This is a genomic window from Streptosporangium sp. NPDC048886 (assembly GCF_055586905.1).
Map to the genome: position 1 here is coordinate 345011 of NZ_JBVJHH010000002.1, position 47798 is coordinate 392808.

The 47798-nt window shown below is 72.4% G+C and carries 46 protein-coding genes; 13 read left to right on the top strand and 33 right to left on the bottom strand.

The window, feature by feature from the left end:
* The first annotated feature begins 80 nt into the window (after nucleotides 1–80).
* Complete coding sequence (locus ACZ6R6_RS03750) at nucleotides 81–428, top strand: STAS domain-containing protein (protein WP_306859136.1); 348 nt, start codon at nucleotides 81–83, stop codon at nucleotides 426–428.
* Between the two features lie 63 nt (nucleotides 429–491).
* On the opposite strand, the gene ACZ6R6_RS03755 is transcribed toward ACZ6R6_RS03750, so the two are convergent.
* The 3 genes from ACZ6R6_RS03755 to ACZ6R6_RS03765 all read right to left on the bottom strand — a co-directional run bounded on the left by ACZ6R6_RS03755 (nucleotide 492) and on the right by ACZ6R6_RS03765 (nucleotide 5043).
* Nucleotides 492–1082: a dihydrofolate reductase family protein gene (locus ACZ6R6_RS03755; protein WP_470089920.1), complete on the bottom strand. Its 591-nt coding sequence runs from the start codon at nucleotides 1080–1082 to the stop codon at nucleotides 492–494.
* Between the two features lie 772 nt (nucleotides 1083–1854).
* Entirely contained in the window at nucleotides 1855–3312 is a 1458-nt protein-coding gene (locus tag ACZ6R6_RS03760) for an MDR family MFS transporter (protein ID WP_470089922.1), read from the bottom strand.
* Between the two features lie 567 nt (nucleotides 3313–3879).
* Nucleotides 3880–5043: an acyl-CoA dehydrogenase family protein gene (locus ACZ6R6_RS03765; protein WP_306859163.1), complete on the bottom strand. Its 1164-nt coding sequence runs from the start codon at nucleotides 5041–5043 to the stop codon at nucleotides 3880–3882.
* 145 nt (nucleotides 5044–5188) lie between these two features.
* Here ACZ6R6_RS03765 and ACZ6R6_RS03770 point away from each other — a divergent pair, with 145 nt between their 5' ends.
* Complete coding sequence (locus ACZ6R6_RS03770) at nucleotides 5189–6508, top strand: UDP-glucose dehydrogenase family protein (RefSeq protein WP_470089924.1); 1320 nt, start codon at nucleotides 5189–5191, stop codon at nucleotides 6506–6508.
* A gap of 476 nt (nucleotides 6509–6984) precedes the next feature.
* Here ACZ6R6_RS03770 and ACZ6R6_RS03775 read toward each other — a convergent pair whose 3' ends face one another.
* The 4 genes from ACZ6R6_RS03775 to ACZ6R6_RS03790 form a co-directional block, all read right to left on the bottom strand.
* Nucleotides 6985–7110, bottom strand: coding sequence for a hypothetical protein (locus ACZ6R6_RS03775; protein ID WP_470089926.1), 126 nt, complete (start codon nucleotides 7108–7110; stop codon nucleotides 6985–6987).
* A gap of 219 nt (nucleotides 7111–7329) precedes the next feature.
* The gene (gene purE, locus ACZ6R6_RS03780) at nucleotides 7330–7833 is read right to left on the bottom strand and encodes a 5-(carboxyamino)imidazole ribonucleotide mutase (protein ID WP_470089928.1); all 504 of its coding nucleotides are present in this window, start codon (nucleotides 7831–7833) and stop codon (nucleotides 7330–7332) included.
* Between the two features lie 67 nt (nucleotides 7834–7900).
* Nucleotides 7901–9058 (bottom strand): 5-(carboxyamino)imidazole ribonucleotide synthase, encoded by a 1158-nt coding sequence (locus tag ACZ6R6_RS03785; RefSeq protein WP_470089929.1) that lies wholly within the window; start codon nucleotides 9056–9058, stop codon nucleotides 7901–7903.
* A 36-nt stretch (nucleotides 9059–9094) separates the two neighbouring features.
* Nucleotides 9095–10039, bottom strand: a complete 945-nt coding sequence (locus ACZ6R6_RS03790; RefSeq protein WP_470089931.1) for a hypothetical protein — start codon at nucleotides 10037–10039, stop codon at nucleotides 9095–9097.
* A gap of 295 nt (nucleotides 10040–10334) precedes the next feature.
* Here ACZ6R6_RS03790 and ACZ6R6_RS03795 point away from each other — a divergent pair, with 295 nt between their 5' ends.
* Nucleotides 10335–10814, top strand: a complete 480-nt coding sequence (locus tag ACZ6R6_RS03795; RefSeq protein WP_470089933.1) for a GtrA family protein — start codon at nucleotides 10335–10337, stop codon at nucleotides 10812–10814.
* Nucleotides 10815–10941: 127 nt separating this feature from the next.
* Here the strand turns inward: ACZ6R6_RS03795 and ACZ6R6_RS03800 are convergent, their stop codons facing one another.
* From ACZ6R6_RS03800 to ACZ6R6_RS03840, 9 genes are all read right to left on the bottom strand, one after another.
* Nucleotides 10942–12219 carry an ATP-binding protein gene (locus tag ACZ6R6_RS03800; protein ID WP_470089935.1) on the bottom strand — a complete coding sequence of 426 codons (1278 nt, stop codon included), beginning with the start codon at nucleotides 12217–12219 and terminating at the stop codon, nucleotides 10942–10944.
* Nucleotides 12220–12222: 3 nt separating this feature from the next.
* Entirely contained in the window at nucleotides 12223–12891 is a 669-nt protein-coding gene (locus ACZ6R6_RS03805; RefSeq protein WP_012888073.1) for a response regulator transcription factor, read from the bottom strand.
* 249 nt (nucleotides 12892–13140) lie between these two features.
* Complete coding sequence (gene bfr / locus ACZ6R6_RS03810; protein WP_470089937.1) at nucleotides 13141–13623, bottom strand: bacterioferritin; 483 nt, start codon at nucleotides 13621–13623, stop codon at nucleotides 13141–13143.
* A 15-nt stretch (nucleotides 13624–13638) separates the two neighbouring features.
* Complete coding sequence (locus ACZ6R6_RS03815; RefSeq protein ID WP_470089938.1) at nucleotides 13639–13818, bottom strand: (2Fe-2S)-binding protein; 180 nt, start codon at nucleotides 13816–13818, stop codon at nucleotides 13639–13641.
* A gap of 215 nt (nucleotides 13819–14033) precedes the next feature.
* On the bottom strand, nucleotides 14034–14651 hold the full coding sequence (locus ACZ6R6_RS03820) for an MBL fold metallo-hydrolase (RefSeq protein ID WP_470089940.1): 618 nt from the start codon (nucleotides 14649–14651) through the stop codon (nucleotides 14034–14036).
* On the bottom strand, nucleotides 14648–15733 hold the full coding sequence (locus ACZ6R6_RS03825; RefSeq protein ID WP_306859204.1) for an S-(hydroxymethyl)mycothiol dehydrogenase: 1086 nt from the start codon (nucleotides 15731–15733) through the stop codon (nucleotides 14648–14650). Before ACZ6R6_RS03825 ends, ACZ6R6_RS03820 begins: the two co-directional genes overlap by 4 nt.
* 75 nt (nucleotides 15734–15808) lie before the next feature.
* A complete protein-coding gene (locus ACZ6R6_RS03830; protein ID WP_470089942.1) occupies nucleotides 15809–16801 on the bottom strand; it encodes an adenylate/guanylate cyclase domain-containing protein in 993 nt (330 codons plus the stop codon).
* Nucleotides 16802–16847: 46 nt separating this feature from the next.
* Entirely contained in the window at nucleotides 16848–17348 is a 501-nt protein-coding gene (locus tag ACZ6R6_RS03835; protein WP_470089943.1) for a PH domain-containing protein, read from the bottom strand.
* A gap of 33 nt (nucleotides 17349–17381) precedes the next feature.
* Nucleotides 17382–18206 carry a biotin--[acetyl-CoA-carboxylase] ligase gene (locus tag ACZ6R6_RS03840; RefSeq protein ID WP_470089945.1) on the bottom strand — a complete coding sequence of 275 codons (825 nt, stop codon included), beginning with the start codon at nucleotides 18204–18206 and terminating at the stop codon, nucleotides 17382–17384.
* Nucleotides 18207–18362: 156 nt separating this feature from the next.
* Between ACZ6R6_RS03840 and fdhD the strand changes: the two genes are divergently transcribed.
* The gene (gene fdhD / locus ACZ6R6_RS03845; RefSeq protein WP_470089946.1) at nucleotides 18363–19211 is read left to right on the top strand and encodes a formate dehydrogenase accessory sulfurtransferase FdhD; all 849 of its coding nucleotides are present in this window, start codon (nucleotides 18363–18365) and stop codon (nucleotides 19209–19211) included.
* A gap of 99 nt (nucleotides 19212–19310) precedes the next feature.
* Here fdhD and ACZ6R6_RS03850 read toward each other — a convergent pair whose 3' ends face one another.
* From ACZ6R6_RS03850 to ACZ6R6_RS03865, 4 genes are all read right to left on the bottom strand, one after another.
* Nucleotides 19311–19766 carry a GNAT family N-acetyltransferase gene (locus tag ACZ6R6_RS03850; protein WP_470089948.1) on the bottom strand — a complete coding sequence of 152 codons (456 nt, stop codon included), beginning with the start codon at nucleotides 19764–19766 and terminating at the stop codon, nucleotides 19311–19313.
* A 49-nt stretch (nucleotides 19767–19815) separates the two neighbouring features.
* Entirely contained in the window at nucleotides 19816–22455 is a 2640-nt protein-coding gene (locus ACZ6R6_RS03855; RefSeq protein WP_470089949.1) for a phosphoenolpyruvate carboxylase, read from the bottom strand.
* 65 nt (nucleotides 22456–22520) lie between these two features.
* Nucleotides 22521–24239, bottom strand: coding sequence for a hypothetical protein (locus ACZ6R6_RS03860; protein ID WP_470089951.1), 1719 nt, complete (start codon nucleotides 24237–24239; stop codon nucleotides 22521–22523).
* Entirely contained in the window at nucleotides 24215–25000 is a 786-nt protein-coding gene (locus tag ACZ6R6_RS03865; RefSeq protein WP_470089953.1) for an ABC transporter ATP-binding protein, read from the bottom strand. Before ACZ6R6_RS03865 ends, ACZ6R6_RS03860 begins: the two co-directional genes overlap by 25 nt.
* Before the next feature lie 243 nt (nucleotides 25001–25243).
* On the opposite strand from ACZ6R6_RS03865, the gene ACZ6R6_RS03870 reads away from it, so the two are divergent.
* The 5 genes from ACZ6R6_RS03870 (at nucleotide 25244) to ACZ6R6_RS03890 (ending at nucleotide 30063) form a co-directional block, all read left to right on the top strand.
* The gene (locus ACZ6R6_RS03870; protein ID WP_306859222.1) at nucleotides 25244–26836 is read left to right on the top strand and encodes an acyl-CoA carboxylase subunit beta; all 1593 of its coding nucleotides are present in this window, start codon (nucleotides 25244–25246) and stop codon (nucleotides 26834–26836) included.
* Nucleotides 26833–27030, top strand: a complete 198-nt coding sequence (locus ACZ6R6_RS03875; protein ID WP_470089955.1) for an acyl-CoA carboxylase subunit epsilon — start codon at nucleotides 26833–26835, stop codon at nucleotides 27028–27030. Before ACZ6R6_RS03870 ends, ACZ6R6_RS03875 begins: the two co-directional genes overlap by 4 nt.
* A 101-nt stretch (nucleotides 27031–27131) precedes the next feature.
* Nucleotides 27132–28079 carry an NYN domain-containing protein gene (locus tag ACZ6R6_RS03880; protein WP_470089956.1) on the top strand — a complete coding sequence of 316 codons (948 nt, stop codon included), beginning with the start codon at nucleotides 27132–27134 and terminating at the stop codon, nucleotides 28077–28079.
* Between the two features lie 68 nt (nucleotides 28080–28147).
* Nucleotides 28148–29548 (top strand): AlkA N-terminal domain-containing protein, encoded by a 1401-nt coding sequence (locus ACZ6R6_RS03885; protein ID WP_470089958.1) that lies wholly within the window; start codon nucleotides 28148–28150, stop codon nucleotides 29546–29548.
* Nucleotides 29548–30063 (top strand): methylated-DNA--[protein]-cysteine S-methyltransferase, encoded by a 516-nt coding sequence (locus ACZ6R6_RS03890; RefSeq protein ID WP_470089959.1) that lies wholly within the window; start codon nucleotides 29548–29550, stop codon nucleotides 30061–30063. Before ACZ6R6_RS03885 ends, ACZ6R6_RS03890 begins: the two co-directional genes overlap by 1 nt.
* Before the next feature lie 45 nt (nucleotides 30064–30108).
* On the opposite strand, the gene ACZ6R6_RS03895 is transcribed toward ACZ6R6_RS03890, so the two are convergent.
* The 12 genes from ACZ6R6_RS03895 to ACZ6R6_RS03950 all read right to left on the bottom strand — a co-directional run bounded on the left by ACZ6R6_RS03895 (nucleotide 30109) and on the right by ACZ6R6_RS03950 (nucleotide 40900).
* On the bottom strand, nucleotides 30109–31038 hold the full coding sequence (locus ACZ6R6_RS03895; protein ID WP_470089960.1) for a hypothetical protein: 930 nt from the start codon (nucleotides 31036–31038) through the stop codon (nucleotides 30109–30111).
* Nucleotides 31035–31667 carry a hypothetical protein gene (locus ACZ6R6_RS03900; RefSeq protein WP_470089962.1) on the bottom strand — a complete coding sequence of 211 codons (633 nt, stop codon included), beginning with the start codon at nucleotides 31665–31667 and terminating at the stop codon, nucleotides 31035–31037. Before ACZ6R6_RS03900 ends, ACZ6R6_RS03895 begins: the two co-directional genes overlap by 4 nt.
* A 68-nt stretch (nucleotides 31668–31735) precedes the next feature.
* On the bottom strand, nucleotides 31736–34642 hold the full coding sequence (locus ACZ6R6_RS03905; protein ID WP_470089963.1) for a BTAD domain-containing putative transcriptional regulator: 2907 nt from the start codon (nucleotides 34640–34642) through the stop codon (nucleotides 31736–31738).
* Nucleotides 34643–34767: 125 nt separating this feature from the next.
* On the bottom strand, nucleotides 34768–35196 hold the full coding sequence (locus ACZ6R6_RS03910) for a pilus assembly protein TadG-related protein (RefSeq protein ID WP_470089964.1): 429 nt from the start codon (nucleotides 35194–35196) through the stop codon (nucleotides 34768–34770).
* Nucleotides 35193–35690, bottom strand: coding sequence for a TadE/TadG family type IV pilus assembly protein (locus ACZ6R6_RS03915; protein WP_470089965.1), 498 nt, complete (start codon nucleotides 35688–35690; stop codon nucleotides 35193–35195). Before ACZ6R6_RS03915 ends, ACZ6R6_RS03910 begins: the two co-directional genes overlap by 4 nt.
* Nucleotides 35681–36100 (bottom strand): TadE/TadG family type IV pilus assembly protein, encoded by a 420-nt coding sequence (locus tag ACZ6R6_RS03920; protein WP_470089967.1) that lies wholly within the window; start codon nucleotides 36098–36100, stop codon nucleotides 35681–35683. The genes ACZ6R6_RS03915 and ACZ6R6_RS03920 overlap by 10 nt, the downstream gene beginning before the upstream one ends.
* A complete protein-coding gene (locus ACZ6R6_RS03925; RefSeq protein ID WP_306859245.1) occupies nucleotides 36081–36329 on the bottom strand; it encodes a Flp family type IVb pilin in 249 nt (82 codons plus the stop codon). Before ACZ6R6_RS03925 ends, ACZ6R6_RS03920 begins: the two co-directional genes overlap by 20 nt.
* A gap of 2 nt (nucleotides 36330–36331) precedes the next feature.
* The gene (locus tag ACZ6R6_RS03930; protein ID WP_470089968.1) at nucleotides 36332–37267 is read right to left on the bottom strand and encodes a type II secretion system F family protein; all 936 of its coding nucleotides are present in this window, start codon (nucleotides 37265–37267) and stop codon (nucleotides 36332–36334) included.
* Entirely contained in the window at nucleotides 37260–38147 is an 888-nt protein-coding gene (locus tag ACZ6R6_RS03935; protein WP_470089970.1) for a type II secretion system F family protein, read from the bottom strand. Before ACZ6R6_RS03935 ends, ACZ6R6_RS03930 begins: the two co-directional genes overlap by 8 nt.
* Nucleotides 38144–39445: a CpaF family protein gene (locus ACZ6R6_RS03940; RefSeq protein WP_470089971.1), complete on the bottom strand. Its 1302-nt coding sequence runs from the start codon at nucleotides 39443–39445 to the stop codon at nucleotides 38144–38146. The genes ACZ6R6_RS03935 and ACZ6R6_RS03940 overlap by 4 nt, the downstream gene beginning before the upstream one ends.
* The gene (locus ACZ6R6_RS03945; RefSeq protein WP_306859253.1) at nucleotides 39442–40197 is read right to left on the bottom strand and encodes a hypothetical protein; all 756 of its coding nucleotides are present in this window, start codon (nucleotides 40195–40197) and stop codon (nucleotides 39442–39444) included. Before ACZ6R6_RS03945 ends, ACZ6R6_RS03940 begins: the two co-directional genes overlap by 4 nt.
* Nucleotide 40198: 1 nt before the next feature.
* Nucleotides 40199–40900, bottom strand: coding sequence for a hypothetical protein (locus tag ACZ6R6_RS03950; RefSeq protein ID WP_470089973.1), 702 nt, complete (start codon nucleotides 40898–40900; stop codon nucleotides 40199–40201).
* A 336-nt stretch (nucleotides 40901–41236) separates the two neighbouring features.
* Here ACZ6R6_RS03950 and ACZ6R6_RS03955 point away from each other — a divergent pair, with 336 nt between their 5' ends.
* Nucleotides 41237–41503: a hypothetical protein gene (locus ACZ6R6_RS03955; protein ID WP_470089975.1), complete on the top strand. Its 267-nt coding sequence runs from the start codon at nucleotides 41237–41239 to the stop codon at nucleotides 41501–41503.
* A gap of 225 nt (nucleotides 41504–41728) precedes the next feature.
* Nucleotides 41729–46312, top strand: coding sequence for an FtsK/SpoIIIE domain-containing protein (locus ACZ6R6_RS03960; RefSeq protein ID WP_470089977.1), 4584 nt, complete (start codon nucleotides 41729–41731; stop codon nucleotides 46310–46312).
* A gap of 60 nt (nucleotides 46313–46372) precedes the next feature.
* Here ACZ6R6_RS03960 and ACZ6R6_RS03965 read toward each other — a convergent pair whose 3' ends face one another.
* Nucleotides 46373–46645, bottom strand: coding sequence for a WXG100 family type VII secretion target (locus ACZ6R6_RS03965; RefSeq protein ID WP_012888044.1), 273 nt, complete (start codon nucleotides 46643–46645; stop codon nucleotides 46373–46375).
* A 173-nt stretch (nucleotides 46646–46818) separates the two neighbouring features.
* Here ACZ6R6_RS03965 and ACZ6R6_RS03970 point away from each other — a divergent pair, with 173 nt between their 5' ends.
* Both ACZ6R6_RS03970 and ACZ6R6_RS03975 read left to right on the top strand, forming a co-directional pair.
* On the top strand, nucleotides 46819–47538 hold the full coding sequence (locus tag ACZ6R6_RS03970; RefSeq protein ID WP_306859263.1) for an SDR family NAD(P)-dependent oxidoreductase: 720 nt from the start codon (nucleotides 46819–46821) through the stop codon (nucleotides 47536–47538).
* A 159-nt stretch (nucleotides 47539–47697) separates the two neighbouring features.
* Nucleotides 47698–47798: biotin carboxylase N-terminal domain-containing protein (locus tag ACZ6R6_RS03975; protein WP_362963288.1), on the top strand; the 101-nt coding region annotated here is incomplete at its 3' end.

Below are 47798 nucleotides of genomic sequence, written 5' to 3' on the forward strand. Positions count from 1 at the left end.
CCGGAACGACCGCAAAAATGAGCTGTGCGCATAAAAGCCTCCCACCAGGGCAGTAAGCCCCCACGGAGGTGATGATCGTGATGCCGGCATTCGATGTTCAGAGTTGGAACAACGGTCCCTGCGTGGTGGTGCGGGCGGCGGGCGAGCTCGACATGGCGGTCGCCCCCAGGCTCCGCGCGGAGGTGGACCGAGCCCTGGAGACCCCCGGTCACCCGTGCCTGGTGATGGACCTGACCGAAGTGCCGTTCTGCGACTCGGTGGGACTGGGCATCCTGGTGGGCGCGCTCACCAGGATCAAGGACACCCACGGCCGTCTCATCCTGGTGGTGAGCCCCGGAATGATCACCCATCTGTTGACGATCACCAATCTCAACCGGCACTTCGAGACGTGCGGGAGCCTGCGCGAGGCCCTCGACGCCGCCGCCTGACCTCTCGGGCCGGCCCGTCCCGCGCACGAGGGGGGCGACTGTGAGAGTGGGTGGCGCGGCCCGCTACCTGCGGACGCGGTAGCAGAGGTGGGTGACCCGGCTGCCCTCGACGACGGTCGGCCCCTCCAGCTCGATGGGCGCGCTCGCCAGGTTGTCGAAGAACCGGATGCCCCTGCCGAGCAGGACGGGCACCAGGTTCACCCAGATCTCATCCAGCAGCCCCGCGTTGAGATACTGCTGGGTGAGGGTGGCGGTGGCGACACCGACCATCTTCTCGCCCGCGACGGCCCGCGCCTGCGCCAGCGCGCTCTCGATCCCGTCGCCGACGAACGTGAAGGGCGCGCCCTCGCGTGGCCAGCCGTCCGGGACGCTGTGGCTGACCACGAACACGGGCACGCCCATGGGGTGGTTGCCGCCCCAGCCCCGGGAGTAGTCGAACAGGCGCCGGCCGCAGATCAGCGCACCGATGTTGGCGAGCCCCTCGCGCAGGCGGCCCGCGCTCGCCTCGGAGGTGCGGAAGGTCCAGCGGGGGTCGGCGGTCGGTACGGTGACCTCGCCGTTGCCGTACCACCCGAACAGGTGCTCCACCCCGTCGGAGGGGTCGGCGACGAAGCCGTCCAGCGACATCGACATGTCGGCGACTACCTTGGCCACAGGGTGACTCCGTTCTCGTGCTGCGCTCCGCGCGTGCCCGTTCCACGTGAGATCCGGCCGCCGGGACACGCCGGTCCGGTGGATCTCGCCGGCCCCGTGGCGCCGCCTCGCCGTGGCGGCGGCCCACCGTGGTTCCGGCCCCGTCTCCGCCTCCCGGTGTGCCGTCACTCCAGAGCCCCGGGGGACGGCACGCCAGGCCCGGTGTCACGCATTAACCCATGCCTGCGCCACCCGCCGCCACGGGATCACCTGATCCCCGGAGAATCATGACCCTTACCGGTGATCTCGCTGGTGCGCCGGCCGTCGAAACGGTGGTCCCGCCCTCCATCACGCCGGGAAGCCGTCGGGCACCCCGCCACCCGCCCGAACACCTCGCGTCCCATGCCCATGAGCCAGTGCCCTGCTGACAGGTCCTACGAGATCTGCTCCTGTCGCTCACGTCCCGTGTCGAAGAAGGCGTTGAGATACTCCTCCGGTTCGAGATCACTGTCTCGGAGAAGGGAGAAGATCTCCGTGCCCGACTCGATCACGTCGGACGGCAGCCCTTGTCCCGTCTCTGACGGAACAGCGACGGGACAGGGTGGTTCCTGAGATCACCGCCCGGCTTCCACAGCCGGGCGGTTCTCCGTCGCCGAACAGCGCTTCGCCGGCTCAAGCCCTGTTTCAGGAGCCGGCGGGCCAGACCATGCGCTGGATCTGGTTGGTGCCCTCGGAGATCTGGGTGATCTCCGATATGTGAACGGCGTCCTCCTTGACCGCCGTCACGCCGGTTTCATCGGCCGGGTCCCTCGAACTCGCCGGCGTTGCCCGCTCGGCCCGGTAGGAGCAGGGCGGTGACAACCACAGCCACGGACAGCACCGCGCCGATGATGAAGGCCAGCCGCATGCCGTCGAGGTTGGCGAGCGCCTCCGTGACCCCTGCGGATCTCAGGGAATCGGCTCGCGCGCTCATCACGGTGACCACGAGTGCGGTGCCGATCGCCGCGGAGACCTGCTGCAGCGTGCTCAGGATCGAGCTGCCATGGGAGTAGAGCGCGGGCGGAACCGCTCCGAGCCCGAGGGTGAACACCGGGGTGAAGGTCGCGGCCAGGCTCACCATCAACAGCGCGTGCAGACCGAGGAGCTGCCAGAACGGCATGGTCATCGTGACCTGGGTGAAGCCGGCGAGCGCGAGCATGATTCCGATCGCGCCGGGGATGACCAGGACCCGGCCGCCGAACCGGTCGAACAGGCGGCCGACGGTCGGACCGAGCAGCCCCATCGCGAGGCCGCCCGGCATCACGAGGAGGCCGGTCTGCAAGGGGCTGAGCGCGCGGACGTTCTGCAGGTACAGCGGCAGCAAGATCATCGAGCCGAGCATCGCCATGAAGGACACCGACATCAGGATCAGCGCGACCGTGTAGGTGCGGTGGCGCAGGGTACGCAGGTCCATCAGCGGCACGCCGCGCTTCTGCAACCGCAGCTGGCGGGCGACGAAGACGGCGATGGCGATCAGGCCGGCCGCCACGAACGCGGTGGCCACGCGGACGTCACCGCCCTCGAACCGGCTGAGCCCGTAGACCAGGCCGCCGAAGCCTGCGGCGGCGGTCACCACGCTCAACCAGTCGATGGTGCTGAACCGGGGCTCTCCGACGTTCTTGAGTTGCTTCAGGCCACGCCATGTGATCACGGCGGCGATGGGGAGCACCACGGCGAACAGCAGCCGCCAGGATCCGAATTGCAGGATCAGTCCCGATACCGTCGGGCCCATCGCGGGCGCGACCGAGATGGCCAGGGTGACGTTGCCCATCACCCGGCCCCGGTCCGACTCGGGCACCACCTGCATCAGCGTGGTCATCAGCAGTGGCATCATCACGGCCGTCCCGGACGCCTGGATGATGCGGGCGCCCAGCAGCACCTCGAACGACGGCGCGACGGCGGCCAACGCCGTGCCGAGCAGGAATAGACCCATCGCGGTGGTGTACGCGCGACGGGTGGACACCCGCTGCAGGAACCACCCGGTGATCGGGATGACAGCGGCCATGGTCAGCATGAAGGCGGTCGAGAGCCACTGCGCGGTCTGCTCTGTGATGTGCAGCGCGCCCATGAGGCTCGGGATCGCATTGATCATGATCGTCTCGTTGAGGATGACCACGAACGTGGCGAGCACCAGCAGCCGGATCACGGCCGGGGTGCGACCCGGAACGACGGTCGCGGTTTTGGCGGGTGAGTCGAGCTGTGGGCTGGGCACGGCACCTCAATCAGGGCAGTCGGGCATGACGTGTTCATGGCTGGCGTCCCAGCCTTGGGTCTCACAAGAAGTTGTGGGCATGCAAAGACTGACCTGCACCACCGACAAAACTCATCGACCGCGCCCAACCTTCTGGCAGATGATGCGAGATGTCACCTGGTTTTCACCCGCGGCGGACGATCTCCAGATCGCGCGAAGGGGCACTCGTATCGCTCCATGGCCTGGGTGGACACCTCGCACACCACACGCCCCGAGGGCCGGGCCACCACGGTAGCGGGCAATACAGGCCGGAAACGGTCCTCGATGCCGGGTGACAGCTTGCACCCGCGGTCGAACGACCTGATGATCCTCCGCGGTGAGAAACGGCTGTCGATCAGCCAGGTCGGCGGCCGCCTCAGGAGGGGACCGGCGCGTGTCCGAGGAGGGAGGGGATCTCCGTGCCCGGCTCGATCACGCCGTACACCAGCAGGTACGCCCGCGCCGGTTCCGGATACTCGAAAGATCACCGCCCGGCTTCCACAGCCGGGCGGTTCTCCGTCGCCGAACAGGGCTTCCCCGGCCCAAGCCCTACTTCAGGAGCTGGCGGGCCATGACCATGCGCTGGATCTGGTTGGTGCCCTCGTAGATCTGGGTGATCTTGGCGTCGCGCATCATGCGCTCCACCGGGTAGTCGCTGGTGTAGCCGTAGCCGCCGAGGAGCTGGACGGCGTCGGTGGTGATCTCCATGGCGGCGTCGGAGGCGGCGCACTTGGCGGCGCTGGAGAAGAACGTGAGGTCCTTCTGCGGCTCGCCGTGCATGGCCAGCTCGGACTTGGCGGCCGCGGCGTAGGTGAGCTGCCGGGCGGCCTCCAGCTTCATCGCCATGTCGGCGACCATGAACTGGACTCCCTGGAAGTCGGCGATGGCCTTGCCGAACTGCTTGCGCTCCTTGACGTAGCCGACCGCGTAGTCCAGCGCGCCCTGGGCGATGCCGAGCGCCTGGGCGGCGATCGTGATGCGCGTGTGGTCCAGGGTGGCCAGGGCGGTCTTGAAACCGGTGCCCGGCTCGCCGATCATCCGCGAGGCGGGGATGCGCACGTCCTCCAGGATGACCTGGCGGGTCGGCGAGCCCTTGATGCCGAGCTTGCGCTCCTTGGGGCCGAAGCTGACGCCCTCGTCGCCCTTCTCCACGACGAACGCGGAGATGCCCCTGGCCCCGGCTCCGGGCTCGGTCACGGCCATCACCGTGTAGTACTCCGACACCCCGGCATTGGTGATCCACATCTTGGCGCCGTTGAGCACGTAGTGATCGCCGTCGGCCACGGCGCGGGTCTTCATCGCGGCGGCGTCGCTGCCCGCCTCGGCCTCGGACAGGGCGTAGGAGAACATCGCCTCACCCCGGGCGACCGGCGCGAGGTAGCGCTGCTTGACCTCCTCGGACGCCGACAGCAGCAGCGGGACGGTCCCCAGCTTGTTGACCGCCGGGATCAGCGAGGACGACGCGCAGGCCCGCGCCACCTCCTCGATGACGATGACGGTGGCGAGGGCGTCGGCCCCCGCCCCGCCGTACTCCTCCGGGACGTGCACGGCGTGCAGGTCGGCGGCGACGAGCGCCTTGTAGACATCCCAGGGGAACTCCCCCGTCTCGTCGGCCTCGGCGGCGCGAGGGGCGATCTTCTCGTCGGCAAGGGCGCGGACGGTCTCCCGGAGCATCTCGTGCTCTTCGGGCAGCGCGTAGAGAGGGAAGCTCATGGGCAAATAGTAGGACGTCCAACAAAGTCTGGACCGATCCATCGCATGTGATATGTGTCCCTACCCGTTTGTGCAGGTGGCGAGCGGCGGGAGGGATACCGATACTCTGACGGCACATAATCGGGCAGAACCGAAAGGAACACCTGTGGCCTACCGCCTGACGATGGTGGGAACCGGATACCTGGGTGCGACGACGTCCGCGTGCATGGCGGAGCTGGGCTTCGAAGTCCTCGGCGTCGACGTCGACGCGGAGAAGATCGCCCGGTTGCAGGCCGGGGATCTGCCCATCTACGAGCCCGGCCTGCAAGAGGTCCTCAGGCGCAACCTCGCCAACGGGCGACTGCGCTTCACCACCTCCTACGAGGAGGCCGCCGCCTTCGGCGACGTGCACTTCCTCTGCCTCGGCACCCCGCAGAAACCCGGCGAGTACGGAGCCGACGTCTCCTACCTGGACACCGCGATCGAGTCGCTGGCCCCCCACCTGAAACGCGAGTGCCTGGTCCTGGGCAAGTCCACCGTCCCCGTGGGCACCGCCCAGCGCCTGGCCGACAAGCTGGCCCGGCTGGCCCCCATCGGCCCGGGCGCCGAGCTGGCCTGGAACCCCGAGTTCCTCCGCGAGGGCTTCGCCGTGAAGGACACCCTGCACCCCGACCGGATCGTGCTGGGTGTGGCCTCCGACAGGGCCGAGAAGATCATGCGCGAGGTGTACGCCCCCATGCTGGAGCAGGGCACCCCGATCGTGATCACCGACTACCCGACCGCCGAGCTGGTCAAGGTCGCCGCCAACGCCTTCCTGGCCACCAAGATCTCATTCATCAACGCGATGGCCGAGGTCTGCGAGGCCTCGCACGCCGATGTCAAGCAGTTGTCGCTGGCGCTCTCCTTCGACGACCGCATCGGCGGCAAGTTCCTCAACCCGGGCCTGGGCTTCGGCGGCGGCTGCCTGCCCAAGGACATCCGCGCCTTCATGGCCCGCGCCGGGGAGCTGGGCGCCGACCAGGCGCTCACCTTCCTGCGCGAGGTGGACGCGATCAACATGCGCCGCCGGGCCCGCATGGTCGACCTGGCCCGCGAGCTGGCCGGCGGCTCCTTCCGCGGGTGCACGGTCGCCGTGCTCGGCGCCGCCTTCAAGCCCAACTCCGACGACATCCGCGACTCGCCCGCCCTCGACGTCGCCGTCAAGATCAGCGAGCAGGGCGGCCGGGTCACCGTCTACGACCCCGTCGCCCAGGAGAACGCCCGTCGGGCCCATCCCGAGCTCTCCTACGGCGACTCCGCCCTGGAGGCCGCCCGGGACGCCCACGTGGTACTGCTGCTGACCGAGTGGCAGGAGTTCGTCGAGCTCGACCCGGAGGCGCTCGGCGCCGTCGTCGCCGCCCGCAAGATCGTCGATGGCCGCAACGCCCTCGACGCCGAGACCTGGCGCGCCTCGGGCTGGCACTACCGCGCCCTCGGCCGCCCCTGACCGGGACGGGCCGGCGGTCCACCCGTCCTTTCACCGGGCCTCTCCACCGTGGGCTCGGCGCCTCAGCCGCGCGCTCCGCGCGTCATGGGAGCGCATGTTGACCGGGGTTCCGTACGGCGTGCACGCGCGTGCCGTGCGGACCCCGGTGCCATACGGGCCTCATCCGCCACACAGGCCCGCGCCGCGCGGGCTCCGGCGCCGTGCGCGCATGCCGTACGGGCCATGCCGTGCGCCCCTGCTGTACGGCCCGGCCACCCGGCGCCGTCCCCATCGGGGCCGGAAGATCCGGTAGGGCGGCTGAAGGGCCTCGCCGGGATTACCGACGCACGGCGGGGGCGTTCACCCGCGCCGCGATCCCCGGCAACGGACCCCACGGACATGGTGTGTGGACGGCCCCGGGTGTCCGCGGCGACGAAGACCGCCGCTCTGCGGGTCTCATGCCGCCCGCACCGGGCGGCGTGCCGGCGGCAGTGGACCTAGCGGGACCCCCCTGAGCTCACGCCCGGCTTGGCGGGCGGGTGCTCGTCGCCCGCTCCCACGCTCGCGAAGACGGCCAGCACGGCCACGGTGAGCCCGAGGACGGCGCGTATCGCATTCCTCATGATTCTCGACCTCCAAGACTTCGGAGGTTCATCCCTTCCCCGGGAAGGGGCGTCTATCCCCGGTGTGCCGCGCCGCGCCCCCGCCCGGAGCAGGACGGCCGGACGGGATCACGAGGGAGCGAGGTGGACGGCAGCGCCGTTTCCCGCTCCGGGGCCATGCCGCCGAGGCGCCCGACCGGTGACCGCGGCGCCGCGCAACCGGGCCCGCGGCCGGGCGGTTCAGGCGCCGAGACCGGCGGCCTCGGCGCGGAGCCTGGCGCCCTTGGCGTGGGCCTGCTCCTTGAGGGACACCTGGAACTCCTCCATCCGGGTCCGCAGGTTCTCGTCGGCGGCGGCGAGGATGCGTACGGCCAGCAGGCCCGCGTTGCGGGCGCCGCCGACGGCGACGGTCGCGACCGGGACCCCGGCGGGCATCTGGACGATCGACAGCAGGGAGTCCATGCCGTCGAGATACTTCAGCGGCACGGGGACGCCGATCACCGGCAGCGGGGTCACCGAGGCGAGCATGCCGGGCAGGTGAGCGGCTCCCCCGGCCCCCGCGATGATCACCTTCAGACCGCGCCCGGCCGCCTGCGCGCCGTAGGCGATCATCTCCTCGGGCATGCGGTGCGCCGAGACCACGTCCGCCTCGAACGCGACCCCGAACTCGGCCAGCGCCTCGGCGGCGAGCCTCATCACCGGCCAGTCGGAGTCGCTGCCCATGACGATGCCGACGGTGGTCATGCCTTCTCCTCGCCTCGCGGCGCACGGGCCGCATCCGCAGTGGTGTCGTGCCGGTGGATCCGCCCGCTCACGTGTATACGCCCTCGGTGAGGTAGACGGCGGCGTGCCGGGCCCGGGCCCGGACCTCCTCCAGGTCGGTGCCCAGGGCGGTGACGTGGCCGATCTTACGGCCGGGCCGTACTTCCTTGCCGTAGAAGTGGACCTTGATCCCCGGGTCGTGCGCCATCACGTGCTCGTAGCGGGAGAAGATGTCGGGGTCGTCGCCGCCCAGGAGGTTGGCCATCACCACGACCGGCGCGGTCTGCGCGGGCGAGCCGAGCGGCAGGTCGAGCACGGCGCGCAGGTGCTGCTCGAACTGGGAGGTGCGGGAGCCGTCGATGGTCCAGTGCCCGCTGTTGTGGGGGCGCATGGCCAGCTCGTTGACCACCAGCCCGGAGGCGGTGGCGAACATCTCCACGGCCAGCAGCCCGCTGACGCCCAGCTCGTTGGCTATCGTCAGGGCGATCCGCTGGGCTGCCGCGGCCTGCTCGGGGTCGAGCCCCGGCGCGGGGGCGAGCACCTCGACGCAGATGCCGTCGCGCTGGACGGTCTCCACGACCGGGTAGCTGACCCCCTGCCCGTGCGGCGACCGGGCGACCAGGACGGCCAGCTCCCGCTCGAAGGGCACGAACGCCTCGGCCATCAGCGGCACCCCGCTCGCCAGGACCTCCGCCGCGTCCGCCGCGGACCGGCAGACCCAGACGCCGCGCCCGTCGTAGCCGCCGCGCACGGCCTTGAGCACGACCGGCCAGCCGTTCTCCGCGGCGAACTCCTCGACGTCGCCGGCCGTGGCGATCCGCCGCCAGGGCGGGCAGGGGGCGCCGATCGCGGTCAGCCGCTCGCGCATCACGGCCTTGTCCTGGGCGTGCACGAGCGCGTCGGCACCGGGATGTACGGCGGGGCCGTCCGCGGCCAGCGCGCGGATGTGCTCGGTGGGCACGTGCTCGTGGTCGAAGGTGACCGCGTCGCACCCCTTGGCGAAGTCGCGCAGGTCCGCCAGGTTGCGGTAGTCGCCCAGGCGCACGTCGGCGATCACCCGGGCGGCGCTCTCGTCCGGCGAGTTGGCCAGCACCCGCAGCTCCACCCCGAGGGCGATGGCCGCCTGCTGGGTCATGCGGGCCAGCTGGCCCGCTCCGATCATGCCGACGACGGGTCCGATGGGACCGGCCAAAGAAGGGCTGCTCACGGCGGTTGAGTTTACCGGCCCCCCGGAAGGCGGAGGTCAGCCGGTGGTGAGGTCGGCGAGGGAGCTGCGCGCGGCGACGGTGGACAGCTTGGCTCCGCCGCTCACCTCCGTGGCCAGGAGCACGATCTCGGTGCCGGTCAGCCCGGCGGCCCGGCCCTTCCCGGTGAACCCGCGCAACACCTCCTCGCCGTAGATCGGGTGCCTCAGCGAGGAACGGCCCGGCCCGGCCCGCTGCCGGTGTTCGATCTCCAGGGCGTGGATGACGAGCGCGCCCCCGCCGGGCAGCAGCAGCGCCCGCTCCGGGCCGACGAGCAGCCGGACGTCGGAGGCGAGCCGGTCGGGCCGTACCTTCCGGGGCCGCTGGACCAGCTCGTCGAACAGCTCCCTGGCGGCGTCCTTCCTGGGGAAGGTCACCCCGCTCACCCCGGCGGGGTCGGTCAGGTAGGTCAGATAGCGCTGCGGCGCCAGGCGCGCCTCGACCCCGATGCCGGGATCGTCGGCGGGCACCGCGCCCCCGGCCGGCTCGCGCGGCTCGCCCCGCACCGGGATGGGGCCGGCGGCGAGCCTCCAGTCGTCGCCCCCGTGGACGAACAGGAAGTAGGCCGGGACGGGCCTGCGGGCCAGCGCGACGAACCAGCGGTCGGCGCCGGCCGTGGCCGGCAGGAAGAACTCCGCGTCGGTGTATCTCTTCCTGGCGGGAGCTGGGCGGCCGTTCCGGGTCGCCTCGCAGGCACGGCCGCCCAGCGTATTCTCCGCCCAGGTGGTGAGCTCCTCGATCGCCGGGCAGTCCCGCTCTCGCCAGGCCCGGTCGAGCCGGTCCAGCAGCTCGAAGGCCCGGGCGGCCTCGGCGGGCTCGACCGCGCGGGCGGATGCCTCGGGCGGCGGCCCCGCCTCACGGGGTGTGCTCCCCCCGCCGGCCGTCGCGCCGCAGCCGGCCGTCATGCACAGGCCGAGGAGCAGGAGGAGCAGGCGGCGGGGCAAGGAGTGGTCCCGTGGTCGTGGCCGTCGCGGGCGGCGATCCGTCTGACCGATCGCAGGGGATCGACTCCCCCCGAAGTCTCCCTGCGATCTACCGGATCAGAGTAACGTCAGATGCCCGGATTTATCCGGCTAACGCGTGGTATTTGTTGAAATATTCTTAGCTGACTGCTATGCACAACAGCCGGTCAACGGCGGGCGGAAGGCGGGGCTACACCGGTAGCCTGGCAGGAGAATGTCCAAGGTCCTCCCGAGTGGCGGATCCACAGCCAACCCTGGAAAGGACCGTGCAGGAAACGTGCAGTTTCTGCGACGTGCCTACGAGCGGTTCGCCGGCCTGGTCCGCGAGCTGTCGAAGTTCGGGACCATCGGAGCGATCGCCTTCGTCGTCGACACCGGCGGCTTCAACCTGCTCCAGTACGGCCTGCACTGGGGGACCCTGACCTCGAAGGTGATCGCCACGGTGGTCGCGACCACCTTCGCCTACTTCGGCAACCGCCACTGGACCTACCGGCACCGGGAGCAGAGCGGGCTCGCCCGGGAATACTTCCTGTTCTTCCTGCTCAACGGGGTCGCCCTGCTGATCGGGCTGCTGTGCATCGGCTTCACCCGCTACACCCTGGAGCTGACCGACCCGCTGAGCATCAACGTCGCCAACCTGATCGGCATCGGCCTGGGGACGCTGTTCCGGTTCTGGTCCTACAAGAAGTGGGTCTTCCTCTCGGCCACCGAAGACGTGCCGAAGGAGCTCCCCAACGAGCCCACGCGGACCCGCTGACCGCCCGCCCGCACCGGCCGCCAGGTCCCGTCGGCCTCCAGACCGCGCCGGTCCGCCAGGTCCTCCGGTCCGCCAGATCGCCGGCCCTCGGACCACGCCGGTCCACCGAGTCCCCCGGTCCGCCAGGTCACGCCGGTCCGCTGACCACCCGGGTCCTGCCGGTGTCGCCGACCTGCCGCAGGAACAGCGCGAAGGCCGCCGGGCGCGGCCGTACCAGCTCAAGGCGGCCGCCGTCGGCGGCGGCCAGCGCCCGCGCGAGGGTCAGCCCCAGCCCGGTGCCGCCCGCCCCGCTCACGTTGCGCTCGAAGACCCGGGGGGCGAGGTCATCGGGGATGCCCTGCCCCTCGTCGGCGATCTCGATCACGATGGACCTGTCCTTGTCGCTGGTGGTCAGCGTCACCGTGCCGTCGCCGTGCTCCAGCGAGTTCTCGAGGAGGGTGGAGATCACCTGGCTGATGCCGCCGCTGGTGCCCACCGCCTGAAGCCCGCGCGTGCCGGACAGCTTGAGCTGCCGCCCGACCCTGCGGAAGGCCGGGCCCCACTCGATGAACTGCTGGTCCAGCAGGTCGTCGAGCTCGACGACCTCGGCCTGGGCGTGCCGCTGCCGCCGGGCCGCGGCCAGCAGTTCGTCGATCACCGCGGTGAGCCGCTCGGCCTGCACGATGGCGGCCTCGCCCTCCTCCTTGACGACGCCGGGCTCGTGCGCGGCGGCCACGATCTCCTCCAGCCGCATGGTCAACCCGGTGAGCGGGGTGCGGAGCTGGTGCGAGGCGTCGGTCGCGAACTCCCGCTCCCTGGCCAGCAGGTCGGAGATCCGGGTCGCGCTGCGGTCCAGCACCTCGGCCACCCGGTCGAGCTCCTGGATGCCGTAGCGGTGCTTGCTCGGCCTCGCGTCCCCGGAACCGAGCCGCTCAGCGATCATCGCCAGGTCGCTGAGCGGGAGCGTCAGACGGCGTGACTGCACGATGGCGAGCCCCACCGCCACCGCGAGAGCCGCCGCGGCGAGCGCCAGGATGAGCAGCAGCCACGCCCGGACCTCGCGCTCCACCTCCGTCTTGTCCCGGCTGACCGCGACGTACACCCCGTTCTCCGACTGGGCGTCCTGGGTCATCTTGTGGCTCTCGGGGGGCTCGTCGCCCACCGTGATCACCTGGGGAGGTGTCCCTTTTGCATAGATTTGTATGTAACGGTCAGGGTATTTGCTCTTGAGCTGCTCGGGGTCGATGGGCTGATCCTGGATGCGGGCATACTCCACCTCCCCCAGCAGGCTTTTGGCCTGGGAGGAGAGTTCCTGGGTCGCTTCTTCCTCGATCAGCCGGTTGACCGCCACGCCCAGAGGGATGCCGAGCAGGAGCACCCCGATGACCGCGACGAGCAAGGTGGAGGAGAGTAGTCGACGACGCATCACCTACTCGCGTTCGAACCGGAAGCCGACCCCTCGGACCGTCGTGATGTAACGGGGCTTGGCGGCGTCGTCGCCCAGCTTGCGACGCAGCCACGAGATGTGCATGTCGAGGGTCTTGGTGGAACCCCACCAGTTGGTGTCCCACACCTCGCGCATGATCTGCTCGCGGGTCACCACCTTGCCGGCGTCGCGGACGAGGACGCGCAGCAGGTCGAATTCCTTGGTCGTCAGGTGCAGTTCCTTGTCGCCCATCCAGGCGCGACGTGAGTCGGCGTCGATGCGCACGCCCTGCACCACGGGTGTCTCGGAGGTGCCGCGCCGCAGGAGGGCGCGGACCCTGGCCAGGAGCTCCGCCAGGCGGAACGGTTTGGTGACGTAGTCGTCGGCCCCGGCGTCGAGGCCCACCACGGTGTCCACCTCGTCGACCCGGGCCGTGAGGATGAGCACGGGCGTGCCGTGGCCCTCCGCGCGGATGCGCCTGGCCACTTCGAGCCCGTCCATCTCAGGCAGGCCCAGGTCAAGAACTATCAAGTCGATGCCACCCGACAGAGCCCGTTCCAGGGCCTGCGGGCCGTCGGGGCTCACCTCAACTTGGTAGCCCTCGCGGCGTAGCGCACGCGCCAATGGCTCGGAGATCGAGGTGTCATCCTCGGCGAGAAGTACACAGGTCATGTTGCGATCGTAGGACCTTAGGGGATCGTTTCCCGGGCACAGCGCGCGGTTTGACTCGTCATTGACCTATCCATTGACCTGGGCAAACACTGATAAATCCCGGATAGTCGTCCCGCAACGGTTCAGGGCCGCGCGGTACTGCTCCCGCCTCGTAAGGGCCTGGAAAGGACAGGACCGCCAATGACCTCCCCGACAAAACAGAACACGCCCAGCCGTAAAGGACGCGGCGGGCGTGTTCGGGCGATCGGCTCAGGAAGCCGACGGCGGCTCGGCGTAGCGGGCCAGATAGAGCTGCTCGCCGAGGCTCTCGATGAGCCCCAGCTCGGTCTCCAGGTAGTCGATGTGGTGCTCCTCGTCCTGGAGGATCTCCTCGAAGAGGCGGGCCGAGGTGTGGTCGCCCTTCTCGCGCATCAGGATGATGGCGGGCCGCAGCCGGGTCACGACCTCGAGCTCGATGTTCAGGTCTGCGCGGAGCTGCTCCTGGACGGTCTGGCCGATGTGCAGGATGCCCAGCTTCTGGTAGTTGGGCAGACCCTCGAGGAAAAGGATGCGGTCCGTCAGCTTCTCGGCGTGGCGCATCTCGTCGATGGACTCTTCGCGGGTGTATTTCGCGAGTCTGGTGTATCCCCAGTTCTCCTGCATCTTGGCGTGCAGGAAGTACTGGTTGATGGCCGTCAGCTCGGCCGTGAGCTGTTCGTTGAGCAGTTCGATGATTTTCTTGTCGCCCTGCATGGCGGGCTCCTCGTGCTATGCGGTCGGCATCAGATCTTCAGACCGCTTCAGGATCGCACAGATCTTCCGCACGCATGAAGCGCAGTCGCCACCGGCACCGGTGATGTCGCGGACCTGGCGCGCGCTCCTCGCACCGCCCGCGATGCAGTCATGCACCTCGTTCTCGGTAACCGCGCGACAGACACATACATACATGGCGGGGGACAGGCCTCTCGTGGAGCGAAGTAGGTAAGGCACACCTAATGTAGCTCATTCGGTAAGGCTTGCCTATGTGCTGTGAGACACATAAGGCGCACTCCCCCGCCACGTAAGACACATGGGGCGTACTCCCCCGCCACGTCACCGACCACGCCGCGCCGCGCCGCCCGGCCCCGCCGGGTCATCCGGGGCCGGGCGACGTGACAGCGGCGTCAGTGACCTCTGGCCAGCCACTCCTGCAGATGCGGGGCCTCCGCGCCGATCGTGGTGGAGTCGCCGTGGCCGGTGTGCACGACGGTGTCCTCCGGCAGGGTCAGCAGCCGCCTCCGGATCGAGTCGATGATCGTCTCGAAGGAGGAGAAGGACCTGCCCGTCGCGCCGGGGCCGCCCTGGAACAGGGTGTCGCCGGTGAAGACCGCGCCGGCCCCGGGGGCGTGCAGGCAGACCGCGCCCGGCGCGTGGCCGGGCGTGTGCAGCACGGTGAGCTCCACGCCGCCCGCCGAGAGCACCTGGCCGTCCTTCAGCGGTGTGTACGGCATGTCGCCGTAGACCATCTCCCACAGCACCTGGTCGGCCGGGTGGAGCAGGATCGGCGCGCCCACCCGCGCGGCGAGATCGGCCGCGGCGTTGATGTGGTCGTTGTGCCCGTGGGTGCAGACGATCGCCGTGACCTCACGGCCGCCGATCCTCCCGACGATGGCGTCGGCGTCGTGCGCCGCGTCGATGACGACGACCTCGCTGTCGGAGCCGACCAGCCAGACGTTGTTGTCGACCTCCCACGTCCCGCCGTCCAGCGAGAACGTGCCCGAAGTGACGATCTTGTCGATCACAGGACCACCACCGAACGGAGCACCTCGCCGCGCTGCATCTTGGCGAAGGCCTCCTCCACGTCGCCGAGGCCGACCGTCTCGGAGACGAAGCCCTCCAGGTTCAGCCGCCCCTGGAGGTAGAGGTCGATGAGCATAGGGAAGTCACGGCTGGGCAGGCAGTCGCCGTACCAGGACGACTTCAGCGCCCCGCCGCGGCCGAAGACGTCCAGCAGCGGCAGCTCCACCGTCATCTCGGGGGTGGGCACGCCCACCAGGACCACGGTCCCGGCCAGGTCACGGGCGTAGAAGGCCTGCTTGTAGGTCTCCGGACGGCCGACCGCCTCGATCACCACGTCCGCGCCGTTGCCGTCGGTGATCTCCCTGATCGCCTCCACCGCGTCGGTGGTGCGGGAGTTGACCGTGTGCGTGGCGCCGAAGTCCTTGGCCCAGGCGAGCTTGCGGTCGTCCACGTCGACCGCGATGATCTTCGTGGCACCCGCCAGCCAGGAGCCGTGGACCGCCGCGCCGCCGACGCCGCCACAGCCGATGACGGCCACGCTGTCGCCGCGGGTCACACCGCCGGTGTTGATGGCCGCGCCGATGCCCGCCATCACGCCGCAGCCGAGCAGGCCCGCCACCGTCGCCGGCGCCGCCGGATTCACCTTGGTGCACTGCCCGGCGGCCACCAGGGTCTTCTCGATGAAGGCGCCGATGCCCAGGGCCGGGCTGAGCGGCGTGCCGTCCGCCAGGGTCATCCGCTGGGTGGCGTTGTGGGTGTTGAAGCAGTACCACGGACGGCCACGCCGGCAGGCGCGGCAGTCGCCGCAGACCGCCCGCCAGTTCAGGATCACGTAGTCGCCGGGGGCCACGTCGGTGACCCCCTCGCCGACGGCCTCGACCACTCCGGCGGCCTCGTGGCCGAGCAGGAACGGGAAGTCGTCGTTGATCCCGCCCTCGCGGTAGTGCAGGTCCGTGTGGCAGACGCCACAGGCCTGAACGGTCACCACCGCCTCGCCGGGACCGGGGTCGGGCACGTGGACCGTCTCCAGGGAGACGGGCTCACCCTTGCCACGCGCGACCACGCCTTGCACGGTGTACGGCATGTCCTGCACCTCATCTTCGAGCTCGGTTACCGGTGGAAAAGCGTCTTCACGGACGCGCCCCCACGTCCATGCCTATCAGGCCCTGCGGAGCACGTACGGCTGGACCACCCCGAGGCCGCGGGCGGGCCGGCGCCGGATGCGGTGCGCCTCGACGCCGGGCACCTCCGCGACGGCCTCGGCCAGCCCGCCGTCGACGACGATCGTGCCCGGCCGGGCGATGGCCGTCAGCCGGGCCGCCAGATTGACGGTGGTCCCGAAGACGTCGCCCATCACCGGCAGGACCGGGCCGTAGGCCAGGCCGATCCGCACCTCGGGCCCGTAGCGCCGGATGACCTCGACCAGCTCCAGCGCGATCACCGCGGCCTTGCCCGGGTCGGCCGCGGTGAACAGCACCTCGTCGCCGAGCGTCTTGACCAGCCGCCCCCCGTGCGCGGCGACCACGTCGGAGGCCCGCGACTCGAACCCCTCGACCAGCTCGGCCAGGGCCCGTTCGTCCAGCTCGCGGGAGACCTGGGTGAAGGAGACCAGGTCGGCGAAGCCCACCGCGAGGGTCAACCGGGTGGGCACGACCTCCTCGGTGAGGTCGGTGATGGCCAGCAGCCGGGTCCCCGCGGCGGCCAGCTGGGCGCGCCAGACATGGGCCAGCACCCGCTCGAAGTCCGGCAGCAGCCGGTGCGCGGTCTCCAGGACCGCGGCCAGGTCGGCGTCGGAGGGCGGCTGGTCCGGGTCGAGCATGGCGCCGACCATGATCTCGGCCTGCCACTGCGCCAGCCGGGCGGTCGTCTGGCCCAGCGCCCTGGCCATCCGGACGACCGTCTGGTCGTCCAGCAGCCCGCCCTCGATCATCGCCCCGACCCGCCGGAGCGCGGCCACGTCGGCGTCGGTGAAGGCCACCGCGTCGTCGGCGAGCGTGGCGAACCCCAGGGCCCGCCAGATCCGCTCGGCGAGATCCTGCGGCACGTCGGCGAGCTCGGCCACCTGGACCCGGGTGTAGCGGGGCGACGAGCCGACGAAGAGGCGTTCGATCTCCTCGGCCGTCGGACGTCTCGTCACTTCCCCTCCGCCCATCTTCCTGCTCCAATCCAGGAGGTTACGCCACCTGGTCCGCCGTCCCTCACGGGTCTCCGTCGGCCGCGTCGTCGAGCGCGCGGAACAGCTCGGCCCGCACCTCCTGGATGCGGGGGATGTCGCGCAGGGTGATGTGGCCCTGCTCGCCGGCCGACTCGACGTTGAGCGTCCCGGAGCCGAACATCCGTTCCACCAGCGTCTGGTCGGCGCTGACGGTGTTGACCTTGCTCATCGGGATGTCGTCGTTGGACTTGTTCAGCACGCCCGTGCTGATCGTCAGCCGGTGCGAGGTGAGCACGTAGGAGGTGTTCTTCCACTGCAGGTACGGCGCGAACGACCACACGGTCAGCAGCCCGACGGCGAGCACGGCCACCGCGATGCGCGCGTAGGAGTCGTACTCGAAGGCGGGCATGAGGAAAATCGCCACACTGGACCCGGCGATGATGAGGACCAGCGCGAGGAACGGGATGACGAGGCGCTTCCAGTGAGGGTGGAACGTGCGGATGCGCTGTTCCCCCTCCGTCAGGTGGTGATCAGGGAGACCCATGGGGCAAATCGTGGCACGCCTGGCCGCCCCGCGTCATGATGTGTGCGGTCTGACGTGCACGACGTCGCCGGCGCTCAGCGTGTGCTCCTCCCCCTTGGAGCGGACGAGCAGGTGGCCGGAGTGGTCGATGCCGGTGGCCAGCCCGGTGAGCACCCGCTCTCCGGGCAGCTCCACCCTGACCTCGCTGCCGACCGTCGCGCTGATCCCGAGGTAGGCGGCCCGCAGCCCGCACGCGTCGGCGTCGCCGTCGGCCTGCGACCACTCGCGGTAGTGGGCCTCGATCTCCCGCAGTACCGCCCGGATGATCGGGTCGCGGTCGACGCAGGCGGCCTCCTCGATGGCCAGCGAGGTGGCGGTCTCCACGGGCAGCTCGTCGGCGCGGACGCTCACGTTGAGCCCGACGCCCACGATCACCGCGCTGTCCACCCGCTCGGCGAGGACGCCGGCGAGCTTGCGCTCCCCGATCAGCAGGTCGTTGGGCCATTTCAGGCGGACGTCCACCTCGGCGACCCTGCGCACGGCCGAGGCGACGGCCAGGCCGACGAGCAGCGGCAGCCAGCCCTGTGCGGTGGGAGGCGGGTCGGGCCGCAGCAGCACCGAGAACGTCAGGCCGGAGCGCGGCGGCGCGCTCCAGACGCGGCCCAGCCTGCCGCGGCCGGCGAACTGCGCCTCGGCGATGACCACGGCTCCCTGCCGGGCACCGTCCCGGACGGCCTGCGCGAGGTCGGCGTTCGTCGAACCGGTCCTGCCGACGACGGTGATGTCGGACCACAGGCCGCCGGGGCGGACCAGGGCACGGGTGAGCGCCGCCTGGGACAGCGGCGGGCGGTCTAGATCGGTGAAGGGCGAGTCGAGCACTTAGCCATCTTCCCTCCCTTAGCGACCGCCTGTTACCGAATTACGGCAATGACCTGGGAATACTGTGACCGTAGGTGAGGAGTGGCCCGGAGGGCGGCTATCCGCACAGGTGGGGCGGGGGAAGATGGGACACGTGCGGAACGGGACGGAGCGTTCATGAATGGCGTCACGAGGCCGGGGCCGACCACGCGGACCCGGATCCGGCAGGTGTCGGCCGGGGCCGTCAGCGACCACCGTGACGACCTGGCCACCGAGGAGCCGCTGGAGATCCGGATCCAGGCCGGCACGGCCCGCCGTACGGTCGCCATCACCATGCGGACCCCGGGGCACGACTTCGAGCTGGCCGCGGGGTTCCTGCACGGCGAGGGGCTCGTCGCGGCGGAGGAGGTCTCCTCCATCGCCTACTGCACCGACGACGACGTGGCGCCCGAGGCGCGCTACAACACGGTGACGGTACGGCTGCGCGGCGGGCGGCTGCCCGACCTGCCCGCCCTCGACCGGCATTTCATGACGTCGAGCGCCTGCGGCGTCTGCGGCACCGCCAGCCTCGACGCCCTGCGCGGCCGCTGCTCCCCGCTGCCCGCCCAGGAGGACCTGCGGATCTCACCCGAGACCCTGTACGGCCTGCCGTACCGGCTGCGGGAGGGCCAGGGCGTGTTCGGCAAGACCGGGGGGCTGCACGCGGCCGGGCTGTTCACCGCCGGAGGGGAGCTCCTGGCGATCCGCGAGGACGTGGGGCGGCACAACGCGGTCGACAAGCTGGTGGGCTGGGCCCTGATGGGCGGGAGGCTGCCGCTGGGCGGGCACATCCTGATGGTCAGCGGGCGCAGCAGCTACGAGATCATGCAGAAGGCCCTGGCCGCGGGCGTGCCGGTCGTCTGCGCGGTCTCCGCCCCCTCCTCCCTGGCCGTCGACCTGGCCAGGGAGTTCGGGATGACGCTGGTCGGCTTCCTCCGCGAGGAGCGCTTCAACCTCTATTCGGCCCCGGAGCGGATCCTCCCCTGAGCCCCCGCCGCCGGCGGACGTCCGTGACACGGCGGCGCTGGCCCCGCCGGCCCGGAGCGCGGCGGCGAGGCCGGCGGGCCGTCCCGTCGCGGGGACCGCTCAGCCGTCGAGCCGTTTCGCCATGAAGACCACATCACGCGGTCCCGACCTGCGGCGTTCGGTGATCTCGTAGCCCAGGCGCAGGTAGAGCGCGATGTTCGGCTCCATCCGGGCGTTGGTGTACAGCCGCAGCGCCCCCAGGCCCGCCGTACGGGCCCGGTCCTCGGCGAAGGCCAGCAGGCGCCTGCCGAGCCCCCGGCCGTGCCGGCCGGGGGCGACCGCCACGTTGTCCACCAGCAGCACGCCGTCCTCGGGGACCAGCACGACCAGCCCGGCGATCCCCTCCTCCGGCCCTTCCTCCTCCAGCAGATGGACGTGGCCGGCCGCGACGTGCGCGGCGTAGTCGTCGTCCATCGGCTTGGGGCGGACGCCGATCAGGTCCGCCCACGGCTGGTAGGCCGCCGTCACGAGCTCCTCGACCGCCGGCACGTCATCGGGCCGGGCGAGACGGATCACCGGATCTCCTCGGGCGCGGGGCCCGCGTGGCCCGGCGGCGGGCCGGCCGTCATCCGGTGTTCTGCAGACCGGCGGCGACGCCGTTGACCGACAGCAGCAACAGCGTGGACAGCCGCTCGCGCTCCTCCTCCGACAGCCCGTCCTCGGCGCGGAGCGTCGACAGGGCACGGAGCTGGAGATGGGAGAGCGCGTCCACGTAGGGGTCGCGGAGCTGGACCGCGCGCGACAGCACCCGGCGGTTCTCCAGCAGGCGGCTGTGACCGGTGATCTCCAGGACCAGGCGGCGGGTGAGGTCGTACTCGTGCAGGACCTGCTGGACGAAGTCGTCCCGGCCGCCCAGCGCGAGGTAGCGGGCCGCGATGTCACGGTCGGTCTTGGCCAGCGACATCTCCACGTTGTCCAGCAGCGAGGCGAACAGCGGCCACTCGCGGTAGGCGGCGCGCAGCTCCTCCAGGCCGGACTCGGAGATCACCGCCTCCAGGCCGCTGCCCAGGCCGTACCAGCCGGGCAGGTTGACCCGGGTCTGGGCCCAGGCGAACACCCACGGGATGGCCCGCAGGTCGTCGAGGGAGCGGGGCGCCCCGAGGCCGCGCCTGGCGGGGCGGGAGCCCAGCCGGAGCGAACCGATCTCCTCCAACGGACTGACCAGGGAGAACCACTCGGGGAAGCCGGGCGCCTCGGTCAGCGACCGGTAGGCCTTCTCCGAGGCGGAGGCGACCTGCTCGGCGACCCCGCGGAAACGCCCGGCGGCCTCGGCCGTACGGGCCTCGATGGACGGGGTGGAGGCCAGCAGCACCGCCGAGGTGACCTGCTCCATGTGGCGGCGGGCGATGGCGGCGTGACCGTAGCGGGCGAAGATGACCTCGCCCTGCTCGGTCACCTTGAAACGGCCGCCGACCGAGCCCGGGGCCTGGGCGAGCACGGCCCGGTTGGCCGGTCCGCCGCCCCGGCCCAGCGCGCCGCCCCGGCCGTGGAACAGCGTCAGCCGCACGTCGTGCTCGGCGGCCCACGCGGCCAGCGCCTCCTGCGCCTCGTACAGCTTCAGGGTCGCGGCGGCCGGTCCGAGCTCCTTGGCCGAGTCGGAGTAGCCGAGCATGACCTCCAGGCGCCGGCCGGCGGCGGCCAGACGGGCCTGGATGCCGGGGATCTCCAGCATCCCCGACAGCACCGAGGGGGCGTTGGCCAGGTCGGCGCCCGACTCGAACAGCGGGACCACGTCGAGCTGCGGCGCCTTGTCGCCGAGCGCGTGCTCGGCCAGCGCGTAGACCGCGGCGATGTCGTCGGCCGAGCGGGTGAAGGAGACGACGTAACGGGAGCAGGCGGTCACGCCGTAGCGCTCCTGGATCCAGCCGATCGTGCGGATGGTGGCCAGCACCTCGTCGGTTCGCTCGGAGGTCCGCCCCTCGGCGAGCTCGGCCAGCGCGGCGGCGTGGACCTGCGAGTGCTGGCGCACCTCCAGCTCGGCCAGGTGGAAGCCGAATGTCTCCACCTGCCAGATCAGGTGCTGCAGCTCGCCGTACGCCTGCCGCCTCGCCCCGGCCGCGACCAGCGACGCCTGGGCGGTCCGCAGGTCGGCCAGGAGCTCCTCGGGCGAACGGTAGGCCAGGTCGAGGCCGCGCTGCCGGGTGGCCACGATCCGGGCGGCGACGAACAGCAGCCACTGCCGGTGCGGCTCCTGCGGGGAGCGGGTGGCCATCTCCGAGACCAGGTCGGGGTGGTCGTTCTCGGCGGCGGCGAGCGCGGCGCGCAGCTCCGCCGAGGCAGGGGTGTAGCCGGCGGTCAGCGTGAGGGTCCGGGCGATCCGGTGGGTGGCGTTCTCCAGGGCGATCAGCACGTGCTCGGCCTGGATGAGCACCGCGTCTCTGGTCACCTTGGCGGTGACGTTGGGATTGCCGTCGCGGTCGCCGCCGATCCAGCTCCCGTAGCGGATGAAGGGGCGGGCCAGCGGCTCGCGGGTGCCGGTGCCCTCGCCGAGCGCGGCGTCCAGCGAGCGGTAGACCATCGGCACCACCCGGAACAGGGTCTCGTCGAAGGCCGCCATGGCGGTGCGGACCTCGTCCAGCGGGTCGAGCTTGGTCGACCTGAGCTGGGAGGTCCGCCAGAGCAGGTCGATCTCCTCCAGCAGCCGCCGCCGGGTCTCGGCCCGCTCGGCGGCGCCCCGCTCGGGGCTGTTGTAGGCGGCGAGCCGGCCGCTGATGCGCTGGATCGCGGTGACCACCGCGCGCCTGCGGGCCTCGGTCGGGTGCGCGGTCAGCACCGGGTGCAGCCGCAGCCCCTCCACCAGCTCGCCGACGCGCTCGCCGCCGAGCTCCTGGACGGCCTGCGCCAGGGACTCGGGCAGCGGCTCCTCGCCGGTGTCGCGGATCCGGAGCGTGCGGATGCGGAAGTGCTCCTCGGCCAGGTTCGCCAGGTGGAAGTAACAGGTGAACGCCCGGGCGATCTGCACCGCACGGTCGACGGGCCACTCGGCGACCATCGCGGTGATCTCGTCGACCGAGACCTTCCCGCGACGGGCCGCGATGACGGCCTTGCGTAGACGTTCGACATCGGCGAGCAGATCATCGCCGCCGTACTCGGCGATCACCTGCCCCAGGAGCTCGCCGAGCAGCCGCACGTCCGCGCGCAGCGCGTCGGGCATCTCGGTGACGGCGGAAGAACGTTCTGCCTGCTGGTGCGCGATTGCGGACATGTTTGCCAGCGTAGCCAGTCCGTTTTCTCCGGCGGAGACTGGTCTCACCTATTGGACTAGACCACTCAGCTCGGCTGCGAGGTCGCCGCCAGGATCTCGGGATACCGCCGGAACCCGAGGTCACCGGCGATCCGGCGGCCGCCCCAGGAGATCAGCAGGCCGTACGGCAGGGCCAGCGCGCTGACCCAGGTGAGGCCGAGCAGGACCGGCAGCACGACCGGCAGCGCCAGCAGGCTGCTGCCGATCATCGCGCCGAAGGAGGCGGCGAAGGCGACGCCGCCCTGTCCGGGCGCGGCGCCGGTGAAGGCGTTGAGCCGCTCGGGCACCGTGTACGGCAGGAGCACGCTCGTCATGGCCCCCACCCCGAGCCCGACGCCGAGGACGCCCCACGCGGTGAGCGCGGCCGGGACGGCCCACCGGGGGTCTCCGGCGAGGACGGCGGCGACCACGGCCAGCACGGCCAGCGTCGGGGCCGCGATCGTCACGACGGCCAGGTGCCGCCCGGCGAGGTCGGCCCGCCAGTCCCGGCCGGTGCCGTAGATCATGGAGTTCATCCACAGCGAGCGGCCGTCGATGCCGAAGGAGTTGGCCGACTGCAGGCCGATCATCACCGCGCCGAGGCAGGCGGGGGCGATCGCCATGGCCATGCCGGTCGGCCCGGACCCGTCACCGCGGGTCAGGGAGAAGGACATGATGCCGGTGACCGCGATGGCGGCGAACCAGCCGACCCGGCCCCGGGGGTCACGGCGGGCGTACTTGAGCTCCTTGGTGGCGACCGCGGCGAGCGGCCCGTCGGGCAGGACGCGCGCCAGCAGGCCCCTGGAGTTGCGGACCGAGGCGGCCTCGGTGGAGGCGTCGGTCGTCACCAGCGCCCGGCGGAGCGCCGCGATCCAGAGCCGGCCGATCACGACGACCAGGACCGCGAGGAGGACCAGCTCACCGGCCGCCACGGCGCCGCCGTCGGTGATGGCGTGCGCCGCCATGCCGGGCGGGGTCCAGCGGAGCACCGAGGCGACCTCGCGCAGCGTCCCGGCCGGGTCGCCCGTCAGGCCGCCGTTGAGCATCAGATTGGGGAGCTGCGCGGCCAGGATGAAGAAGATCACCGAGACGGCGAGCACGTCCCGGCCCCGGCGGGTGCGCAGGACGCCGGACAGGGAGGTGGTGACCAGCCGCGAGGTGACGATGCAGAGCGCGAACTGCAGCAGCACCGCGACGGCGCCCAGGAGCACCCCGCCGGCCCCGGTGGCCAGGCCCGCGACCGCCCCGGCCGTGACGACCAGCGTGGCGATCGGCCAGACCCCGGTGACCGAGGCGGCGAACATGCCGGCGGCGAGCTGGCCGGTCCGCAGCGGGAACAGCGACAGCCTGGACGGGTCGAGCGTGTCGTCCAGGCCGAACGCCAGCAGCGGGACGATCACCCAGCCCGTCAGGAAGACGGTGAACAGCACGATCGCGACGTCCGCCGCGATGTCGGCGGGCGCGGAGCGGAGCATGGTCATCCCGAGGAACCCGAGAGTCGCCACGGTGAGCGCGGCGATCACGGTGAAGACGAATCCGAGCAGCCGCTCGGTGCTGCCACGCAGGTTCCCGGCGACCAGCCGGAGCTTGAGCCGGACGAAGACCGAGGGCCCCACCCGGACGGGGGCGTCCGCGCCGCGTTCCGGGCCCGCCGCGCCCGCGCGGGGGCCGCCGGCGTGCGGACCGCCGCCCGCCGCGCTCATGCCGGGGCCGTCCATCCGCCCGTCACCGCCCGCCGCGCTCATGCCGAGGTCGCGCCCAGCCATGACAGGCCCTCCCCTCCGCCACCGCCGTCGTCGCCGCGGACGCCGACCAGCCCGAGGAACGCCTCGTTGAGGCTGCGCCCCGCGCGGACCCGGTCCAGCGGGCCCTGGGCGACGATCTGGCCGCGGTTCATCACCGAGACCCAGTCGCACAGACGCTCGACGAGCTCCATCACGTGGCTGGAGAAGACGACCGTCGAGCCGGAGGCGGTGTAGCGCCGGAGCACCTCGACCAGCGTGTTGGCGCTGACCGGGTCGACCCCCTCGAACGGCTCGTCCAGGAAGAGCACCCTGGGGTTGTGCAGCAGCGCGGCGGCCAGACCGATCTTCTTGCGCATGCCGGTCGAGTAGTCGACGACGAGCTTGTCGGCCGACTCCGCCAGGTCCATGACCCGCAGCAGCTCCTCGGCCCGCTGCTCCACCTCGGCCCTGGGGATGCCCCGGAGCTGGCCGTTGTAGGAGAGCAGCTCCCGGCCGGACAGCCGCTCGAACAGGCGCAGGCCCTCGGGGAGCACGCCGATGCGGCCCTTGACGGGGACCGGGTCGCGCCAGACGTCGAGGCCGTCGATGTGGACGGCGCCGCCGTCCGGGCGGAGCAGGCCGGTGACCATGCTGAGCGTGGTGGTCTTGCCCGCGCCGTTGGGACCGACCAGACCGGCGAAACTGCCACGCGGCACGATGAGGTCGACACCGCCCACGGCCACCTGCTGCCCGAATCTCTTGAAGAGCTGCTGCGTGCGTACCGCGTCGGCTATGTCGGTCATGGCACCTACTTTGGCAGAATTTCCGATTTTGAGAATCAGGTCTCCGGCCGGGCAACGAACGGCCGCCCCCGATAGTTCGCCGTGTCAGGAAACGGTTACCCTGCTGAGGATGGGCGGGTGCCGGGGCGCGACCGGCGCGCCGGACGGAGTGCGGTGCCGGAGACGGCGTGCCGCACCCGCCGGGATCACCCGGAGCGGGATCACCCGGAGACCGTGTGGAGCGGATAGGAGTGGAAGAACCCGATGAGCGCTGAGCCGGTGGCCGCCGGGATCGACATTCACACCACGGCCGGCAAACTCGCCGACCTGGAACGGCGCCTGGACGAGGCGGCCCACGCCGGCTCCGCGCGCGCGGTGGACAAGCAGCACGCCAAGGGCAAGATGACCGCCCGGGAGCGGGTGCTGGAGCTGCTGGACGACGACAGTTTCGTGGAGTTCGACGAGCTGGCCAGACACCGGTCCACGAGTTTCGGCCTGGAGCGCGAGCGCCCGTACGGCGACGGCGTGGTGACCGGCTACGGCACGGTCGACGGCCGTCCGGTGGCGGTGTTCGCCCAGGACTTCACGGTGTTCGGCGGATCGCTGGGCGAGGTCTTCGGCGAGAAGATCGTCAAGGTGATGGACCACGCGCTGAAGACCGGCTGCCCGGTGATCGGCATCAACGACTCCGGCGGGGCGCGCATCCAGGAGGGCGTCGTCTCCCTGGGCCTGTACGCCGAGATCTTCAAGCGGAACGTGCACGCCTCCGGGGTGATCCCGCAGATCTCACTGATCATGGGCCCGTGCGCGGGCGGCGCCGTCTACTCGCCCGCGCTCACCGACTTCGTGCTGATGGTGTCGGAGAAGTCGCACATGTTCATCACGGGCCCCGACGTCATCAAGACGGTCACCGGCGAGGAGGTGACGTTCGAGGAGCTCGGCGGCGCGCACACGCACAACTCCAGGTCGGGCGTGGCCCACTACGAGGCCGCCGACGAGGCCGACTGCCTGGAGTTCGCCAGGGCGCTGCTGTCCTACCTGCCCTCCAACAACCTGGACGAGGCTCCGGCCTTCGACGTGGACCCGGTCCTTTCCACCACCGACGAGGACCGCGAGCTCGACACGCTGATCCCGGATTCGGCGAACCAGCCCTACGACATGCACACCGTCATCGGGCACGTCCTGGACGACGCCGAATTCCTTGAGGTGCACGCGCAATTCGCGCCCAACATCGTCGTGGGTTTCGGCCGGGTCGAAGGGCGTTCCGTGGGGGTCGTGGCCAACCAGCCGCTGAGTTTCGCGGGCACGCTGGACATCGCCGCTTCGGAGAAAGCCGCGAGATTCGTCCGGACGTGCGACGCCTTTAACATTCCGGTGCTGACATTCGTGGACGTTCCCGGCTTCCTTCCGGGCACCGACCAGGAATGGAACGGAATCATCCGCCGCGGCGCCAAGCTGCTGTACGCCTACGCCGAGGCGACCGTGCCACTGGTCACGGTGATCACCCGCAAGGCGTACGGCGGGGCCTACGACGTCATGGGCTCCAAGCACCTGGGCGCGGACGTCAATCTGGCCTGGCCGACCGCGCAGATCGCGGTGATGGGCGCGCAGGGCGCGGTCAACATCCTCTACCGGCGGGAGCTGGCCGCGGCCGACGATCCCGACGCCCAGCGGGCCCGGCTCGTCACCGAGTACGAAGACACGCTCGCCAACCCGTATCTCGCGGCCGAACGTGGGTATGTGGACGCCGTGATCCGCCCGTCCGAGACCCGAGTCCAGATCGTCAGGGCACTGCGCGCCCTGCGCAACAAGCGCACGAGCCTGCCCCCGAAGAAGCATGGGAACATCCCGCTATGACGCACCTGAGGATCGTCCGCGGGGACGCGACGCAAGAGGAGATCGCCGCACTGGTGATCGCGCTCGCGTCACAGGCGGATCCGGCGGCGAAAGCCGTACGGAAGACCGAAACCTGGCGTAATCCCACACATCGCATGCGAAAACCTCTTCCGACCGGACAAGGCGCATGGAGATCAAGCGGACTGCCGAGATAGATCCCAAGAACGGGGTGTCAAGTTGCGCGAGAGTTGGGACTATCTAAGAAATGGGCGCATATAGTCAGCCGATCAGCTAGTTCCGAGGCCTGGAGGACGACATGACCATCCTGGACCTCAGCTCCCATCCCGTCGCCGCGAAGTACGCAGTCCTGGTGGACGTGGGGTATCTGTACGCGGCGGCGGGGGAAGTGCTTCTCGGCGCCAAGGAGCGCAAAGAATACCGCGTCGCGGCTGACGAGCTCATCCAGGCGCTGCAGAAACACGCCGAAGCCCGCATTCACGGCGAGCTGCTGAGGATCTACTGGTACGACGCCGCGCGCGACCGGGTGCCGACCGTGGACCAGCGCGTCATCGCCCAGCTCCCCTGGGTCAAGGTGCGCCTGGGCAACCTCAACGCGCGGGGCCAGCAGAAGGGCGTGGACGCGCAGATCAGGAGCGACCTGGAGGCGCTGGCCAGGCACCACGCGGTGAGCGACACGATCCTGCTGGCCGGGGACGAGGACATGGTCCCCGCCGTCGAGGCCGCCCAGGCCTACGGCGTCCGGATCCACCTGTGGGGCGTCGAGCCGCCCTACGGCACCAACCAGGCCGAGCGCCTCGTCTGGGAGTCCGACACCGTCGAGATCATCACCGCCGACTTCCTCCGCTCCTTCTTCAGCCGCACCCCCGTCCCCGTCCCCGTCCCCGCCGCCCCGGTGGCCCCCTCCCCCGCCCAGGTCTTCGCCGCCCGCACCCCCGCCGCGGTCAAGCCCAAGGCGCCCGTCGGCCAGATCGCCAAGCTCGGCCCCAGCCGCCCCCGGGTCGAGGAGGTCGGCGAGCACGTGGCCCAGAAGTGGATCCTCACCCGCGGCCGCGACAACATCCGCGACCTGCTCCCCGGCCCGATCCTCCCCACGGTCATCGACACCGAGCTCCTCATCGAGGCGGAGAAGGAGCTCGGCCACTCCCTGCGCCCCTACCCCGAGGCGAGGGTCTGGCTCCGCGACGGTTTCTGGGCCCGCGTCTACCGGGAATTCGAGATCGGAGTCGGCGTCTCCTCCAAGTGACAGGCCCCTGACGGTCACGTCCGATTCCCGCCGGTCGCCCGGACTGCGCTGCGGCTAACGTCGTCAGTGTGTCCGTGAGAGAGCTTGACTTCGACTCCTGTTACCGCGCGGTGACCGCGAGGGACGCCCGGTTCGACGGGCGGTTCTACACGGCGGTCACCTCCACGCACATCTACTGCCGGCCGATCTGCCCCGCCCGCACCCCCGCCTCCCGCAACGTGCGCTTCTACCGCCACGCGGCCTCCGCCGAGGCGGCCGGGTTCCGGCCCTGCAAGCGCTGCCGGCCCGAGCTCAGCCCCGGTGACCCCGGCTGGGACCACCGGGGCGACCTGATCGGCCGGGCGCTCCGGCTCATCGACGAGGGCGTGGCCGACGACGGCGGGATCGGGGAGCTGGCCAGGCGGCTGCACATCACCGAGCGGCACCTGCACCGGCTGTTCACCACCGAGATCGGCGTCGGGCCGCTGGCCGTCGCCAGGACCAAGCGGCTGCTGCTGGCCAAGCAGTTGCTGACCGAGACCGGGCTGTCGATCACCGACGTGGCGTTCGCCTCGGGGTTCGGGAGCGTGCGGCAGTTCAACGCGACCATGAAGGAGACCTACGGCTTCACCCCCGGCGAGCTGCGGATCACGGCGGGCCGGGCGGTCACCGACAACACGCTGACGCTCCGGCTGCACCGGCGCGAGCCGTACGAGGCGGAGCCGCTGATGCGCTTCCTCGGCGCGCGGGCGATCCCCGGGCTGGAGCACGTCGACGAGACGGGCTACCGCCGGGCCGTCCCGGGCGGCACGGTCACCCTCACCCCGGCGCCCGGCCACGTCCGGCTGGAGGTGCGCCTCGACGACACCCGCCACCTGGCCCGCATCGTCGCCCGCTGCCGCCGCCTCCTCGACCTCGACGCCGACCCCGAGGCCATCGCCGACGCCCTCGGCCAGACCTCCCTGGCCGGCCTGGTCGCCGCCCGCCCCGGCCTGCGGGTCCCCGGCGCCTGGGACGGCTTCGAGGTGGCCGTCCGCGCCGTGGTCGGCCAGCAGATCTCCGTCGCCGGCGCCCGCACCATCCTCGGCCGCATCGTCGGCCGGGCCGGCCGCCCCACCGGCGCCGAGGAGCTCACCCACCTGTTCCCCACCCCCGGCGAGCTCATCGGGGCCGACCTCGACGGGCTCGGGATGACCGGACGGCGGGTGGCCACGCTGAAGGCGCTCGCCGCGAGGGTGGCGGCCGGGGAGATCGACCTGGACGGGGCCCAGGAGCCCGGGGAGGCCGTGGCCCGGCTGCTGGAGGTGTCGGGCATCGGGCCGTGGACGGCCAGCTACATCGCGCTGCGGGCGCTGGGGGACCCGGACGCGTGGCCCGTGGGAGACCTCGGGCTGCGGCGGGCCATGACGGACCTGGGCATCCCGGAAGAGCACATCGAGCGGTGGCGGCCCTGGCGGGCCTACGCCGCGCTACACCTATGGAGTTCGTGATGATCGAGGCGCAGATCCTCCCCACCCCGACCGGCCCGCTGGCGCTGCTCTCGCACGAGGGGACCATCGTCGCGGCGGGCTTCACCGCCGACCCGTACGAGATGTCCGCCCGGCTCTCGCCCCGGCTGCAGGCGTCCGGCCTGCGCCAGGTGGCGGACCTGGGCCGTCCGGCGCAGGCCGTACGCGACTACCTGGACGGCGACCTGACGGCCCTCGACGACGTCGAGCTGACGCAGCCGGGGACGCCCAAGCGGCAGCGGCTCCTGACGGCCCTGCGCCAGGTCCCGCCCGGGGTCACGATCAGCTACGCCGAGCTCGCCGAGCGGGCGGGGATGCCGAGGACGGCGGCCAGGGCCGCCGGGGCGGCGTGCGCGCAGAACCTGATCGCGCCGTTCGTCCCCTGCCACCGCATCCTGCCCTCCACCGGCGGCTTCGGCGGCTACTACTACGGCACGCCGGTCAAGCGGTGGCTGCTCACCCACGAGAACGCGCTCGCCCAGACCAGCGTGCTGTAGGCGGCCGGCCGGCGGCCCGCGCGCCGGGCCGGCCCCCTCCCGGCGTCACCTGGTCCCGGTGACGGTGCTCTGCACCTCGCCCACCTCGACGTCGCGGGTGGCGCCGGCCTCGATCGGGTCGTAGGCGAAGGGCACCACGTTGTCCTGCACCTGGACGGGCCAGACCGAGGTGACGGTCAGCGTGTAGACCTCACGCGGCTGGTCGGCGGAGGCGCGCAGGTATCGGACACCGCAGGTGAACTTGCCGCCCTTGACGTACGGCTTGCCGCCCGGCCCGCAATCCTCCTTGACCTCGGCGCGGTCGGCGCTCGTGCCCGCGTCAATCTTGACGTCCTGCAGGGTGGCGGTCACGGTCGCGCTCATGAACCCCGGGATCGTGGCCGTCACCGACCGGGTGGGCGCGCCGATGCCGCCCAGCCATACCCAGGTCGGCAGGTTGACGTAGCTCCTGGCGTCCGGATTGAGCTGGATCTTCGGCTCGGGCACGGTCAGCGCGGCGCGGGCGATCTCGACGAGCTCGGCGATGGTGATCCCGCTGGGCGGGGTCGTGCCGGGCGGCACCCACACGAAGGGGTCGAGCCCGTTCCAGCAGGACACCCCGTCGGGATCGGCCCCGTTGTAGGCGGGCTTCCACCAGCGCCCCTCCTTGCCGGCCTTGTCCTTGAACTGCTTGAGGAACTCCTGGAACTTCTCCTCGGTGGCGCCCGGGGTGTAGCGGAACCACAGGTCCCGCAGCGCCTCCTGGTCCTTCAGCGTCTCGTCGGCGCCCTTGTCGGGTTCGTACCAGCAAGGGCGCTTGATCCGGTAGCCGTCGCTCTTGCCGCTGAGACCGGTCCCGGTGATGACGATCTTGGAGTTCTGCAGGCGGACCCCGGCGGTGCGGCCGTCCTGGAAGCCCTCGCCGCCGCCGCCCCCGGGGTCGGCGCCCACCGGGGCGAGCAGCAGCAGTCCCGCCAGGGCCACATTAACGATCATCGAAGACATCCCTTCGCGCGTTCGCTGGGAAGTTCCGCATGCCGGAGCAGTTTGATCCGCCAGACCCCGTCGTCGCCCTTCCGCACCCCGGCGACCTGGAAGTAGGGCTCCCTGGTCCAGTCGGGCTGCGCGCCGACCGCCTCGCCGGTCCCGGAGTCCACGAGCCGCATCCCCGACTCGTCCACGCACACGTCGAGCTGCGCCCCGGGGCCGGTGACCGAGCTGACGTTCAGCGCGTACAGGCGGGCGGTCCCGCGCACCGACCTGCGCTGGTCCAGGAACTCCTGAACCCACGAGTAGGCGTCCCGGCTGGCGCCGTCCTGGACCGTCTCCAGGTAGGCGGTGTCGCGGCCTCCGGTGACGACGGCCTTGAACGACCCGGCGAAGTAGTCGCGGAAGACGTTGATCATCCCGGTGGTGTCGGGGTCGGCCACGGCGGGCCACTCCACCACCACCTGGACGCCGGGCGCGACCTCGACCGTCTCCACCCGGGGGGTGGGCGCGGCCCGCGCCGAGGTGCTCGGGCCGCCCACCGGGAGGTCGACGGGGGTGAACGGCCGGGGGGCGGGCGAGGAACAGCCCACCACCGGCACGAGCAGAGCCAGCGCCACCACCGCACGCGCACCCACCACACGCACCCCTAACGCACGCGCACCCACCGCACGCACCCCTACCGCACACGCACCCACCGGCCCGCTCATGCCGACGGCGCCGAACGTATCCGCCACGAAGGCAGCAGCTCGTCGATGAGCGCCTCCGTCTCCGGCGCCATCCCGCCCCCGCCGTGGTGGGACGCCCGCCGGTGCAGGGCCTCGGCCACGGCCCGCAGCCGGCCGGGGTCGCCGGTGAGATGGGTGGCCCGCAGCAGGTCTCTCCAGAGTCCTTCGTCGTCGGCGGCCAGCAGCAGCCCGGCCCGCGCCGCCGCGACGGCCTGGGCCGCCTCGCCGTCGGCCAGCCGTATCTCGCAGAGCCGGTGAGCGGCGTCCGCGACGGCGGCGGTCACGTCGTACTCCAGGTCGTCGGCGGCCAGCCAGGCGTAACGGCCGCGCGGGCGGCCGTTCAGCAGCGGGCCGCGCACCAGGTTCAGGGCCTTCTCCAGCAGTACGGCGCGCAGGGCGGGATCGGCGTGCGAGCGGCGCACGGACTCGCGGAAGAGCATCCAGTCGGTCCTCACCTCGGGACCGAGCCGGAGCCGCCCCGACTCGTCGGCGTAGAGGTTGGGCCGCCCGGCGCTGTCGGTGCCCAGCCACGCGACGACCCTGGCGATCGTGGCGTCCCTGACCACCTGCTGCACGCCCCGCGGCCAGAGGATCCCGCCGAGCACCACCGGATGGACGCCGCCCGGGTGGGTCGCCAGGTAGACGACGAGCTCGACGGCGAGCACCGCCCTCCCCTCCTCCATCGGCGGCGGACCGGTGATCTCGGCCGGGCCGAGGATCCGTACCTCGATCGAGGGCGTCTGCGGGACCGGCTCCGGCCCGTCGGGCAGGAGCTCCCCGTCGAGCCGCCCGGCCGTGCGGAACAGGTCGACCAGCGCCCGGTAGTGGCGGCGGGGCAGCAGCTGCGCGGTCACCTCGAAGCCGAGCGCGTCCACCGTGGCCCGGCCGTCGTCGGTGATCTCCCAGTGCCAGGTGGCGTGCGGGACCTCTCCCGCCACGACGTATCCGGCGGCCGTGCGGACGCCCTTGCGGGCGAGGACCGCCAGGCGGTGGCCCTCCTCGGCACTCGGGGCGACCGCGGACAGCACGTAGTGCGGCGGCCAGATCGGATCGGCGGCGCGGCCGTGGACCCGGCCGGTGAGCACCTCGCCGCCGTGGCCCCGCTCCTCGGCCGTGGCCTCCAGCTCGGGCAGGATCTCGGCGAGACTGCCCGCGCAGCGGATCCGGTCGGGGGCGATCACGGCGAGCTCCTCCCCGAAACCGACGAGCGTGACGCGCATCCGGTCCGACCAGCGGTTGGTGGCCAGCTCCACCGCGAGCGCGGCGAGCGCGGCGGTGCTCTGGGCGCCGCTGAGGCTGATCAGCCCGTGAGCCGCCTCCAGGTCGACGAGCACCCGGCCCTCGCCGTTGGAGCCCAGCGAGACCAGGCCCGGATACGGCGCCGGCGCGCCGGCGAGCGCCTGCTCGTCGAGCATCCGTCCCTCGTGGGCCGGCAGCCGCCACACCTGCCCGCCGTCGTGGGCGGCCCAGGGCGCCGGGGCGTCGCGGTCGGGCGGGTGGATCCACAGGTCGAGGGTCCGCGAGGACAGGTGCGCGGCGTAGATCGTGGGCGGGACGCGGTCCTGGGCCGCCAGAGACCTGCCGAGCAGCCGCAGCCCGATGTCCAGCATCCGGCTGCCCGGAGCGTCGGCGCCCAGCCGCAGCGCCAGCTCGGCCTGGGCCGCGTCGTCCCTCGGCCGGACGATCCGGTGCCCGAACGCCCGGTACCACAGCTGCCGCCGGCGCCTGTGGCCGAGCGCCGCCAGCAGCCCGGCCGCCGCCAGGGAGGCCCCCGCCAGGTAGTCGAGCAGCTCCAGCCCGGAGTCCTGAGCGCCGGGGCCGGCGGCCACGGACGGGTCGTGCCCGGTGCCGCGCTCCGGGGCCTGCCGCCCGGCGCCGCCGGGGTCGGCCGCCGTGCGGGACTCCTGCCCGGCGCCGCGCTCGGTGGCGGGCTCCTGGGGGGAGCGCCGGGAGGTGTCCGCGGGGAGCCGGCCCGTCTCGGCGTTCTCCCCGCCGCCGGGGACGACGGAGGTGTCCGAGGGGCGGGAGACGTCCGGCCGCGCCTCCGCCGGCGGATCCGCCCGGTCGGGGGTGAGGGTCCGGGCGCGGCCGTCGAGCTCCACCGGCTTGCCCGGGTGCTCCTTGAGGGTGTCGTCGCGGGGCTGGTCGGCCGGGACGATGTGGATGTTCCGGGCGTCGTCCGGCATGTCCAGCACCCAGCCGGGCCTGATCAGGTCGGCCATGTGGAGGCGGCTGCCGTCGGGCTGCTCCTTGTGCTGGTTGAGCCGGTAGATCTCCGGATAGCGCCGCCCGTCGCCGAGGCACTTCTCGGCGATCTCCCACAGGCTCTCGTGGTGTCGGCCGTGCGGCGGCTGGACCACGTAGACCTTCTTGGCCTTCCCCACCGGCACCAGCGGCGCCCGCTCCTCGGCGACCGGTGCCGGCAGCGCCGACAGCGAGGCCGCCGCGGCGACGGCGGGGCGGGCGGCCGGCGGGCCGCCGGCCTTCGCGATCGGCACGACCACCGCCGAGACGGTGAACAGCACCAGCACGGCCGAGACCAGCCGGTTGGCCAGCGCCTGGGTGCTCCCGGAGAGCGGGACCCTGGCCGGCATGCCGACCCGCCGCAGCCCGGCGTAGACCTCGACGATCACGCAGACGGCCAGCTGCAGCCAGGCCAGCCAGACCAGCAGCACGAGGATCGCGACGATCGTGCCGGTGCCGACCTGGCTGGTCAGCAGGTCGAGGTCGAGCAGCTCGGGCGGGAGCGGCGGCCCGGCCAGCCGGAGCAGGGCGTAGGGGACCCCGCCGAGCAGCGCGACCAGCGCGGCCAGCGCGCCGAGTCCGGCGAGCAGGTCACCCGCGGTGCGCCTGGGCCTGATGCGCATGGGCTGTCGCGTGGGCATGAGTCTCCCTCCCCGTTCAGATTCGTCGTCCGTCACCCGCTCGGCCAGTGATTCGCCGCAATTGGTCTAGGGCGTCCGGGGCGGCCCTTCCCGCCCGCCGGGACCGCCGCGGCCGTGCCGGGCCATCAGACGTCCTCCCCCGTGTCGGGCCCGGCGGTGGCCTCGCCCTCCGCCTCGGAGCCGGAGAAGCCGAAGGCGGCGAGGAAGAACGCCTCCCACGGCACCGAGACCCGCACGGTGACCTCGGCCTGGCCGCCGCCGACCGTGCACCCGGCGAGCTGGACGTCGTCGGTGCGGTGCGCGGAGACGATCTCCTCGGCCTCGGCGCAGGCCGCGCCCCCCTCCAGCAGCCGGGCCTGGCCGGTGGCGCGCAGGTGCTCGACGTCGATCTGGTCGGCGGCCGCCCGGGCCGCCTGCTCGGCGATGTCGGCGGCCCGCAGCCGGGCGTTGATGGCGGCCCCGCCGTCGACCAGGAGCCCGGCCAGCAGGAAGACCGCCACGGAGAAGATCACTGTGAAGACCGACATCGACCCCCGGTCACCCGCGCGGCTCACTCGACCCTCCGGAACTGCTCCAGCGGGACCACCGAGTCGCCCTTCATCTGCTTGGCGGCGCCGAAGCCGAGGAAGCCGAGGTCCAGCGTGCAGGTCACCTCGGCCCGAACCTGGCCGCCCTCCTGCCAGTCCGTGCCGGCCAGGCTCACCTCGGGCTCGCACTCGCCCGACAGCGACTCCTCCGCGGTCCTGCCCGCGGCCTCCTCGGCCTCCGACAGTGTGCGCTCGACCGAGGCCGCCCTGGCCGCGTCCCTGGCCGCGCCGTTGACCTCGCCCTGGGCCTCCACCACCCTCCCCGCGCCGACCAGGAAGAGCAGGAACAGCAGGAAGACCGGGGCCAGCAGCACCGTCTCGGCCGTCAGCGACCCGCGTTCGCGGCCGTACCGGGCCTGCCCGCGGCCGTACCGCGCCGGTCCACAGCCGCGCCGCGCCGGTCCGCCGAGCCGTGCCGGGCCGCCGCCGCGCCGGGAGAGGGCCGGGAGTGTCACGGGCATCCCTCGCTCCCGTCGTCGGGGCGGAAGCACTCGACCGGGCCGCCGAAGCGCGAGGTGATGGTGAACGTCGTGGCCGGCAGCAGCGGGACGACCTGGACCGCGGTGGCGGTGATCTCGACGCCCCGCTGGTCGCCCTCCTCCCAGGCGGTGACGGTGGCGCCGTCGAGGAGCTTGGGGCCGACGGCCCTGAGCACCTCGACGGCCCGCTCCTCGGCGTCGCTCTCCCAGGAGTCGGTGTCGACCCGGGCGAGCCGGGCCCCTTCGCGGGCGGCCGCGTCGGCCACCTGGCGCCCGTGGAACCACAGGGCGAACTGCACGACGAGCAGGATGACGGCCAGCACCACCGGCATGATCATCGCCAGCTCGATGACGGCGGCGCCCCGCTGCCGGTCACGGCTCTCCGCCGCCACCCTGGTCACCTCCGCCGCCGCCACCGCCGAACTGGTTGGAGATCTCCGCCTGTTTCCCCTCGACCAGGGTCTTGATGAGCGTGGCGAGGCCCAGCGCGACCCCGGCGATGATGGCCGTGATGATGACCCACTCGACGGCCGAGGCCCCTCGGGTGGGGGCGTTGCGCGCCCTGTCGATCCGCGTGCTCAGGAAGGCGGCCGTATAGACGATCCACGGATGGCTCAGCATGGTCAGGACCCCAACATCTTCATAGCGGCCGGAAAACTCAGGAAGATCACGAAGCCCGCGCAGAGCAGGAGCTGGGCGACGAGCATCGACTGGGACCGCTCACCCGCCTGCCCCTCCACCTCGGCGAGCTCACGCCGCCGCAGGGTCGCGGCGCGGGCGGTCAGGGACGCGCGGACCTTGGCGCCGTCGTCGGCGACCAGGCCGAGCGCGGCGGACAGGTCACGCAGCTCGTCGACGTTGATCTCGTCGCCGAGCTGCCCGAGGGCCTGCCACGGGGTGATGCCGACGATCCTGGCGTTGCCGAGCGCCTCGCGGATCCGGTTCATCGCCCAGTTGGCCCCCTCGTCGTCGGCGCCGGGGCTGCCCACCGAGACCGCCATCATCAGCGCCTCCGGCACGCCGCGCCCACCCGCCAGGTTCATCGCGACCAGGTCCAGGAAGGCCCCGACGACATGCCGGAAGTCGCGGCGCATCCGGGCCGCGTCGCGTTTGATCTGCAGGTCCGGCAGGACGAAGAAGACCCCGGCGACGGCGAGGGCGGCCCACAGCGGGATGGTGAGCGAGACGCCCCACTCCATCAGCACCAGCCAGCCGATCAGCAGCGGGAAGGCCAGCAGCCCCGAGGCGGCCAGCAGCATCTTGGTGGCCAGGAACCCCTCGAAGGACCTGCCGAGCAGGGCCAGGTCCGCCTTCGCCGAGCGGGCCTCCCACCCCCGGGCCGCGTAGAAGCGCGCCAGCCGCACGCCGAGGCCCCGACGGAAGGCGCTGACCTCCTCGTCGGGCAGGACGAGCTGCATACGCGGGACGTCGGTGCCCTCCCTGGCGGCGTCCAGCGCCAGCAGCCGCGTCACGAGCCCGGGCCGGGCGGGGAACAGCGCCCGGATGAGCAGGAAGAGGCCCAGCCCGAGCACCGAGCCGGCCAGCAGCGCCTCAGTCATCGCGCACCTCTCCTCCCGAGGGCAGGCCCAGCAGGCGGGCGGGTTTGTCGAAGCGGGCCAGGCGGCGCATCCAGGCGAAGCCGGCGCCGAAGAACCCGGCGACCACCACGAGCACGGCCTGGCCGAGGGTGTTGTCGTACTCCTCGACGTAGGAGGGGTTGAACACCACCAGCGCGACGGCGAAGGCCAGGGCCGTACCGACCACGATCTGCACGCTGCGCCGGGTGGAGCGGCGCTCGGCCTCGACCCGGCGGCGCATGTCGAGCTCCTCCCGGGCCGAGACGGCGAGCGCGCCGAGCACGTCGCGCAGGCCGGGGCCGCGCAGCTTGGAGTTGAGGATCAGCGCGGCCACGACCAGGTCGGCCGAGGGGTCGTCGAGCTCGTCGGCGAACAGCCGCAGCGCGTCGGGCAGCGGCATCCGGGTGTGCAGGCGGTCCACCAGCGCGCGCAGGTGCGGGCGGAGCATGGGCGCCGCGGCCCGGATCGACGACGGGATCGCCTGCTCCAGGCCCGCGGCTCCGGCGATGGTGTCGCGGAGCGACTCGGTCCAGGCGGCCAGTCCCTCCAGCCGCCGCATCGCCGTGCGCTCCTCGGCCGCGCCGCCGGACAGGCCCCGCCAGCCCAGGGCGAGGAGCACCGCCCCCACGGCCATGACCGGCCAGCCGGTCACCACGAGCACGAGCACGCCGGCGATGGCGCCCGCGGCCGACCGGGTGGACAGGGCCTTGAGCAGCCGGCGCCGGCCGGCCTTCTTGTCGGGGGCCGGCGGCCGGGGGCGCGTGCCGTACAGGGCCAGGCCGAGCAGGAACAGCCCGGCGCCGACGGCCGCCCCGGCCAGCAGGGCCAGCGGGTCGAGCAGTCCGGGCGGCAGGGGGATCACCTCCAGCCTCCCGGGTCGTAGCCGTGGCGGGTGAGCTCCTCCAGACAGGACAGGGGGGCGTGCGGCAGCACCCGGCCGTCGGGAGACTGCGCGAAGACCTCCGAGGAGAGCACCCTGCCGTCCACCCCGGCCACCTCGCGCACGCTCGACACGTAGCGGCGCAGCCGCCCGCCCGCCGCGTACTCGTTGCGCTTCTCGATGAAGACCACGAAGTCGATCGCGCCCGCGATGAGCATGTGGGTGGCATCGATCGGCAGGCGCTCGGCGGCCTGGAGCGCGTAGGTGGCGATGCGGTTGAAGACCTCCATCGAGGAGTTGGCGTGGATGGTGGACAGCGAGCCGTCGTTGCCCTGGGTCATCGCGTTGAGCATGGTGACGATCTCGTCGCCGAGCACCTCGCCGACGATCACCCGGGACGGGTTCATCCGCAGCGAGCGGCGGACCAGCTCCGCCATGCTGATCTCGCCCTGGCCCTCGGAGTTGGGCAGCCTCTGTTCGAAGGCCACCACGTTGGGATGGAGCTCGGGGAACTGGTCGAGGCCGAGCTCCAGCGCGCGCTCCACGGTGATCAGCCGCTCGGACGGCGGGATCTCGTTGGCCAGCGCGCGCAGCAGGGTCGTCTTCCCGGCGTTGGTGGAGCCGGAGATCATGATGTTCTTCCTGGCGGCCACGGCGGCCGACAGGAAGCGGCCGACCTCCGGGGTGAGCGTGCCGTTGCCCACGAGGTCGCTCAGGAAGACCTTGCCCAGCCGGGAGCGGCGGATGGAGACCGACGGGCGGACCGTCACGTCCATCACCGCCGAGAGCCGGGAGCCGTCCGGCAGGCGCAGGTCGAGCTGGGGGTTGGCGGTGTCGAACGGCCTGCTGGACAGGCCGCTGTAGGCGGCGAGGACCTGGATCAGCTCGACCAGCTCCTCGTCGGACTCGGCCACCGGCTCGCGCATGATCTCCTGGCCGTCGGCGTAGCCGACGAAGACCCGGTCGCAGCCGTTGATGTCGATGTTCTCGACCTCGGGGTCGTCCAGCAGCGGCTGCAGCCGGCCGACGCCGAACAGTGCCGCGTGGATCCCGGCGGCCAGCGCCTCCTCCTCCTCGGCCGTGGGAGGGGTCCTGCCGACGCCGATCTCGCCGCGCGCGAACTCCTCCAGGACCTGCGCGATCAGCGCGCGGGCGAACTGGCGCTCGTCCTCGCCGGTCATCGGCACCAGGCCGCTGGCCTGGTCCAGGCGGCGCTGGTGGGCCAGCCGGTCGCCGACCTCCTGCCGGAAGCGCTTCACCAGCGTGTGGTCGATGGTCATGCGGCCGGCTCCGGGGCGCGGACCTGGGCGGCCAGGCGGCCGGCGAGCTCCCGGGCGGTGCGGATCAGCAGGGAGCGGTCCAGGCGCCCGCCCCACTGGCCGCGCAGCAGCTCCGCGCCCTTGGGGTCGTGGGCGAGCCCGCTCACGAAGGCGGCCTCCCTGCCGGTGGCGGCGACGATCCGGCGGACCTCGTCGATCGTCGTGCGGTATTGCCGGGGGTCGGCGATCACCACCACCCCGACCTGCGGGTCGCGGGGCATCACCTGGAGGCGCTCACGCAGGTGGGCGACGTGGTCCAGGCTCGCCCTGGTGAACAGCACCACCATCGCGGCCTCTGCGGTCAGCTCGGCCGTCTCGGGGTGGCCGCCGAGGCGGCCGCAGTCGGCCAGCACGTCGGCGTGGGGCAGGGCGGCCAGCGCCCGGCCGAGCGGGCCCCACAGCCACCTCAGCCCGGCGGCCTGCTCCCCGTGGGTCAGCCCGGTCAGCACGTCGAGGCCGCCGACGATCTTCTGGGTGTGTTCGTAGACCTGGTCGGGGTGGAGGCCGCGGCGGGCGGTGGCGCCCAGGGTGAGCAGGCCCCGCCCGGGATTGAGCACGCCGCCGTCGGCGGCGGGCAGGCGGTAGGCGATGTCCCCGCCGGCGGGGTCGCACTCGGCCAGCAGCACCGGGCGCGGCCAGACCGCGCCGAGCGCGGTGGCCGCCGTGGTCACACCCGGCGCCCCCTTGTCCGCGGCCAGCACGATGAGCGCCACGTCAGCGCGCTCCCGGCAGCTCGGCCAGGGCGATCTCGCCGTTGGAGGCGTAGGCGGCGATCGTCGGCGACACCGCGGCGTCCACGATGATCGTCACCTGGCCGGACAGACCGCTCTTGCTCTGGCCTCCGACGCTGTGGACGAGCGCGGCCTGGGCGAGCACGCGGCTCTGGGCGCCGGCCCCGCCGCCCCGGCCCGGCACGTGGATGACCTGGACCCGGTCGCCCTGCGCCAGGTTGGCCGGGAGCTGGCCCGGTTTGAGCGCCAGGCCCACCCGCGCCTTGCCCGGGCCCAGCTCCGCGCTCGCCGAGACGACCATCTCCCTGGTCAGCAGGGTCCCGGGCAGCAGGGTGACGCGGGCGTAGTGCTCCGAGACGCGGACGCTGTCGGCATAGGCCACGTAGCCGATGCCGGTGTCGGCGATCTGGACCTCCCGCATGGCGGCCCGGGGGATGCGCTGGCCGGTGCCGACCTGCTGGACGATCTGGATCGCCGAGACCCGGTCCCCGCTGCGCAGGACCAGCAGGGTGGTGGCCAGCGCGCCGCCCAGGATGAGCAGCAGGGCCAGGGCCGCGAGTGCGGGCCTGCGCTCGCGCGGGGGGACGGGGAGCTTGCGCGACGCCGGTCCGGAAAGGGCGGCCGCCGGGCCTTGCCGCTCGGAGTTCACCGGGGGACGGCTCGTTGGCTTCTCACTGGTCCTCATGGGCAGGGGGACTCCCAGAGTGATCACAATATGGGGACTACGTGGTCGAATTTACGCCATTATGCGCACCGTGCCGATGAACTGCCGGACAAAAGCCAAGACCCATGCTCGTTTGATAGGAACGCCTCTGTCAACGCCGATCTGGAAGAAACTGACGGTTTGGCTAGGTGACAGCTGACTTATCAAGGTGATAAGGGATGGATTAACCCACGTAACAGGCTTCCCACTATTTACACCTTTCATTCCGGCAAATTTCTCGCCGTCTTCACTCCGCCGCCGCCGGATCGCGCGTCTCCCGCCATCCTGAACCCGTTCAAAATGTGCCATCCTTACGCCATGGCCAACTGGTTCAGGCGCGGCACACCGGGGTCAGGGCGGATCCGGCTCCTCCGGACGGCGATCGGACGGCTACGCCGTCGCGGGGCCGAGCGCATCGCCGGCGCGCCGGCGACGGGGCGGGTCGTCGCGGGGCTGCACCGCGCGGCGGCCGGGCTGGCGGAGGTCACCTCCGAGGTCAGCGCATATGCCGGGCTGCTGGAAGAGAAGGCCGGCGAGCTCCACGCCCGGACCCGGGCCCGGCGGGACCCCACAGGTCCCGGCTGAGTTTTCCACAGCTCCGCGCGGTGAATCCCCAGCCTCTCCGGAGCGCTCAAATCGACAAACGCCCATTAAGAACGGCATAACCGGGCAACAGCGTCCGACAGTTGTCCACAGGCCGCCACGTTTTCCACATACCGGCCCGTGCCCCACGGCATTGCCGCAAACAGCTCCTCCCGGACCGTTCCCACTCTGTACCTTGGACCGGGGCCCGACCCGAGGAGAGCGGCGATGCGGATCATGCTCACCGTGCTCAGCGAGCACGCCGACCGCGATGTCGTGGTCGAGGGGGACGAGACGACCACGGTGGCGCGGCTCGCGGAGTCGCTGGCCGGGCAGGGCGGCGAGCGGCCGACCAACGTGGTGCGGCTGACACGGAGCAAGGCGCCTTACGGGCTGGGCCACGACTCCCCCGGCGCCGCCCCTCCGACGCTCTGGCGCGACGGCCGTCCCCTGGACCCCGACGCCCCCGCGCTCGGCCTGCTCCGCGACGGCGACCTCGTCACCCTCGACCGCGACCTGGCCGGGGCGACGATGGCCGAGGAGCCCGGCGGCATCGTGGAGGTCCGGGTGATCGGCGGGCCCGCCGCCGGATCCGTGCACCGCCTCAGCCTGGGCGTCCACACCGTGGGCTCCGACCCCGCCTGCGCGGTGGCCGTCCCCGACCCCCGGCTGTCCGGCGAGGCCGCCGTGATCAGGCTCACCCCCGACGCCATCACCGTGGAACCCGGGGCGGGGGCCGCGGCGCTGCTGGCCGGCGAGCCCCTCGAAGGCCCGGCGCCGTGGCCCGAGCACGCCCTGCTGACCTGCGGCTCGACCGTGCTGACCCTGAAGGCCGTGGAGCCGCCCGACGCGCATCTGGACGCCCAGCCCGACGGCGGGCTCGCCTACAACCGGCCGCCCCGGCTCCGCGCCCCGGACGGCGAGCGGCGCTTCGAGGTCCCGGCCGAGCCCAAGCGCGCCGAGACCATGCGGCTGCAGCTGCTGACCGCCTTCCTGCCCGCCGGGCTGGGGCTGGTGATGGCCTGGGCGTTCAAAATGTGGTACTTCCTGCTGTTCGCGCTGCTGACCCCACTGATCATGATCGGTCAGTGGTGGAGCGACCGGCGGCACGGCCGCAAGCAGTACCGCCAGCAGGTCAAGCAGTACAAGGAGCGGCTGAAGGCGTTCGAGGCCGCCGTGGAGGAGGCCCGCGCCGCCGACGAGACCCGCCGCCGGGCCGCCGCGCCCGACCCCGCCGAGGTGCTGCTCACCGCGACCGGCCCCCGGCGGCGGCTGTGGGAGCGCCGCGACCACGACCCCGACGCGCTCCGCCTCCGGGTCGGCCTCGCCGACCTCCCCGCCGCCCTGGAGTTCGTCCCCGAGCGCTCCGCCCCGCTCGACGGCCCGCTGCCCGAGCTCCCGACCTGCCACGCGGTCCCGGTGGCGCTGGTCATGCGCCGCCTGGGCGTGGCCGGCCTGACCGGGCCGCGGCAGGCGACGGCCGGCCTGGCCCGCTGGCTGGTCGGCCAGGCCGCCGCCCTGCACAGCCCGCGCGACCTGGCGATCGTGGTGCTGTCGGCGCACGGCGACGGCGACGAGCGCTGGAACTGGGTCCGCTGGCTGCCGCACAGCGCCCCGCACGGCGGCGAGGACTGCGTGGCGCTGGTCGGCGCCGACCCGGAGGCGGCCGCCCGCCGGGTGAGCGAGCTGACCAGGCTGATCGACGAGCGTCTCGGCGAGGAGGAGAGCCCGTCGGCCAAGCTCGGCCGCGTCCCGACCGGCTGGGGCGACCTCGGCGGCGGCCCGGGGGCGGCGGAGGCCGCCCCGGTCTACGACGAGCGCCCCTACGACGTGCTGGTCGTCCTGGACGGCGCCCAGGTCCTGCGCGCGCTGCCCGGCATGCCGCAGGTGCTCCGCCAGGGCCCCCGGGCGGGCGTCTACACCCTGGCCGTCGACGACGACCAGCGGCTGCTGCCCGAGGAGTGCGCCACCGTCGCCGCCGTGACGGACGGCGGCATGATACGGCTGCGCGGCGGCGGCCTGGACGACCTCGGCGAGATCCTGGCCGACCAGGTCTCGGTCACCTGGTGCGACCGGCTCGCCCGCTCCCTGGCCCCCATCCGCGACGTCAGCCGGGACGACTCGGCCCTGGCCCTGCCCGGCTCCGCGCGGCTGCTGGAGCTGCTGGAGCTGCCCTCGGTGTCGGGCGCGGCCCTCGCCGAGCGCTGGGGCCGGAGCACCGAGGCCGTGATCGGGGCCGGCCCCGACGGGCCGTTCTCGGTCGACCTGCGGGTGGACGGGCCGCACGCGCTCATCGCGGGCACCACGGGCGCGGGCAAGTCCGAGCTGCTGCAGACCCTGATCTGCTCGCTCGCGGTGGCCAACCGGCCCGACGAGATGACGTTCGTGCTGATCGACTACAAGGGCGGGGCCGCCTTCAAGGAGTGCGTACGGCTCCCGCACACGGTCGGCATGGTCAGCGACCTGGACGGCCACCTGACGCAGCGGGCCCTGACGTCCCTGGCCGCCGAGATCCGCCGCCGGGAGCGGCTGCTGCTGGCCGCCGGGGCCAAGGACATCGAGGACTACCACGCGATCCGCGACACGCGGGCGGCCCGCGCCTCCCGCGACCTGCTCGTGGCCGGCGGCAGGACACCGGCCGGGCCGCTGCGCGGGCGCGCCGGACCGCCGGCCGCGCTGCCCCGGCTGGTGCTGGTCATCGACGAGTTCGCGGCGATGGTGAGCGAGCTGCCCGACTTCATGACCGGGCTGGTGGACATCGCCAGGCGGGGCCGCTCGCTCGGCATCCACCTCATCCTGGCCACCCAGCGGCCCGGCGGCGTGGTCACCGCCGACATCCAGGCGAACACCTCGCTGCGGATCGCGCTGCGGGTGACCGACGCCGCCGAGTCCGCCGACGTCATCGGCCGGCCGGACGCCTCGCACATCCCCAAGTCGGCCCCCGGCCGGTGCTACGTGAAGTCGGGCGCGGGCGCGGCGACGGCCGTGCAGACGGCCCGGATCGGCGGCCGGAGCCCCGGGGGCTCCGCCGAGGTCAGGGCACGGGTGACGGAGGTGGGCTGGCGGGCCCTGGGGCAGCCGCTGCCGGCGCCCGGGCCGGCCCCCGAGGGCTCGCCGGTCACCGATCTGTCCATACTCGCCGACGCCCTGGCCGACGCCGCCCGCGTCGCCGGGGTGCCGCGGCAGCCCAGCCCCTGGCTCCCGCCGCTCGGCGACCTCGTGGTCGCCCCCGGCCTGTCCGACCCGCCCGGCGGCGCGCCGCCGTACCGGGCGGGGGCGGAGGAGGTGCCGCCGCTGCCGTTCGGGGTGACGGACCTGCCGTGGGCGCAGAACCGGCGGGCGCTGACGCTGGACCTCGCCCACGGGGGGCACCTGCTGCTGGCCGGCGCCTCGCGGAGCGGGCGCTCCACCGCGCTGCGCACGCTGGCCGGGGCGATCGCGGCCGGGGCGTCCCCGCAGGACGTGCACGTGCACGCGATCGACTGCGGTTCGGGGGCGCTGCTGCCGCTGATGGCGATGCCGCACTGCGGGGCGGTGGTGACCCGCGACCAGCTCGACCGGGTGGAGCGGCTGCTGGCCCGCCTGCGCGCCGAGGTCGGGCGGCGCCAGCAGCTGCTGGCCGAGGCCGGATACGCGTCGCTGGCCGAGCTGCGCGCCGCCGCCGGGGGTCCGCGGCTGCCCTGGCTGGTGCTGATGCTCGACCGGTGGGAGGGATACGTCGCCGCCTTCGAGGGCTACGACTACGGGCGGCTGATCGAGTCGCTGATGCAGCTGCTCCGGGAGGGCCCGGCGGTCGGGCTGCGCGCCGTGGTGACCGGCGACCGCTCGGCGCTGATCGGGCAGATCTCCACGGTCTTCGACGACCGGCTGATCCTGCGGCTGGCCGACCCGGCCGACTACGGCCTGGCCGGGCTGCCCGTCAAGGACCTGCCGGCCACGCTCGCCCCCGGCCGCGCCCTGTCCACCGGCGAGCACGGCCTCGCCGAGAGCCAGATCTCCCTGCTCTGCGACGACCCCTCCGGGCCGGCCCAGGTCGGCGCGCTCCAGGCGCTGGCCCGCGCGGTGCCCGCCCGCTTCGCCGGGGACGCGGCGGCGGGGCCCGGCGGGTGGCTCTGGGACTGTGAGCCGCCCCTGCGGGTGGACGCGCTGCCCATGCGGATCACCGCGGCGCAGGCGCTGGAGCTGGCGCCGTCCTTCGAGCCCCCCTCGCCCCTGTGGGCGCTGCTCGGCGCCGGAGGCGACTCGCTGGCCCCGCTCGGCGTCGACCTGCTCGCCCACGGACCCGGCGCGGTCGTCGCGGGCCCGTCCAGGTCCGGCCGTTCCTCGGCGCTGCTGACCGCCGCCCGCTCCCTGCTGGCGCGGGGCACGCCCGTGGCCCTGGTCACCCCCCGGCGCAGCCCGCTCAGCACGCTGGTGGACGCCCCGGGGGTGCTGGCCGTACTCGGCGCGGACGGCGACCTGCCCGAGGCCCTGGCGGGGCAGGAGCGGTATGTGGTGATCGTCGACGACGCCGAGCTGATCTCCGCCGACACCCCCCTGGGCACGGCCCTGGAGCAGGTGCTCCGGACCGGCCGCGACGGCGAGCACGGTCTGATCATCGCGGGCACCACCGGCGACCTGACCACCGCCTACCGCGGTTTCGTCGCCGAGGCCCGCAAGGCCCGCACGGGTCTGCTGCTGTCGGTCCAGAGCCCCGCCGACGGCGACCTGTTCACGATCCGGCTGCCCCGCGGCGCGGTCGGCGGCCCGCCCGGCCGGGGCCTGCTGGTCACCCTGGGGTCGGTGACCCCCGTCCAGACGGCCGTGACCTGAGGGGCCCGCACACGCCGAGACGCCACGGCCCAGGTGGGCCGGGGCGTCTCGGCGGTCCGGCTATCGGGTGGCGGACTCGATGTTGCCGCGGTAGGTGTTGATGACCCGGGACGCCTCGGCGAGCTCCTCGGACATGCGCTGGAAGGCGGCGCGGTAGTTCTGCCACGCCTCGGTGAACCGCTGGGCGCCGGGACCGGTCCAGGCGGTGCCGACCTTGCCGGCCTCCCGGTCGAGGGCGGCCATGGTGGCCCGCACCTGGTCTGCCTGCTGGGTGAACTGGGTGGCCATCTGCTGCATTTCCGCGGGATTGCCGCCGAGCAAGTTCTGGCTCATGCCAGTCTCCTTCGGGATCGGTGTCGGGGGGGCTCACCAAACGAAATCACGATAGGCGAGTGGATCACAGTGATACCGGGATTATGCCGAGCGGCTATGGACCTTCCCGGACGCCCGGAGAAGCTAACGTTCCTTTTCACCTTGATTTTCTGTGACGTGAGGAGTCATGGACAGTGCGTGAGATTGTGGTGACGGGCGGAGGCACCGGGATCGGCGCCGCCGTCGCGGCGGCGTTCGCCGCGCAGGGGGACCGGGTGACCATCACCGGACGGCGGGAACAGGTGCTCAAGGAGACGGCCGACCGGCTGGGCCTCTCCTACGTGGCGTTCAACGCGGCCAACCCGGTCGCGGTGGGCGAGGCCCTGGACCGGCTGCCGGCCCGGGTCGACGTGCTGGTCAACAACGCGGGCGGGAACACCAACCTGGACCGCGCGCCCGGCGACGATCTGATGGACGTGGCCGAGAGCTGGTGGGCCAACCTCAACGCCAACCTGATGTCGGCCGTGCTGGTCACGAGCGCGCTGACCCCCCGCCTGGCCGACCACGGCCGGATCGTCACGGTCGGCTCGATCGCGGCCCGGGGCACCGGTTCCGGCTCGTACGGCGCGGCCAAGGCCGCCGTGGAGGCGTGGACCGCCGATCTGGCCGCCGAGCTCGGCCCGCGCGGCGTCACCGCCAACGTGGTCTCCCCCGGCCTGATCGTGGACACCGAGTTCTTCCGCGGCCGCCTCACCGAGGAGGGGGTGCGGCGCCGGGTGGAGAGCACCAGGAACGGGCGCCCCGGCACGCCCGACGACGTCGCGGCCACGGTGAGCTTCCTGGCCTCCCCCGAGGCCCGGCACATCACCGGTCAGGTCGTCCACGTCAACGGCGGCGCGTACCTCGGCAGGTAGGACCCAGCCGTGCCCGGCGATCAGGGGGCGCTTACACTCCCATGAAGGCCCGCCGGCACCGGAAGGACGGCCCCGGCCCCGGCCGCTGTGTGGGCGTTTAAACTCCCTTGGAGGCCCGCCGGCCCCTTGTTCGCACATGTACGGAAGGGAACGACGTCGGTGCAGAAGGTCCTGATCGCCAATCGTGGTGAGATCGCCGTGCGGATCGCCCGCGCCTGCAAGGACGCCGGACTGGCCAGCGTCGCCGTCTACGCCGACCA

Coding starts and splice junctions, on each gene's coding strand:
- ACZ6R6_RS03915 (WP_470089965.1), bottom strand. CDS start 35,690: ATGCCCGTGACACTCCCGGCCCTCTCCCGGCGCGGCGGCGGCCCGGCA.
- ACZ6R6_RS03880 (WP_470089956.1), top strand. CDS start 27,132: ATGACCATCCTGGACCTCAGCTCCCATCCCGTCGCCGCGAAGTACGCA.
- ACZ6R6_RS03890 (WP_470089959.1), top strand. CDS start 29,548: ATGATCGAGGCGCAGATCCTCCCCACCCCGACCGGCCCGCTGGCGCTG.
- bfr (WP_470089937.1), bottom strand. CDS start 13,623: ATGCAGGGCGACAAGAAAATCATCGAACTGCTCAACGAACAGCTCACG.
- ACZ6R6_RS03860 (WP_470089951.1), bottom strand. CDS start 24,239: ATGGCTGGGCGCGACCTCGGCATGAGCGCGGCGGGCGGTGACGGGCGG.
- ACZ6R6_RS03940 (WP_470089971.1), bottom strand. CDS start 39,445: ATGACCATCGACCACACGCTGGTGAAGCGCTTCCGGCAGGAGGTCGGC.
- ACZ6R6_RS03815 (WP_470089938.1), bottom strand. CDS start 13,818: ATGTATGTATGTGTCTGTCGCGCGGTTACCGAGAACGAGGTGCATGAC.
- ACZ6R6_RS03905 (WP_470089963.1), bottom strand. CDS start 34,642: ATGCCCACGCGACAGCCCATGCGCATCAGGCCCAGGCGCACCGCGGGT.
- purE (WP_470089928.1), bottom strand. CDS start 7,833: ATGACCACCGTCGGCATCGTCATGGGCAGCGACTCCGACTGGCCGGTG.
- ACZ6R6_RS03830 (WP_470089942.1), bottom strand. CDS start 16,801: ATGGGCGGAGGGGAAGTGACGAGACGTCCGACGGCCGAGGAGATCGAA.
- ACZ6R6_RS03800 (WP_470089935.1), bottom strand. CDS start 12,219: ATGCGTCGTCGACTACTCTCCTCCACCTTGCTCGTCGCGGTCATCGGG.
- ACZ6R6_RS03930 (WP_470089968.1), bottom strand. CDS start 37,267: ATGACTGAGGCGCTGCTGGCCGGCTCGGTGCTCGGGCTGGGCCTCTTC.
- ACZ6R6_RS03965 (WP_012888044.1), bottom strand. CDS start 46,645: ATGAGCCAGAACTTGCTCGGCGGCAATCCCGCGGAAATGCAGCAGATG.
- ACZ6R6_RS03870 (WP_306859222.1), top strand. CDS start 25,244: ATGAGCGCTGAGCCGGTGGCCGCCGGGATCGACATTCACACCACGGCC.
- ACZ6R6_RS03765 (WP_306859163.1), bottom strand. CDS start 5,043: ATGAGCTTCCCTCTCTACGCGCTGCCCGAAGAGCACGAGATGCTCCGG.
- ACZ6R6_RS03825 (WP_306859204.1), bottom strand. CDS start 15,733: ATGCCGTACACCGTGCAAGGCGTGGTCGCGCGTGGCAAGGGTGAGCCC.
- ACZ6R6_RS03925 (WP_306859245.1), bottom strand. CDS start 36,329: ATGCTGAGCCATCCGTGGATCGTCTATACGGCCGCCTTCCTGAGCACG.
- ACZ6R6_RS03835 (WP_470089943.1), bottom strand. CDS start 17,348: ATGGGTCTCCCTGATCACCACCTGACGGAGGGGGAACAGCGCATCCGC.
- ACZ6R6_RS03805 (WP_012888073.1), bottom strand. CDS start 12,891: ATGACCTGTGTACTTCTCGCCGAGGATGACACCTCGATCTCCGAGCCA.
- ACZ6R6_RS03950 (WP_470089973.1), bottom strand. CDS start 40,900: ATGAGGACCAGTGAGAAGCCAACGAGCCGTCCCCCGGTGAACTCCGAG.
- ACZ6R6_RS03875 (WP_470089955.1), top strand. CDS start 26,833: ATGACGCACCTGAGGATCGTCCGCGGGGACGCGACGCAAGAGGAGATC.
- ACZ6R6_RS03960 (WP_470089977.1), top strand. CDS start 41,729: ATGCGGATCATGCTCACCGTGCTCAGCGAGCACGCCGACCGCGATGTC.
- ACZ6R6_RS03750 (WP_306859136.1), top strand. CDS start 81: ATGCCGGCATTCGATGTTCAGAGTTGGAACAACGGTCCCTGCGTGGTG.
- ACZ6R6_RS03775 (WP_470089926.1), bottom strand. CDS start 7,110: ATGAGGAATGCGATACGCGCCGTCCTCGGGCTCACCGTGGCCGTGCTG.
- ACZ6R6_RS03855 (WP_470089949.1), bottom strand. CDS start 22,455: ATGTCCGCAATCGCGCACCAGCAGGCAGAACGTTCTTCCGCCGTCACC.
- ACZ6R6_RS03955 (WP_470089975.1), top strand. CDS start 41,237: ATGGCCAACTGGTTCAGGCGCGGCACACCGGGGTCAGGGCGGATCCGG.
- ACZ6R6_RS03865 (WP_470089953.1), bottom strand. CDS start 25,000: ATGACCGACATAGCCGACGCGGTACGCACGCAGCAGCTCTTCAAGAGA.
- fdhD (WP_470089946.1), top strand. CDS start 18,363: ATGAATGGCGTCACGAGGCCGGGGCCGACCACGCGGACCCGGATCCGG.
- ACZ6R6_RS03895 (WP_470089960.1), bottom strand. CDS start 31,038: ATGATCGTTAATGTGGCCCTGGCGGGACTGCTGCTGCTCGCCCCGGTG.